At 64.1% G+C, this 56,206-nt stretch carries 53 protein-coding genes, 1 tRNA gene and 1 pseudogene (2 of these 55 running past the window's edge); 29 read left to right on the forward strand and 26 right to left on the reverse strand.

The features are described from left to right. On the forward strand, positions 1-308 hold the 3' portion of the coding sequence (locus C7G41_RS05205; RefSeq protein ID WP_106941578.1) for a hypothetical protein. 100 nt of this gene lie to the left of the window's left edge; 308 of the gene's 408 nt are visible here — the last part of the coding sequence; the start codon falls outside the window, past its left edge; the stop codon is at positions 306-308. 173 nt (positions 309-481) lie between these two features. Here C7G41_RS05205 and C7G41_RS05210 read toward each other — a convergent pair whose 3' ends face one another. The 3 genes from C7G41_RS05210 to C7G41_RS38720 form a co-directional block, all read right to left on the reverse strand. Beyond that, a complete protein-coding gene (locus C7G41_RS05210; RefSeq protein ID WP_007599245.1) occupies positions 482-727 on the reverse strand; it encodes a PilZ domain-containing protein in 246 nt (81 codons plus the stop codon). A 358-nt stretch (positions 728-1,085) separates the two neighbouring features. Beyond that, positions 1,086-2,420 carry a DUF2235 domain-containing protein gene (locus tag C7G41_RS05215; protein WP_106941579.1) on the reverse strand — a complete coding sequence of 445 codons (1,335 nt, stop codon included), beginning with the start codon at positions 2,418-2,420 and terminating at the stop codon, positions 1,086-1,088. A gap of 278 nt (positions 2,421-2,698) precedes the next feature. Beyond that, positions 2,699-2,830 carry a hypothetical protein gene (locus C7G41_RS38720; RefSeq protein ID WP_306768030.1) on the reverse strand — a complete coding sequence of 44 codons (132 nt, stop codon included), beginning with the start codon at positions 2,828-2,830 and terminating at the stop codon, positions 2,699-2,701. A 370-nt stretch (positions 2,831-3,200) separates the two neighbouring features. On the opposite strand from C7G41_RS38720, the gene C7G41_RS05220 reads away from it, so the two are divergent. From C7G41_RS05220 to C7G41_RS05230, 3 genes are all read left to right on the forward strand, one after another. Then, positions 3,201-3,458: a hypothetical protein gene (locus tag C7G41_RS05220; protein WP_018452939.1), complete on the forward strand. Its 258-nt coding sequence runs from the start codon at positions 3,201-3,203 to the stop codon at positions 3,456-3,458. Position 3,459: 1 nt separating this feature from the next. Then, positions 3,460-3,756, forward strand: coding sequence for a hypothetical protein (locus tag C7G41_RS05225; RefSeq protein ID WP_106941580.1), 297 nt, complete (start codon positions 3,460-3,462; stop codon positions 3,754-3,756). A gap of 188 nt (positions 3,757-3,944) precedes the next feature. After that, positions 3,945-4,223 carry a DUF1488 family protein gene (locus tag C7G41_RS05230; protein ID WP_106941581.1) on the forward strand — a complete coding sequence of 93 codons (279 nt, stop codon included), beginning with the start codon at positions 3,945-3,947 and terminating at the stop codon, positions 4,221-4,223. An 11-nt stretch (positions 4,224-4,234) separates the two neighbouring features. Here the strand turns inward: C7G41_RS05230 and C7G41_RS05235 are convergent, their stop codons facing one another. Continuing rightward, positions 4,235-4,615: a hypothetical protein gene (locus C7G41_RS05235; RefSeq protein WP_106941582.1), complete on the reverse strand. Its 381-nt coding sequence runs from the start codon at positions 4,613-4,615 to the stop codon at positions 4,235-4,237. Positions 4,616-4,726: 111 nt separating this feature from the next. Here C7G41_RS05235 and C7G41_RS38180 point away from each other — a divergent pair. Further along, positions 4,727-4,989, forward strand: a pseudogene (locus C7G41_RS38180) (DUF1488 family protein); the annotation flags it as partial. Between the two features lie 122 nt (positions 4,990-5,111). On the opposite strand, the gene C7G41_RS05245 reads toward C7G41_RS38180, so the two are convergent. From C7G41_RS05245 to rpmB, 3 genes are all read right to left on the reverse strand, one after another. Beyond that, the gene (locus C7G41_RS05245; protein ID WP_146159748.1) at positions 5,112-6,749 is read right to left on the reverse strand and encodes a hypothetical protein; all 1,638 of its coding nucleotides are present in this window, start codon (positions 6,747-6,749) and stop codon (positions 5,112-5,114) included. A 59-nt stretch (positions 6,750-6,808) separates the two neighbouring features. After that, entirely contained in the window at positions 6,809-7,936 is a 1,128-nt protein-coding gene (locus C7G41_RS05250; protein WP_106941584.1) for a DUF4297 domain-containing protein, read from the reverse strand. Positions 7,937-8,204: 268 nt separating this feature from the next. Next, entirely contained in the window at positions 8,205-8,516 is a 312-nt protein-coding gene (gene rpmB / locus C7G41_RS05255) for a 50S ribosomal protein L28 (RefSeq protein ID WP_007604603.1), read from the reverse strand. Positions 8,517-9,205: 689 nt separating this feature from the next. Here rpmB and C7G41_RS05260 point away from each other — a divergent pair. From C7G41_RS05260 to C7G41_RS05290, 5 genes are all read left to right on the forward strand, one after another. After that, on the forward strand, positions 9,206-10,015 hold the full coding sequence (locus C7G41_RS05260; protein WP_199198193.1) for a DUF3108 domain-containing protein: 810 nt from the start codon (positions 9,206-9,208) through the stop codon (positions 10,013-10,015). A gap of 691 nt (positions 10,016-10,706) precedes the next feature. Next, complete coding sequence (locus C7G41_RS05275; RefSeq protein ID WP_106941586.1) at positions 10,707-14,114, forward strand: helicase-related protein; 3,408 nt, start codon at positions 10,707-10,709, stop codon at positions 14,112-14,114. A 22-nt stretch (positions 14,115-14,136) separates the two neighbouring features. Then, positions 14,137-14,406 carry an RNA-binding S4 domain-containing protein gene (locus tag C7G41_RS05280; protein WP_106941587.1) on the forward strand — a complete coding sequence of 90 codons (270 nt, stop codon included), beginning with the start codon at positions 14,137-14,139 and terminating at the stop codon, positions 14,404-14,406. A gap of 132 nt (positions 14,407-14,538) precedes the next feature. Beyond that, positions 14,539-14,877, forward strand: coding sequence for a ferredoxin FdxA (gene fdxA, locus C7G41_RS05285; protein ID WP_007599264.1), 339 nt, complete (start codon positions 14,539-14,541; stop codon positions 14,875-14,877). A 344-nt stretch (positions 14,878-15,221) separates the two neighbouring features. Next, on the forward strand, positions 15,222-16,064 hold the full coding sequence (locus tag C7G41_RS05290; protein ID WP_199198194.1) for a CarD family transcriptional regulator: 843 nt from the start codon (positions 15,222-15,224) through the stop codon (positions 16,062-16,064). Positions 16,065-16,243: 179 nt separating this feature from the next. Here the strand turns inward: C7G41_RS05290 and C7G41_RS05295 are convergent, their stop codons facing one another. Genes C7G41_RS05295 through cyoA form a run of 7 tightly spaced genes read right to left on the reverse strand, consistent with a single transcriptional unit; the run spans position 16,244 to position 23,148 of the window. Beyond that, positions 16,244-16,777: a response regulator transcription factor gene (locus C7G41_RS05295; RefSeq protein WP_007599266.1), complete on the reverse strand. Its 534-nt coding sequence runs from the start codon at positions 16,775-16,777 to the stop codon at positions 16,244-16,246. After that, positions 16,767-18,146: an ATP-binding protein gene (locus C7G41_RS05300; protein ID WP_199198195.1), complete on the reverse strand. Its 1,380-nt coding sequence runs from the start codon at positions 18,144-18,146 to the stop codon at positions 16,767-16,769. Before C7G41_RS05300 ends, C7G41_RS05295 begins: the two co-directional genes overlap by 11 nt. Then, on the reverse strand, positions 18,118-18,975 hold the full coding sequence (locus C7G41_RS05305) for an SURF1 family protein (protein ID WP_106941590.1): 858 nt from the start codon (positions 18,973-18,975) through the stop codon (positions 18,118-18,120). The genes C7G41_RS05300 and C7G41_RS05305 overlap by 29 nt, the downstream gene beginning before the upstream one ends. Then, positions 18,972-19,352, reverse strand: a complete 381-nt coding sequence (gene cyoD, locus C7G41_RS05310; protein WP_106941591.1) for a cytochrome o ubiquinol oxidase subunit IV — start codon at positions 19,350-19,352, stop codon at positions 18,972-18,974. Before cyoD ends, C7G41_RS05305 begins: the two co-directional genes overlap by 4 nt. Next, positions 19,349-19,978, reverse strand: coding sequence for a cytochrome o ubiquinol oxidase subunit III (gene cyoC / locus C7G41_RS05315; RefSeq protein WP_106941592.1), 630 nt, complete (start codon positions 19,976-19,978; stop codon positions 19,349-19,351). Before cyoC ends, cyoD begins: the two co-directional genes overlap by 4 nt. Further along, the gene (cyoB, locus tag C7G41_RS05320) at positions 19,979-21,976 is read right to left on the reverse strand and encodes a cytochrome o ubiquinol oxidase subunit I (RefSeq protein WP_106941593.1); all 1,998 of its coding nucleotides are present in this window, start codon (positions 21,974-21,976) and stop codon (positions 19,979-19,981) included. Positions 21,977-21,987: 11 nt separating this feature from the next. Beyond that, positions 21,988-23,148, reverse strand: coding sequence for a ubiquinol oxidase subunit II (gene cyoA / locus C7G41_RS05325; RefSeq protein WP_106941594.1), 1,161 nt, complete (start codon positions 23,146-23,148; stop codon positions 21,988-21,990). A gap of 182 nt (positions 23,149-23,330) precedes the next feature. Between cyoA and C7G41_RS05330 the strand changes: the two genes are divergently transcribed. Continuing rightward, a complete protein-coding gene (locus tag C7G41_RS05330; RefSeq protein ID WP_106941595.1) occupies positions 23,331-24,656 on the forward strand; it encodes an MFS transporter in 1,326 nt (441 codons plus the stop codon). Between the two features lie 210 nt (positions 24,657-24,866). Here the strand turns inward: C7G41_RS05330 and C7G41_RS05335 are convergent, their stop codons facing one another. Together C7G41_RS05335 and C7G41_RS05340 are read right to left on the reverse strand one after the other, a co-directional pair. Then, positions 24,867-26,258 carry a M48 family metalloprotease gene (locus C7G41_RS05335; protein ID WP_245446475.1) on the reverse strand — a complete coding sequence of 464 codons (1,392 nt, stop codon included), beginning with the start codon at positions 26,256-26,258 and terminating at the stop codon, positions 24,867-24,869. A gap of 134 nt (positions 26,259-26,392) precedes the next feature. Further along, positions 26,393-27,163 (reverse strand): thermonuclease family protein, encoded by a 771-nt coding sequence (locus C7G41_RS05340; RefSeq protein WP_245446456.1) that lies wholly within the window; start codon positions 27,161-27,163, stop codon positions 26,393-26,395. A 343-nt stretch (positions 27,164-27,506) separates the two neighbouring features. On the opposite strand from C7G41_RS05340, the gene C7G41_RS05345 reads away from it, so the two are divergent. The 4 genes from C7G41_RS05345 to C7G41_RS05360 all read left to right on the forward strand — a co-directional run bounded on the left by C7G41_RS05345 (position 27,507) and on the right by C7G41_RS05360 (position 32,685). Further along, positions 27,507-28,712, forward strand: a complete 1,206-nt coding sequence (locus C7G41_RS05345; RefSeq protein ID WP_018452962.1) for an ABC transporter substrate-binding protein — start codon at positions 27,507-27,509, stop codon at positions 28,710-28,712. A 134-nt stretch (positions 28,713-28,846) separates the two neighbouring features. Beyond that, a complete protein-coding gene (locus C7G41_RS05350) occupies positions 28,847-29,638 on the forward strand; it encodes an enoyl-CoA hydratase (protein WP_085351625.1) in 792 nt (263 codons plus the stop codon). A gap of 2 nt (positions 29,639-29,640) precedes the next feature. Next, entirely contained in the window at positions 29,641-30,393 is a 753-nt protein-coding gene (locus C7G41_RS05355; RefSeq protein ID WP_199198197.1) for a hypothetical protein, read from the forward strand. Between the two features lie 177 nt (positions 30,394-30,570). Continuing rightward, positions 30,571-32,685, forward strand: a complete 2,115-nt coding sequence (locus tag C7G41_RS05360) for an acetate--CoA ligase family protein (RefSeq protein WP_106941598.1) — start codon at positions 30,571-30,573, stop codon at positions 32,683-32,685. A gap of 188 nt (positions 32,686-32,873) precedes the next feature. Here the strand turns inward: C7G41_RS05360 and C7G41_RS05365 are convergent, their stop codons facing one another. The 3 genes from C7G41_RS05365 to C7G41_RS05375 are packed head-to-tail and all read right to left on the reverse strand — an operon-like array spanning position 32,874 to position 35,950. Next, positions 32,874-33,692: an enoyl-CoA hydratase/isomerase family protein gene (locus tag C7G41_RS05365; protein ID WP_106941599.1), complete on the reverse strand. Its 819-nt coding sequence runs from the start codon at positions 33,690-33,692 to the stop codon at positions 32,874-32,876. A 15-nt stretch (positions 33,693-33,707) separates the two neighbouring features. Further along, on the reverse strand, positions 33,708-34,868 hold the full coding sequence (locus tag C7G41_RS05370; protein WP_008133127.1) for an acyl-CoA dehydrogenase family protein: 1,161 nt from the start codon (positions 34,866-34,868) through the stop codon (positions 33,708-33,710). Positions 34,869-34,885: 17 nt separating this feature from the next. Further along, a complete protein-coding gene (locus C7G41_RS05375; RefSeq protein ID WP_106941600.1) occupies positions 34,886-35,950 on the reverse strand; it encodes an acyl-CoA dehydrogenase family protein in 1,065 nt (354 codons plus the stop codon). A gap of 239 nt (positions 35,951-36,189) precedes the next feature. Here C7G41_RS05375 and C7G41_RS05380 point away from each other — a divergent pair, with 239 nt between their 5' ends. Then, complete coding sequence (locus C7G41_RS05380) at positions 36,190-36,975, forward strand: SDR family NAD(P)-dependent oxidoreductase (protein ID WP_106941601.1); 786 nt, start codon at positions 36,190-36,192, stop codon at positions 36,973-36,975. A gap of 129 nt (positions 36,976-37,104) precedes the next feature. Here the strand turns inward: C7G41_RS05380 and C7G41_RS05385 are convergent, their stop codons facing one another. Beyond that, positions 37,105-37,377 carry a GlsB/YeaQ/YmgE family stress response membrane protein gene (locus tag C7G41_RS05385; protein WP_080586664.1) on the reverse strand — a complete coding sequence of 91 codons (273 nt, stop codon included), beginning with the start codon at positions 37,375-37,377 and terminating at the stop codon, positions 37,105-37,107. Between the two features lie 33 nt (positions 37,378-37,410). After that, positions 37,411-37,992: a YidB family protein gene (locus C7G41_RS05390; RefSeq protein WP_106941602.1), complete on the reverse strand. Its 582-nt coding sequence runs from the start codon at positions 37,990-37,992 to the stop codon at positions 37,411-37,413. Positions 37,993-38,150: 158 nt separating this feature from the next. Here C7G41_RS05390 and C7G41_RS05395 point away from each other — a divergent pair, with 158 nt between their 5' ends. Both C7G41_RS05395 and C7G41_RS05400 read left to right on the forward strand, forming a co-directional pair. Further along, positions 38,151-39,152, forward strand: a complete 1,002-nt coding sequence (locus C7G41_RS05395; RefSeq protein WP_106941603.1) for a 2-dehydropantoate 2-reductase — start codon at positions 38,151-38,153, stop codon at positions 39,150-39,152. A 36-nt stretch (positions 39,153-39,188) separates the two neighbouring features. Then, positions 39,189-39,404 (forward strand): hypothetical protein, encoded by a 216-nt coding sequence (locus C7G41_RS05400; RefSeq protein WP_106941604.1) that lies wholly within the window; start codon positions 39,189-39,191, stop codon positions 39,402-39,404. A 210-nt stretch (positions 39,405-39,614) separates the two neighbouring features. Here C7G41_RS05400 and C7G41_RS37665 read toward each other — a convergent pair whose 3' ends face one another. Then, complete coding sequence (locus C7G41_RS37665; RefSeq protein ID WP_199198198.1) at positions 39,615-40,247, reverse strand: hypothetical protein; 633 nt, start codon at positions 40,245-40,247, stop codon at positions 39,615-39,617. A gap of 208 nt (positions 40,248-40,455) precedes the next feature. Between C7G41_RS37665 and C7G41_RS05410 the strand changes: the two genes are divergently transcribed. From C7G41_RS05410 to C7G41_RS05435, 6 genes are all read left to right on the forward strand, one after another. After that, entirely contained in the window at positions 40,456-41,973 is a 1,518-nt protein-coding gene (locus tag C7G41_RS05410) for an AMP-binding protein (protein WP_106941605.1), read from the forward strand. A 43-nt stretch (positions 41,974-42,016) separates the two neighbouring features. Then, on the forward strand, positions 42,017-42,655 hold the full coding sequence (locus tag C7G41_RS05415; protein WP_106941606.1) for an RraA family protein: 639 nt from the start codon (positions 42,017-42,019) through the stop codon (positions 42,653-42,655). A 28-nt stretch (positions 42,656-42,683) separates the two neighbouring features. After that, complete coding sequence (locus tag C7G41_RS05420) at positions 42,684-43,055, forward strand: cupin domain-containing protein (protein ID WP_106941607.1); 372 nt, start codon at positions 42,684-42,686, stop codon at positions 43,053-43,055. A 47-nt stretch (positions 43,056-43,102) separates the two neighbouring features. Continuing rightward, positions 43,103-44,059: a tripartite tricarboxylate transporter substrate-binding protein gene (locus C7G41_RS05425; protein WP_106941608.1), complete on the forward strand. Its 957-nt coding sequence runs from the start codon at positions 43,103-43,105 to the stop codon at positions 44,057-44,059. A 97-nt stretch (positions 44,060-44,156) separates the two neighbouring features. After that, positions 44,157-44,233: transfer RNA gene (locus C7G41_RS05430), tRNA-Arg, on the forward strand. Positions 44,234-44,365: 132 nt separating this feature from the next. Further along, the gene (locus C7G41_RS05435) at positions 44,366-45,505 is read left to right on the forward strand and encodes an amidohydrolase/deacetylase family metallohydrolase (protein WP_106941609.1); all 1,140 of its coding nucleotides are present in this window, start codon (positions 44,366-44,368) and stop codon (positions 45,503-45,505) included. Between the two features lie 61 nt (positions 45,506-45,566). Here the strand turns inward: C7G41_RS05435 and C7G41_RS05440 are convergent, their stop codons facing one another. Together C7G41_RS05440 and C7G41_RS05445 are read right to left on the reverse strand one after the other, a co-directional pair. After that, complete coding sequence (locus C7G41_RS05440; protein ID WP_146159749.1) at positions 45,567-46,472, reverse strand: hypothetical protein; 906 nt, start codon at positions 46,470-46,472, stop codon at positions 45,567-45,569. Between the two features lie 390 nt (positions 46,473-46,862). Next, entirely contained in the window at positions 46,863-48,008 is a 1,146-nt protein-coding gene (locus C7G41_RS05445; RefSeq protein ID WP_106942166.1) for an acyl-CoA dehydrogenase family protein, read from the reverse strand. A gap of 135 nt (positions 48,009-48,143) precedes the next feature. Here C7G41_RS05445 and C7G41_RS05450 point away from each other — a divergent pair, with 135 nt between their 5' ends. Then, on the forward strand, positions 48,144-48,842 hold the full coding sequence (locus C7G41_RS05450; RefSeq protein ID WP_199198199.1) for an alpha/beta family hydrolase: 699 nt from the start codon (positions 48,144-48,146) through the stop codon (positions 48,840-48,842). A 4-nt stretch (positions 48,843-48,846) separates the two neighbouring features. Here C7G41_RS05450 and C7G41_RS05455 read toward each other — a convergent pair whose 3' ends face one another. Continuing rightward, entirely contained in the window at positions 48,847-49,821 is a 975-nt protein-coding gene (locus tag C7G41_RS05455; RefSeq protein WP_106941612.1) for a ketopantoate reductase family protein, read from the reverse strand. Positions 49,822-49,975: 154 nt separating this feature from the next. Between C7G41_RS05455 and C7G41_RS05460 the strand changes: the two genes are divergently transcribed. The 3 genes from C7G41_RS05460 (at position 49,976) to C7G41_RS05470 (ending at position 53,981) form a co-directional block, all read left to right on the forward strand. Continuing rightward, positions 49,976-50,779 carry an enoyl-CoA hydratase-related protein gene (locus C7G41_RS05460; protein ID WP_106941613.1) on the forward strand — a complete coding sequence of 268 codons (804 nt, stop codon included), beginning with the start codon at positions 49,976-49,978 and terminating at the stop codon, positions 50,777-50,779. Between the two features lie 162 nt (positions 50,780-50,941). Beyond that, on the forward strand, positions 50,942-51,928 hold the full coding sequence (locus C7G41_RS05465; protein WP_106941614.1) for a TRAP transporter substrate-binding protein: 987 nt from the start codon (positions 50,942-50,944) through the stop codon (positions 51,926-51,928). Positions 51,929-51,944: 16 nt separating this feature from the next. After that, entirely contained in the window at positions 51,945-53,981 is a 2,037-nt protein-coding gene (locus tag C7G41_RS05470; RefSeq protein WP_106941615.1) for a methyl-accepting chemotaxis protein, read from the forward strand. 44 nt (positions 53,982-54,025) lie between these two features. Here the strand turns inward: C7G41_RS05470 and C7G41_RS05475 are convergent, their stop codons facing one another. Next, positions 54,026-54,910, reverse strand: coding sequence for a LysR family transcriptional regulator (locus C7G41_RS05475; RefSeq protein WP_106941616.1), 885 nt, complete (start codon positions 54,908-54,910; stop codon positions 54,026-54,028). Positions 54,911-55,022: 112 nt separating this feature from the next. Between C7G41_RS05475 and C7G41_RS05480 the strand changes: the two genes are divergently transcribed. Further along, positions 55,023-56,206: the 5' portion of an FAD-dependent oxidoreductase gene (locus tag C7G41_RS05480; RefSeq protein WP_106941617.1), read on the forward strand. 181 nt of this gene lie beyond the right edge of the window; the window shows 1,184 of its 1,365 coding nt (coding positions 1-1,184); the start codon lies at positions 55,023-55,025; its stop codon lies beyond the right edge, outside the window.

Consider the following 56,206-nt stretch of genomic DNA (forward strand, 5'->3'; position numbering starts at 1 on the left):
CTGCTATACCCGCGCTCACCACCGAGGGCTTCCTGCTGCTGATGATGGTGCTGGGCTTCGTCGGCTTTTATCTCGGCATCGACACGCCGCAGCTGCCGTTCGACGAGGCCCATGGCGACATCGACGCCGCGGAACTGTTGAGCGCCGCCGGCACGCTCTGCGCCACGCTGACCGCGCTCGCCTCCGTCGCCATCATCGTGCTCCGCCTCGAGCCGCATATCGCCTGGAGCTGGTTCGCCCTGTTCGGCTGGGTCGCCGGCGTCGCGATGCAGATCGTCGCGGGCGCGAAGGCGCGGACGCGGAAGTAGGGGAACGAGGAAAGGCGGTGCACGCTCCAATCTCCGCCGTCGTCCCGGCGAAGGCCGGGACCCATACCGCGTGATTCATCGATTGTGGGCGGTAGGCGTACCGAACGACGAGCCTTCGCCAAACTGCTCCCTGTGGTTATGGGTCCCGGCCTTCGCCGGGACGACGGGAGGGCCTAAAACACCACGCCCACCTTCGTGCCGCGCTTCCACGCCACGCGGCAGCGCTTCTTGGTGTTCACATGCAGCAGCTCGAAGCGATCGGGAATCTTCACCTGCCCGCCGAGATCGACGCAGGCGCCGCCCGGCGAATAGTCGATCAGCGTGCAGGGGATCACCGGCGCGCGCGGGTCGGTGATGATCTTGGCCTGGCGGGACACCAGGCCTGCGGGTTTGACGCGGGCATGTCGTCGCGGATGCATTGGCACTCTCCTCCAATTTCCGCGGATGGCGCGGGTGGTCTGGGAGATGATGCAGACGAGTTGATTCGATCCGGCTAAGGCGGGGCTGAGAATTTTAATGAAAAGTGTCGGCGAATGGAGAAAGCGGCGGTAGCGGGGTGGGGAGGTGGTGAGGGCGCGCTGCGCTCGCCTCAAACATTGCGTCGTCCCGGCCTAGTGCGCAATTGCGCACGGGGGGCCGGGACCCATAGCCACCGAATGCGATTTGGCGAAGATTGGTCATTGCCATTTCGCGCCATAACTTCTGCTGAGGAGTATGGGTCCCGGCCTTCGCCGGGACGACACCTTTTTTGGGGCACCCAGTGCCGCCAACCAAACCTCACCCCACCACGATCTCCCCCGCCTCGCCTCCAGACCCAACACCCGCATGCGGCGGCACCGGCATCGGCACCGTCACATACTCCTTCGGCAGATTCACCGGCCGATAGCCCGGCTCCACCGCCATCCGCTTCAATACGCTCTCGTGCACATGCGCGCCGTCGGGGATGGGGCGCGGTTCGCAGTCGGGGATGTAGAAACCCAAAAACACCTTCCGCTCCGGCCATTCCTTGTAGGTCGCGCTCTTGGGCAGATACTCCAGCACGCGCCAGGGCGCCGTCATCGAATCATGCAGCGCGCCCGTCTTGCCGGTGTAGGCCGGCTCCACGTATTGGAACGGCGAGTTCTTGCGCTGGATGCCCCAGGCGAGCTGGTTCACCGTGCGCGGGTTGAAGTTCAGCCCCGCCTTGGTCGCCTCCTCGATCATCCAGAGCAGCGGATATTTGGACTCGCCGCTCTCGGCTTCCGGATAGCCGCCGCCGACGTCGCAATGCACGCCGGCGAACCACACCTGCAAAATGTCCTGCGGCTCCTTCTTCTCGTCGGGCACATAACGGTTGCGCCAGTAATCCTGCGGCTCGTCATACTGCTTGAGGCGGAACATGCAGCGCCGTTCGTCGATCGCGATCGCCTGGCGGAAGATGTTGACGCTGGGATTGCGCAGCGTGAAGGCGAGCTCCTCCAGGCTGAACACGAAGAAGAAATTGTCGCGCCGCGGCACGATCACGCTCGCCACCGTGTCCCAGACGCCGATGAAGTGGATGGTCGGCCAGCGCGTCGATGTGATGCGCGCGAATTGCGCGGCAAGGTCGAATGCGTCCTTCGGCAGCGGGCCGCTCTCGTCGATGGCGACGTCCTTGAGGTCCTCGATGTCGTTGCCGCGCCCGGTGCCGGAATATTGCTTGTAGGCGACGAGGCCACTGCCTGCGAGGTTGGCCTGCTCCGGCGAGATCAGGCCGATCTTGTGGATCAGCCCCGCCAGCACGCGAACCGTGTAGGCCCCACGCGAAAAACCGAACAGGTAAATCCTGTCGCCGGGCGCGTAGTGCTCGACCAGGAAGCAATAGGCGCTGAGCACATTGTCATCGAGCCCGTAGCCGGTGGCGAGCCCCAGCACCAGATTGACGTTGGCCTTGAGCCGGTGCCACGTCGACGGCTCCGTCACCGTGCCGACGCCGGGATCGTAGAACACCATCTGCCGCGGCTGCGTCTTGTCGGTCTTGCGCAGGCAGCGATAGAGCTTCAGGACGTTGGAGATGTTCTCCGAGATCTCGTTGCCGGTGCCGTCACAGCAGATGACGAGGTTCTTCGGCTCGGATTTTGGTTCGTGCTCCACGGTACGCCCCTCCCGGTGATGCTACCCGGGCGAGTATAGCGGAAAAGGGCGGGGAGGGAGAGACGACGGTGATGCTGGGCGCAGTGCCTGCTCTCCCTCGCCCCGCTTGCGGGGAGAGGGTGGGGTGAGGGGGAGTCTCCGCAGGCGAGGTGAGAGATGGACTCGCGGAGAGCCCCCCTCACCCGGAATGCGCGCGTTCCGCGCGAATTCCGACCTCTCCCCGCACGCGGGGCGAGGTGAAGAAGCACCGCTCCGCGGCGATTGCTTTGATCCGCCCCCTACTTCTTCTTCTGACCGATCTCCGGCTGCCACGCCGCATCCTTGCGGCTTGGCGCTGCGACGCTGGTCTTGATCTTGTCCTTCTTCGGCTTCTTGGTCTCGCGATTGCTGCGTTGCTGTCCCTTGGCCATGACGTCGTCTCCTCCTGGGTTTCGAGTTCGTCCGCGTGCGAGATCGGCGCTGCAATGGTCGCTGGCGGGCTACGAGATACATCGCCCAAGCCTTTGAATATCGGCCATTGAAGATCGCCGCCGCGCACACGAGGCGCGAAAGATGCAGCGCAACATCGACGCGCGGCAATTGCGTGAGCTGCGCTGACGTGGTCGAGCGTACGCCCGCGCTATGCCGATTGCGAGGACTAAAACGCCGCGCGCGAGTGCGCGCGTGGGCCTTAAGTGTCGGCCCGCGCTGACATAAAGCTGGCTATTGCCGCGCAACAGGCGCATGGTTCGCCACAGCTGGTGTCGGTTGGGGCCCCTTCTTTGCGAAAGGCAGGCGCGCATGACCATCCGCTCGCGGCGAGAGACCATCACCTTCAAGCATCCATTCCACATCCGCGGCCTCGAGCGTCAGTTGCCGGCCGGCGCCTATGAGGTCGTCACCGACGAGGAGATGATCGAGGGCCTGTCCTTCGCGTCCTATCGCCGCGTCGCCACCATGATCACGGTGCCCTCCGAAGGCGTGCGCGGTGCGACGGAAATGCTGTCGATCGGCTCGGTCGACCTGGCGGATGCCCAACGTATCGACGCGAGTGCCTGAAATGACTGACATCCCGGTCGATCTCGACGCCCATCGCGGCATGGCCGCCCAGAAGGCAACCGATCTGCGCCGCGCGCTGGCCGATGTCGAGGCCCAGGTCAGGGAGCTGCGCGAGCGCGAGGCCGATCTCGAAAACCGCATGATGTCGGTGCCGGCCGCGTCCTGGCCGGAGGCCGCCGTGAAGGCCCGCCATCTGCTCAACCTCTATGCCGCGGGCCTCCCCACCGAGGACACCCGCCACCGCGCGCTGGTCGCCGCGCTGTTCGACGATTTCGCAAGACTGAACGGCGACGGCTGAAGGCAAGCCACTCAGGCGTCGTCCCGGCCTAGTGCGCAATTGCGCACGGGGGGCCGGGACCCATAACCACCGAAGTCAGTTGTCGTGCACCCTCGTGCCACAGCGTGCTTCGATCACGCCGACCGGCGTCCCCCGCGCGCCATCGCGCACAAGGCCGGCACGACGCCCGGACGCAAAAGGAGTACCCCATGCCACTCACCACCAGCCGCTTCATCGGCCACGACCAGGACCGCGGCATCGTCCAGTTCTCGATGCAGGACGGCAGTAAGGAGATCGCCTGCGCGATCTCGACCTCCGCCATGGACGACCTCGAGCGCGGCCCACGCGCCAGGCCCAGCGAGCGCGAAGAGCAGTTCACGCGCCTGCGCGAACGCATCGAAGCCTGCACCGGACGCAAATATCAGGCGACGGAGTTCGAAGGCACCCCGCCGGGGATCGTGCTGCGGAGCATTGATTTTCGGGGGTAGGGCGAGGGCGCCTACTTCGGCGGTTCCTGCGGCTTGCCCTGGAATTGAATGTTGCACTTCTTTGCGATCGAGGCCTGTTCGACCGCAATCAACTGTCCCTTCATCTGCGCAAGTTCGGCCGCGGCCTGTTTGTCGCCGCCAACCAGGAACGCCGCGGGCCAGAACACAACGACGGCAACGCCCGTTACGACCTGATCCTTGGTGCGCTGGCTGTCCTGAACGCCGGAGAGGGTCGCAGCTCTAGCGGATACCGACTGCGCCTCGAGCGCGAGCTGCTGGCAGTTGTATTGTTGATATTGCACCGGCGAGACGTAAGCCGCCGTGATGTCAGATGAAGACGACGCGCAGCCAGAAAGTGCGGCCGCAAGGACCGCCAGGCCCAAAATACGCATTAGAAGGATCCCCCCGGAAAGTTGCACAAAAGCGCAACCAGTGCGGGTGATCAATAAGACCTTGGCTTAGCTAGTAGCACTACGGGGTGGCTCGTTGCGCGGTGGCAAGTGATGGAACGACATCTGAGTCTTGGATCGTCGCCACGTCGCATGAACGTCTGGGCACTCTCTCTGCAGGAAGGCACGAAGGAGATCGCCTGCGCGATCTCGACCTCCGCCATGGACAACCTCGAGCGCGGCCCGCGCGCCAGGCCGAAGAGCAGTTCATCCGCCTGCGCGAGCGCATCGAAGCCTGCACCGGACGCAAATATCAGGCGACGGAGTTCGAGGGCACGCCGCCAGGGATCGTGTTGAGGAGCATGATTTTCGGGGGTAGGGGGAGCGGGTGGCCTCACGCATCAGTTGCGGCAGCGTCGGTCTTGCGCAGGCAGCGATGGAGCTCCAGGACGTTGCAGCTGTTCTATGCTTCTCAGCCGGCCGCAACATTTCAGTTGTACTACCTGCGCCTCAGCATCTGGGCAAAATACGGCTTCATGTGCCGCGCAACGGCCTCATAGTTGTCTCGACTGAGCAGTCTGTATTTGTCTTCGGTTCTTATCGTGTGACCATGATACCGCACGCCGTGTAGACCGACTGTTCCAAGGATAATTTGCGTGCCCGCTGGAGCACCATTCAGGCATGCTTCGATCATACGCGCAGCATTCTCGGGGTCTTGGTCTTGCTGCACCGGCGTATCAATCACAAGGGGGCACGAGGCTGAACCGGTTGGAGAATGCATCGTATGGATGAATGCCAAATAATAAGCAAGCAGAGCCCGGGGAAGGTCGCTGCCGGTCTCACTGATCGAACAGTCGATTCTCTTATAGCCCTTCTCAGATAATTTTGGCACCTTCAGCTGCGTCACAAAACTCTTCATATGAGAGAAGTAGCGATCCTTTATTGGCTTTTGGTTCTTCGTGTTCTCATACGATTTCATAGTGAGTTGAGCTTCATCGGACTTCGCATCTAGCCCGCCTATCGTAGCGTCTAAGTCACGGTGCTCTTCGGTCAGCGCTATGTCTACCAGACGCTCACTTTCTCCTGCGATCAGGTCGCGAAGCTTCAATTCACCCCGTTCCTCGTCAAGCAAGGCGTTGATGCGTTGAATATTTTCAGTGAACGTTCCAAACTTGCGGCGTTGAGAAATGATCTGTTCGTCGATGACATCGATTTCATGCTGAACTTCTAATAATAGACTGCGACACGACTCAGCATCCGAGACAAGGCCGAACTTGTTCGAAAAATCGTTCGTGTGAATTGTTCCGCAAGTCGGACAAACGATCTCAGGATCTGCTGAATCGCGAAGGAATTCGTAGTCGGCATCAAGCTCCACCAAGGCATTCGACGCCAATTCCTTTTGTTCTAGAAGCGCCATGCGCTTAGAGCTCAGGTCAGACAGAACACGTTGAACAGCATCTTGGTGCCGTTGCAGTTCTTCGCATTCGTTCAATAGTGCCGTCACTTGTTCGCCAAACGACGCCGGGACTAGATCAAATCGTATGCTTTGCCGTTCGCGATTCCTCAGTCGCTTGCCTGCGCGGTCCAGTGCGCGCTTCTCTACTTTGAGGTTATCCTTCGCTCTCTCTGCTTCTAACTTCAAGCCTTTGGCCACGTAATATTCATTCGGCAATAAGCCGGCGTGAAAGTAAGACACGTCATGTCGATAACCTTCAAACATCTGAAGGCGCGCGAACGAACTCCAGGTCTTTAGCCAGCCGATGTCTTGGTCAATATAAAAGGGCAGGAAGCAATACGCCGGCGGCGGGACTACTTGGTCACCGCTTCGATTCTGCAATGTCAGCCTGAAGTCGAGAAGTTCGGCCAACTGAGGCGCAACCCTGTCCGTAACGCTAGAGGCTTCCCAAACCATTTGCCCACTTTGGTCGAAGAGCCCGAAGAAGCTTCCTGTTCGCAGGATGCTGTAAGAATCTTGGTTGACCGTAAAATCTAGAAGCAAGTCTACCTTGAGCGATTGCCAGTCAGAGCTGACTTTATAGGCGTCGGCTCCAAAGGCAGCGTAAATCGACTTTATCAAACATGACTTGCCTGTATCATTTTCGCCGAGCACTACCGTTGTCTTCGAGTCGAACTTCACGACTCTCGCCGACTTCTCGAGCTCGGAGCACAGATACAGTTTTTGAAATCGCAAGCTTTTCATAGCTGCGCGTTCGCAGGTTGCGGATTAGCCGCTTGAAGCGCTCCTGACGGGTCATGTGTGAATACCTCGTATATAATCATCACTTTGAGACGGGCCGATTTGAATAGTGGAAGGGCGGCCATCGCAAATGGCTCTACTGATGGATAAACTTTAGCTACGAGTTCTTGCAGTTGCAGGCTAAGGCTTGAGCAAGCGTCGATCTCGACTCGGATCTTGTCGCGCACGAGATTTACGGCAAGGTCATTCGAGTCCAGCGCGACGGCTCGGTATCGCTTCCACTCGCGTGACAGCTCTGCGACGGACAGAACATCTGAAAGATCGAGGTGGATCGCGATTTCGTTCCAGGGGGGCGTGCTATGTGCAAGTTCAATCGCTTTTAGCCAGCCGTCTACCTGGTCTTTGGTTATGGATTTGCGCCTGACCAATTCATCAAAATCACGTATTGACCCGGTGTATTTCGAGCGCAGACGGCATTCCTCCACGATTGTTTTGTAGACGCTGTCGGGATTGAACTCTATTGGGCCGAGTTGGCCGTGAACGAATTCGACTAGCTTGCCTTTGATGTGCGCTGAGCTGTCCTGCAGACTCAAATCGGCTCTGACGAAATGCAGGAGCTTGTCAACGGTAGTTGCCGAGGCCGTAGGATATTCCGCCTGCAGCTTCGTGGTTAGCTCGGCAAGTGTATTCGGCTGTGCATCCGACATATCGCAGTCTGTCGCCGCGGCGTCGAAGAACTGACAGGGGACATTAGACACGAACGCAAGTCTAACTGTTTCGTTCGGGAAAATGGCGTAGTTCGAATAGAGTTTGCCGACATGGGACGGCAAGAGGCCATTGTTCGGATCGTTCTTCCGCTTTTTTCGATTGGTGAGCTCCGTCAGAGTCCAATGGCCTTTTGACTTAGTCTTCACTTGATAGAAGGAGGCATTTGTGGGGTCGGAAGAACTATTGAGTAGGACAATGTCATCATGAAACTCGAACGAAATTGCGTAGTCGGAACCTGTCGCGTGGTGCGCAAAAATCAGCGTCAGGCCCCATAGTGCCTGATAGTCGTAGCGCTGAGCGCCGGTCTCTCCCGATTTCTCTCGCTGCGGCTCCGCAACAAGCCTATCCGCAAATGGCAAAACGCCCTCGTGCTTAAAAGCCGCTAAGGCACTCTAATGAGAATGCTTCTATAACAACTATTACGAGCATATTCGTGCGGTGAACGATATCGTTAAATAGTTGGGTAGCTGCGTTCTCTTGGTGTCGCAGAATTGGAGCGCGAATTGGTTGCAGCGCGGAGCCTCCCAAAAACAAAAACGGCCGGATCTTCCGATCCGGCCGTCACGCAAAACTCTTCCGGCTAAGCCTACGCCTCGCGACGCAAGCCCCCGCCCAATCCGAAAATTCTTAGCTCGCCTTCTTCGCCGGCGCGGGAGTCGGGCCGACCTTCTTCTGGATGGCGCGCTTCAGCTCGAGGGCGCGCGGCGACAGCACGGCGGCCTTGGCCTTGAGCAGGAAGGGATCGAGGCCGCCATTGTGGTCAACGCTCTTGATCGCGTTGGTGGAGACACGCAGGCGCACGTTGCGGCCCAGCGCTTCGCTGATGAAGGTCACGTTGACCAGGTTCGGCAGGAAGCGGCGCTTGGTCTTGATGTTGGAGTGGCTGACCGTGTGGCCGACCTGGGGGCCCTTGGCCGTCAATTCGCAGCGGCGAGACATGGTAAAATCCTCAATCTTTCCCAACGATGTGCGGCCGCCATTCGGGGCGCCACGGGCAAATTCTCTGTCCTTGCAGGGAGCGGGCGGACGTATAGGGGGGAAGGGGCGGGACGTCAAGGCGACGGGCCGTTTTTGGCCCGTCGTCCCGGGGCGCGCGAGAGCGCGAAACCGGGATCTCGAGCGGCATATAAAGCGCTGTCATCGCCCGGCTTGCCGCCTTCGCTGAAGCTTCGGCGGGCCGAGCACCGGTGTGGGCCTCGGCGTAGCCTTGGCGGAGCCGGGACCGGGCGATCCAGTACGCCGAGCTGGTGCGGCTGACCAGAGGGGCCGCGGCGTACTGGATGCCCCGGTCAAGCCGGGGCATGACAGCGGTGGAGGTGGCGGGGTGAGGTGCGCGCTTCTGACCCGTCTGGATCACCAAAACGGCAATGATTATCGCGCCTTACCATCACATAAAGGGCGTATTCGCGCCCGAAGACTCCAGTGGAGTTCCGGACGCGGATAGGCCCGGACGCATTGCTTGGCGCGGTTTTTGGCTTAAGTAACAACCGTTCGCGCCCCGATTGGATTGTTTCGTGCTCACAACGCCTCATCTTGCGCCGAGCCTGCGCCCAAAAGAGCTGCGCTCAGCGGAGCGGCGCGCAAGGTATCCGCGCGTAAGCCATCAGCGCTCTGCCGGCCGCTGGGTCATGGCGGCCCTTGGCGGGCTGGTTCTGGCGTGGGCGGCGGAGCCCGCGGCGGCGCAGGGCAAGCTCGAAGCGCAATACGAGGCGACGCTGGCGGGCATTCCGGTCGGCAAGGGCGCCTGGAACATCGACATCCAGGACGACGTGTTCGCGGCCGCGGCCTCCGGCGGCACCTCGGGGCTGCTGAAATCGTTCGCGGGCGGGTCCGGCACCGGCGCCTCGCAGGGCCGCGTGGTCAACGGCGCGCTGGTCGCGACCGGCTACCAGGCCTCCACCACCACCTCGAAGAAGACCGAAGAGATCCGCATCACGCTCGACAAGGGCAATGTGAAGGATTTTGCCATCGTGCCGGAGCCGCCGGTCGATCCCGACCGCATCCTCGTCACCGACGCGCATCGCCGCGGCGTCTGGGATCCGATGACGGCCTCGCTGGTGCGCGTATCCGGCACCGGCGACGTGCTGTCGGCGGATGCCTGCCAAGGCAGCGCCGCCGTGTTCGACGGCCGCATGCGCTACGAGCTCAAGCTCGATTTCAAGCGCGTGGAAAACGTGAAGGCGGAGAAGGGCTATCACGGCCAGGTCGTGGTCTGCTCGCTGTATTTCGTGCCCATCGCCGGCTACATCCCCGACCGTCCGGTGATCAAATATCTCGCCGCCCAGCGCAACATCGAGGTCGCGTTCGCGCCGATCGCCGGCACGCGCGTCCTGGTCCCGTTCTGGCTGAAAGTGCCGACCCCGCTCGGGCCGGCCATGCTGGAAGCCACGTCCTTCATCACCAGCGCCCAGCCGCCCAAGGTCGCGAAGACGCAGTAGGCGTTGCCCCGGCCTCGCTGCCGTAGCCCGGATGAAGCGAAGCGTAATCCGGGGTTCTTCGCTTCGGCTCCCCGTATTCCGCTCCGCTCCATCCGGGCTACGGCCCTGCCTTTTTAGCGAAAATAAAACCAAGCAATTTCAACGACATGCCTACTGTGTATGGGGTTGTTTTCGCACTTTTTGTTTGGAGGGGGCCGAGGATCGGGGAATCCATTTGACTCCTCCCCGATTCTGATTCGACTCCGCGCCGTCCCCAGCTTTAACGAATCCGCCACCGAAACGTCGCTTGTGCGGCGGGGCAAAACTCCATCTAGTGCAACCCAACAAGCCTCCCGCGACATCTTGCGTGAACGGAACAGGACTCAAGGGGGAGTCAGCGATTCGGCCGCGATTCGTTCTCAACTCGTTCCGAAGCTTAAAGCCAACGGGAAAAGCGTCGCAAAGTGAGACAGTTGCGCGGGATTTGGGGAGACTGCTCCCACACGCTCGGTGTCATCGCCCGGCTTGACCGGGCGATCCAGTACGCCGAGGCGCCTGTGGTTGAGCGGAGAAGCCGCGGCGTACTGGATGCCCCGGTCAAGCCGGGGCATGACAGCGGAGAAGCCGCAGCGAGGTGACTTCCAGGCGCTTCGCGCCACCGCCCCAAAACAGCACTGACATTCGCCCCAATCGCCATTACCTAATCCCCCAGATGCCTTTTTCCTCCTCCCCCTTCGCTTCCGAGCGGCTCCCCGGCGCCGGCGTCACTGCGGTGCTCGGCCCCACCAACACCGGCAAGACCCATCTCGCCATCGAGCGGATGCTCGCGCATCCCTCCGGCATGATCGGGCTGCCGCTGCGCCTGCTCGCGCGCGAGGTCTACAACAAGATCGCCGCACGGGTCGGCCCCGATGCCGTCGCGCTCGTGACCGGCGAGGAGAAGATCAAGCCGAAATCGCCGCGCTACTGGGTCTCGACCGTCGAGGCGATGCCGCGGGATCTCGACGTCTCGTTCCTCGCCGTCGACGAGGTGCAGATCGCGTCTGATCTGGAACGCGGCCACGTCTTCACCGACCGCATCCTCAACCGCCGCGGCCGCGACGAGACGCTGTTGCTGGGCGCTGCGACGATGCGTCCGATCATCGAGCGGCTGCTGCCGGGCGTCTCCATGATCACGCGGCCGCGCCTGTCGCAGCTGGAATTCGCCGGCGACCGCAAGATCACGCGGCAGCCGCGCCGCACCGCCATCGTCGCGTTCTCGGCCGACGAGGTCTACGCCATCGCCGAGCTGATCCGGCGCCAGCATGGCGGTGCCGCCGTGGTGCTGGGCTCGCTGTCGCCGCGCACCCGCAATGCGCAGGTTGCGATGTTCCAGAACGGCGAGGTCGATTACCTCGTCGCCACCGACGCCGTCGGCATGGGCCTCAATCTCGACGTCGACCACGTCGCCTTCGCTTCCGACCGCAAGTACGACGGCTACCAGTTCCGCCGCCTGACGCCGTCCGAATTCGCCCAGATCGCCGGCCGTGCCGGCCGCGCCACCCGCAACGGCACCTTCGGCACCACCGGCCGCTGCGCGCCGTTCGAGCCCGAGCTCGTCAATGCGCTGCAGAACCACACCTTCGATCCCGTGAAGGTTTTGCAATGGCGCAATTCGAAGCTGGATTTCGCTTCCCTCGGCGCGCTCCAGGTCTCGCTGAACCTGGCCCCCGGCCATGAGGCGCTGACGCGCGCGCCGATCGCTGAGGACATGCGCGTGCTCGACCACGCCGCCCGCGACGCCGAGGTGCGCGATGTCGCGCATGGCAAGGACGCCGTGGAACGGCTGTGGGAGGCCTGCCAGATCCCGGACTACCGAAAACTATCGCCGGCCGCCCATGCGGAGCTGGTCACGACGCTCTACGGCTTCCTGATGCGGAAGGGATGCATCCCCGACGCCTGGTTCAGGACCCAGATCGACCAGGCCGACCGCGTCGACGGCGATATCGACACGCTGTCGGCCCGGATCGCGCAGATTCGCACCTGGACCTTCGTCGCCAACCGCCCCGACTGGCTGAAAGACCCCGAGCGCTGGCAGGGGATCGCCCGCGAGGTCGAAAATAAATTATCGGATGCGCTCCATGAACGCTTGACTGAGCGTTTCGTTGATCGCCGGACCAGTGTATTGATGCGCCGCCTGCGGGAGAACACGAGCTTGAATACGGAAATCGGCAAGACCGGCGAAGTCATCGTCGAAGGCCATGTCATCGGCCGCCTCGATGGCTTCACCTTTGCACCGGATGCGGCGGAAGCCGGCTCCGATGCGAAAGCGTTGCAGGCTGCAGCGCAGGCCGTGCTCGCCGGCGAGATCAACACGCGCGCCGAAAAACTAGGCAATGCGCCGGACGAGCAGTTCGTGCTGACCTCGGAAGGCATCATCCGCTGGACCGGCGACGCCGTGGCGCGGCTGTCTGCCGCAGAGGACGCGCTGCATCCGCGCATCCGCATCATCTCCGACGAACGCCTCACGGGCGCTCCCCGGGACAAGGTGCAGGCCCGGCTCGACCTCTGGCTCAAGACGCATATCGAAAAGCTGCTCGGGCCGCTGTTCGAGCTCAGCAAGGCCGAGGACGTCACCGGCATCGCCCGCGGTATCGCCTATCAGCTCGTCGAGGCGCTCGGCGTGCTGGAGCGCCCGAAGATCGCCAACGAGCTGAAGGACCTCGATCAGCCCTCGCGCGCGACCTTGCGCAAATACGGCGTCCGCTTCGGCGCCTATCACCTCTATTTCCCCGGCCTGCTCAAGCCGGCCGGGCGTGCGCTGGCCGCGCTGCTCTGGGCGCTGAAGCAGGACAATGTCGATCCCTCCGCGCTGTCGGGCGCGCAGCATCTGGCGAGCTCCGGCCGCACCTCGTTCCCGGTCGACAAGCAGCTGCCGCGCGATGCCTATCGCGTGCTCGGCTACAAGCAGGCCGGCGAGCGCGCCGTGCGCGTCGACATCCTGGAGCGCTTGGCCGATTTGATCCGTCCGGCGCTGGCCTGGCGCGAGAATGCGTCCGGCGAAAAGCCCGCCGGTGCCTTCGACGGCCGCAGTTTTGTCGTGACGCAGGCGATGACGTCGCTCACCGGTTCGGCCGGCGAAGACTTCGCATCCGTGCTGCGTGCGCTCGGCTATCGCATGGACAAGCGCCCGCCGCTGCCGGTAAAGCCCGCCGCGGCTGTTGCCGACGCGGCTGTTGTTGAAGCCTCCGGCGAAGAGACGCAAGCAACCGAAACGCCGGTCGAGGACGCCGCAGCGCCCGCCGACACCGCGATCGAAGCCGCCGCCGAGCCCGTCACCGTCGAAGACGCGCCCGGCATGGAGCAGCACGACGAGCCGGCGCACGACGAGCCGGCGCTTGAGGCTTCCGTCACGCCGGAAGACGCTCCCGGCATCGCGCCACCTGCGGAAGAGGCTGCGGCACCCGTTGAAGCTGCTGAGGCCGCTCCCGCCGAAACTGCGCCTGACGAAACTGCGCCTGCCGAGACTGCTGCAACCGAAGCCGCTGCGTCGGCCGATGCGCCTGCGGAGGCCGCGGCCACGCCGGCTGAGCCCGAGCTCATCGAAGTCTGGCGTCCCGCCGGCCGTCACGACGATCGCAAGCCGCGCCACGAGCGCCATCGCAACCAGCGTCACCAGCCGCGTCCGCAGGCGGCTGCTGAAGCCGGCACCGCGCCTGCCGAAGGCGAAGCCGCGCCTGCCGCCGACGGCGAGAAGCGCGGTGAGCGTCATCGTCATGGCGGCGGTCATCGTCGCGATTCCGGTCGCGATGGCGGCAGGGACTTCCGCAAGCCGCGCGAAGGTGGCGGCGAAGCCGCGCCGCGTCCCGAGGGCCGCGACGACAAGAACCGCCGCTTCGAGGGCAAGAATGGCGGCAACAAGGACCGCGACAACAAGGGCAAGTTCGGCGGCGATCGCGACAAGGGCCGCGACAACCGTGGCCGCGACCGCGACAAGGGTCGCGACCGCCAGGGCGGACCGTCGCTGCGCCCCTACGCATCGAGCGCCACCCCGCGCGAGCGCGATCGTCCGGTCGATCCGAACTCGCCCTTCGCGAAGCTCGCTGCGCTGAAGGAGCAGCTGTCCGGGCGTAAGGAGTGAGCCCACGACCGAGCGGCAGCGCATCGACAAATGGCTGTGGCACGCGCGGGTGGTGAAGGCACGCACCTCCGCGGCCGAGCTCGTCGAGTCCGGTCATGTTCGCGTCAACGGCGCACGCGAGAAATCGCGGGGGCATGCGATCAAGATCGGCGACGTGCTCACCATCGCGCTCGATCGCACCGTGCGCGTCTTGAAAGTCACCGCCTTCAACGAGCGCCGCGGCGATGCCGCCTCGGCCCGTGTGCTCTACGAAGAGCTCAGCGAAGGCCACCCGAATTCTCAGCGCAATTAATTGCGCTTTGAATTCATTTCTTGGTCGATCAAGCGCATAAAGCCGTCATGATCGACCGTTCCTGAGCTTGCGGCGCCGGGCCATCCGCGCTACGCAAGCCGCGACTTTTAAAAGAGCTTTTCGGAGCGTTGGATGACTTACGTCGTCACTGAAGCCTGCATCAAGTGCAAGTACACCGACTGCGTCGAGGTCTGCCCGGTCGACTGTTTCTACGAGGGCGAGAACATGCTCGTCATCCATCCTGACGAGTGCATCGATTGCGGCGTGTGCGAGCCGGAATGCCCCGCCGATGCCATCAAGCCGGATACGGAACCGGGCCTGGAAAAGTGGCTCACGGTCAACGCCGACTACGCCAAGAGCTGGCCGAACATCACCCAGAAGAAAGAATCACCTGCCGACGCCAAGGATTTCGACGGCATGGAGGGCAAGTTCGACAAGTATTTCTCGGCGAACCCCGGCTCCGGCGACTAATTCGGGCCAAACTTAACCCTAATAGCGGCGTTACCGCCGAAAACCAGCCCTTAAGACCCCTAAATCATTGATTTTTGCGGGAAATGTGCTATATTGGGCACATTGAGCCGAACCCTGGTTAGCCCCGTCGGCCCCGTTGGGTTCCCGTGAAACCAAATGTCGAACAGGGGCGTGGCAGTTTCCGCGCGCAGGCTGTGTCACAGAAAACGCGTAAAAAGAGTACTTCAGCGAAGGCTTCCCATAAGGACGCCAAGAAAGTCGCCGCGGCCAGCCGTAGCGCATCCAAGGGTCGGACCGCGACGAAGGCGCCGGCTGCAAAGTCCTCGAAGAACAAAAGAAGCGCAATGCCTAACAAGACTGCCAAGCCGGCCGCGAAAGCGACCGTTGCCAAGCCTGTTGCCGCCAAGCCTGCCGCCAAGCCCGCTGTTTCCAAGGCACCCGCTGCCAAGGCTCCCGCTGCCAAGCCCGCCGCGCCGAAGGCTCCTGTTGCTGCTGCGCCTGCCAAGGCTCCCGTCGCTGCCGCCAAGCCGGCCGTGAAGCCTGCGGCTGTTGCGCCGAAGGTCGAGGAAAAGAAGGTCGTGACCCAGCGTCAGGGCTTCAAGGCCAACGAATTCGTCGTCTATCCCGCTCACGGCGTCGGCCAGATCCTGGCCATCGAGGAGCAGGAGATCGCCGGCGCGAAGCTCGAGCTGTTCGTCATCAACTTCATCAAGGACAAGATGACGCTGCGCGTGCCGACCGCCAAGGTCGCCAATGTCGGCATGCGCAAGCTGTCCGAGCCCGCGCTGGTGAAGCGTGCGCTCGAGACCCTCAAGGGCCGTGCCCGCGTCAAGCGCACCATGTGGTCGCGCCGTGCCCAGGAATACGAAGCGAAGATCAATTCGGGCGACATCGTCGCGATCGCGGAAGTCGTGCGCGACCTCTATCGCTCCGAGTCGCAGCCCGAGCAGTCCTACAGCGAACGCCAGCTCTATGAAGCCGCGCTCGACCGTCTCTCCCGCGAGATCGCGGTGGTGCAGCACTCGACCGAGACCGAAGCGGTCAAGGAGATCGAGGCCCAGCTCGCCAAGAGTCCGCGCCGCACCGGCGCCAAGTCCGAAGCCGCCGAAGGCGAGTCCGATACGGACGCCGAGGGCGACAGCGACGAGACCGATGGCGGCGCCACGGTCGCCGACGAGGCCGCGTAAGCGTCTCCCGCGTTCATCGCAACAGATCAAAAGCCCGGCCGGTTGGCCGGGCTTTTTTTGGCGCGCCGGCTGATCTTGCTCAGTCCGTAGGGTGGGTCAGCCGAACGCGTAACCCACCATGCTGCCGCAAAGAAGTGGTGGGTTACGCTTCGCTAACCCAACCTGCAAAGTTGACCAACCTACTTCACCGGCCGCTTCTCGAGCTTCCGCGCCAGCGTCCGACGGTGCATCCCGAGCCGTCTTGCGGCTTCCGAGATGTTGAAGTCGGTCTCGATCAGCGTCTGGTGGATGCGTTCCCATTCCAGCGTTTTGATCGATGTCGGCCGGGCGTCGAGCGCGACCTCGGCATTGCCTGCGGCCTTGTTGAAGGCGGCCTCGATGTCGTCGGTGTTCGAGGGCTTTGCCAGATAGTGGCATGCGCCGAGCTTGATGGCTTCGACCGCGGTGGAGATGCTGGCAAAGCCCGTCAGCACCACGATCAGCATCTCCGGATCGTGCGTATGCAAAAGCTCGACGCAGGCCAGCCCCGAGGCGCCGCCGAGCTTGAGGTCGACGACGGCATAGCCGAACGATCGCTCCTCCAGGACTTTCCGCACGTCCTCGATCGAGGCGGCGAGCACGACCTCGTAGTCGCGGCGTTCGAACGAACGCTTCAGGGTGCGGGCGAAGCCGGCATCGTCCTCGACGACGATGAGCGAACGGTCAGGTGTCAAAGCTGCCTCCGATCGCGAGCGTTGCGAGCGGCAGCGTGAGGCGGACCGTAGCGCCGCGCTTCCTGTGGTTCGCGGCGGTCACACTGCCGCCGAGCTTGCGCACCACGTTCACGACGAGGAACAGGCCGAGCCCACCGCCGGCGCGCCCCTTGCTCGACTGATAGGGCTTTCCGAGCTGTGCCAGCATCTCCGGCGCAAAGCCGGGGCCGCGATCGCTGATCGACAGCACGAGGTTGTCGCCCTCGCGCTCGGCAACGAGCTCGACCCAGTCGCGCGAGACCTCGTAGGCGTTGTCGAGCACGTTGAAGATCACCTGCTTCAGCGCGACGTCCGAGACGATCGCGACGTCCTCGCCGAAGGTGTTGACGAAATACAGCGTGCGCGCCGAGCGCGCGTCGCGCCACTCTTCCACCAGCGCGGTGACGAAAGCCGCCACCGTCGTCGGCGACGATCCCTCGCCGCGGGCTTCACCCGCCGACACCAGGATGCCTGTCACGATCGACTTGCAGCGTTGCAGCGAGGTCTCCATCTCCGCGAGATCCTCGGCCAGTTCCTGATCGGCGGCGAGGTCGGGCATGCGGCGCCAATCGCCGAGGATGACCGAGAGCGAGGCGAGCGGCGTGCCGAGCTCGTGAGCCGCGCCGGAGGCGAGCAGGCCCATGCGCACGATATGATCCTGCTCGGCGGCATGCTGGCGCAGCGCCGCCAGATGCGCGTCGCGCTCGCGCAAATTCCTGTTGATGCGGGTGACGAACACCACCAGCAGCACGGCATTGAGCACGAAGCCCAGCAGCATGCCGGCAACCGTGAGCGTATAGGTCTCGCTCAGCGGGTTCGGCGGCAGATCGAGCGGCCGGTAGGCGACGGTCAGCCAGACGAAGCTCGCGCAGGTCAGCGCGACCAGCGACCAGGTCGAGCGGCCATCGAGCAGCACCGCGCCCAGCGTCACCTGGAGCAGGAACAGCGAGGTGAAGGGATTGGTGGCGCCGCCGCTGAGGTAAAGCTGCGCGGTCAGCGCGGCGACGTCCAGCATGAGGGCGACCAGCAGCTCGTTGTTGGTGATCGCGGCGCGATGGCGCACCCAGACCAGGCTGGAGATGTTGAGAAATATCAGTGCGCCGATCACCGCGCCCATGCGGGTAAGGGGCAGGGGAATGCCGAGCCAGACATGCACGCCGCCGATGGTCACGATCTGGCCTACCACTGCGGTCCAGCGCAGCTGGATCAGCAGCGCCATGTTCTTGCGGTTGGTCTCGTCGTCGGTCGGCGCAGCGCCGATCAGCTCGCTGCGCGCGTCCGCCTGCGATTGCAGTGTGACGGCGTCATGCGTCCTTCCGTCGTCAGGTGGGCTCGACGATCGTTCCAGCATCTGATCCCGTCCTGCGGGCGACGGCATCGGAGCCGCTGGCCGCTTCGTGGACGAAGCCGCTCCAGGGCTCCTTGCGGCGGAACAGCCCGCCGCCGAATGTGACGATAAGTCTGCCGGCCAGCATGAACGCCAGGGCAAACCACGTCAGCGCGTAGATCAGGTGGTTATTGGGAAAGCTGATCACGGTCAATCCGCCGATTGGGCCGCCGCCGGATTGTGATCGAGCGTCGGCATCGATGAAAAAGGGCGCGACGTGGTCGAGGCCGCGTGCCGTCGCAATCGCGGCGACATCCCGCGAGTACCAGCGATTGAGCTGAGGCACGTTGGTCCTGAGGAATCCGCCTTTTGGCTCCGTCACGCGCAACAGGCCGGTGATCCCGACCTCGCCTTGCGGATTGCCGTCCCGGCGCGTCGACGCGTCGCGCCGGTCGGACGGCACGAAGCCGCGGTTGACCAGGACCAGCGTGCCGTCGCTACGCTGAAGCGGCGTCAGCACCCAATAGCCCGGACCTTCTTCGGTGACGGCCTGAACCAGCGTCTCGCGGTCATGCAGGAAATGGCCGGTGACGCTGACGTGCCTGTATTCGTCGTTTGCGGCGGAGACGGTCGGCCATGTCGCCGGCGAGGGGATCGGCTGCGCCGGGGCGTGAACGCGCTGCTCGACGCGATCGATCAGCGCCAGCTTCCAGGCCCGGCGCTCGATCTGCCAGACGCCGAGCGCGATCAGAAGTGCGATGGCCGTGAGCGAGAGGACCGTGAGCCACGAGGACGGGCGCGCAGCGTCGCCACGCGTCCCGTTTGCCTTCGTCACGTTCCGGATCTCGGTCACTTCATCCCGGTCATCTGGTGGATCGGCATCATGTTGCTGTTGAGGTGGTTCATCACCCACAGCGAACCCGACAGGGCGATCACCACCATGACGATGGTGAAGATCAGCGCCATCATGCTCCAGCCGTTCTCGGACGTCGTGTTCATATGCAGGAAGTAGATCATGTGCACGACGATTTGCACGACCGCAAAGGCCATGATGACCAGCGCGGTGATCTGCTTGCTCGGTAGCGCGCCGCTCATCACCAGCCAGAACGGGATCGCGGTGAGCACGACCGAGAGCACGAAGCCGAGCATGTAAGTCGAGAACGAGCCGTGGGCGCGGCTGTCGCCGTGGTGATGATCGTCCGCGTGGGCGGCGTGAGTATCGGTGTTCATCGCAGAACTCCCAGGAGATAGACGAAGGTGAAGACGCCGATCCAGACCACGTCCAGGAAGTGCCAGAACATCGACAGGCACATCAGGCGGCGGCGGTTGGCCTCGATCAGGCCGAATTTCCAGACCTGCACCATCAGGGTCACCAGCCAGATCAGACCGCAGCTGACGTGCAGGCCGTGGGTGCCGACCAGGGTGAAGAAGGCGGACAGGAAGGCGCTGCGCTGCGGCGTCGCACCCTCATGGATCATGTGAGCGAACTCGGACAGCTCGATGCCGATGAAGGCGGCGCCGAACAGGCCGGTGATCGCCAGCCACATCTGGGTCTGGGCGGTCTTGTTCTGCTGCATCGTCAGCATGGCGAAGCCGTAGGTGATAGATGACAGTAGCAGCATCGAGGTGTTGACCGCGACCAGCGGCAGTTCGAACAGATCCTTCGGCGCCGGCCCGGCGGCGTAGTTGCCGCCGAGCACGCCGAAGGTGGCGAACAGGATCGCGAAGATGAGACAGTCGCTCATCAGATAGATCCAGAAGCCGAGAGAGGTGCTGTAGCCTTCCGGATGCGGGTGTTCGTCGGCGAGGTAGAACACCGGTTCGCCGGCTTGCGTGGGATTGACAGCGACAGTCATTTACTTGGCTCCGGCGAGCAGTTTGGTGCGCGCGTCTTCGGCCCGGATGACGTCGTCGGCCGGAATGTCGAAATCGCGGTGATAGTTGAAGGTGTGACCGATGCCGACGGCGAGCATCGCGATGAAGCTCGCGGCCGCAAGCCACCAGATGTACCAGATCAGGCCGAATCCCATCGCGGTGGCGAAGCCGGCGAGGATGATGCCGGTGCCGGTGCTGCTGGGCATGTGGATCGGCTTGAACCCGGTGAGCGGGCGTTGATAACCGCGCTTCTTCATGTCCCACCACGCGTCATTGTCGTGAACGACCGGGGTGAAAGCGAAGTTGTAGGCCGGCGGCGGCGAGGAGGTCGCCCATTCCAGCGTGCGCGCATCCCAGGGATCGCCGGTGACGTCCTTGAGCTGCTCGCGCCTGAGGAAGCTGACGGCGAACTGCATCAGCATCGAGAGGATGCCGAGGAAGACCAGGAAGGCGCCAATGCCGGCGACGATGAACCAGATCTGCAGGCTCGGGTCGTCGAACACACGGAGCCGGCGGGTCACGCCCATCAGGCCGAGCACATAGAGCGGCATGAAAGCGAGGTAGAAGCCCGTGACCCAGAACCAGAACGACAGCTTGCCCCAGAACGGGTCGAGCTTGAAGCCGAACGCCTTCGGGAACCAGTAGCCGATACCGGCGAACGCGCCGAACACCACGCCGCCGATGATCACGTTGTGGAAGTGCGCGATCAGGAACAGGCTGTTGTGCAGGACGAAGTCGGCCGGGGGCACCGCGAGCAGCACGCCGGTCATGCCGCCGAGCACGAAGGTCAGCATGAACGCGATCGTCCACATCATCGGCAGCTCGAAGCGGATGCGGCCGCGATACATCGTGAACAGCCAGTTGAACATCTTCGCGCCCGTCGGGATCGAGATGATCATCGTGGTGATGCCGAAGAACGAGTTGACGCTGGCGCCCGACCCCATCGTGAAGAAATGGTGCAGCCAGACCAGGTAGGACAGGATGGTGATGACCACCGTGGCGTAGACCATCGAGGTGTAGCCGAACAGCCGCTTGCCCGAGAAGGTCGAGGTCACTTCCGAGAAGATGCCGAAGGCGGGGAGAACCAGGATGTAGACCTCGGGATGACCCCAGATCCAGATCAGGTTCACGTACATCATCGGGCTGCCGCCGAAATCGTTGGTGAAGAAGTTTGTGCCGACGTAGCGGTCGAGCGAAAGCAGCGCGAGCACGACGGTCAGAACCGGGAAGGAAGCGACGATCAGCACGTTGGTGCAGAGCGCGGTCCAGGTGAACACCGGCATCCGCATCATGGTCATGCCGGGGCACCGCAGCTTGACGATGGTGCAGATCAGGTTGATGCCGGACAGTGTCGTTCCGACGCCCGCGACCTGTAGTCCCCATATGTAATAGTCGACGCCGACATCCGGACTGTAGCCGATGTTCGACAGCGGCGGATAAGCCAGCCAGCCGGTGCGGGCGAATTCGCCGATGAAGAGCGAGGCCATCACCAGCACCGCGCCGCCGACCGTCATCCAGAAGCTGAAATTGTTCAGGAACGGGAACGACACGTCGCGCGCACCGATCTGGAGCGGGACGACGAAGTTCATCAGGCCGGTGACCAGCGGCATCGCCACGAAGAAGATCATGATCACGCCGTGGGCGGTGAAGACCTGGTCGTAGTGATGCGAGTTGAGATAACCCTCCGAGCCGCCGAAGGCGAGCGCCTGCTGCAGCCGCATCATCAGCGCGTCGGCGAAACCGCGCAGCAGCATCACGATGCCGAGGATCATGTACATGATGCCGATGCGCTTGTGGTCGACGCTGGTGAACCACTCGCTCCAGAGATAACCCCAGAGACGGAAATAGGTCAGGCCGGCGAGCATGACGAGGCCGCCGGTCGCCACCACGGCAAAGGTGCCGACGACGATCGGCTCGTGCAGCGGCAGCGATTCGATGGTGAGCCGGCCGAAGATGAGCTTGAGAAGATCAGGAGACATGCGGGATCTCTTTACGAATCTGACTTCGGACGTTGTCCGAGGAAGAAGGACGAGGACTTCAGCGGCGTGAAAGTCGGCCGCTTCAGGCCGGCGCCGAGCAGCGGCGCGGTGTCGACAGGTGCCGTGATGGAGGCGGTGGTCCTGCCCTGCGGCGCATCGGGCGTGCAGGTGCCGGCGACGAAGGTCGGCTCCGGCCCAAGCGCCGTGCCGCGGCGGGCATACTTGTCGTAGGCCAGCGGCAGGGTGTTGTTCAGGCCCTCATGGCCGAGGCCGCCCTTGGCGTCGATCGCCATCATCTCGCTCTGGCACATCTTGCCGGTCTCGACGCACATGTTGAGGATCAGGCGGTAGAGATCGGAATCGACGGTGCCGTAGCGCCGCACCGGCTCGTTCTGGCTGGGTTTTTCGAGCTGGAGATATTCGGCGCGGCCGAGCGAGCCGCCGCCGGATTTGGCGCTGGCGATCCAGGCGTCGAAGCCCTTGTCGTCGAGGCCCTGGAAGTTGAAGTGCATCCCGGAGAAGCCGGCGCCGCTGTAGTTCGCCGAAAAGCCCCGGTAGGTGCCGGCGTGGTTCACGACGGCGTGGAGCTTGGTCTCCATGCCCGGCATCGCGTAGATCTGGCCTGCCAGCGCGGGGATGTAGAACGAGTTCATCACCGAGGAGGCGGTGATGCGGAAGTTGATGGGGCGATCGACCGGAGCTGCCAGATCGTTGACAGTGGCGATGCCGTAGTCCGGATAGATAAAGAGCCACTTCCAGTCGAGCGCGACGACGTCGACTTCGAGCGGAGCCTTGGACTGGTCCACGGCGCGGTCGGCATGGATGCGGCCGAGCGTGCGATAGGGGTCGAGCAGATGCGTGCCCATCCAGGTCAGCGCGCCCAGGCAAACGATGATCAAGAGCGGCGCCGACCAGATCACCAGCTCGAGGCTGGTCGAGTGGTCCCATTCCGGCTCGTAGCGGGCGTCGGTGTTGGACTGGCGGTAGCGCCAGGCGAACAGCACCGTCAGCGCCATCACGGGGACGACAATCAGGAGCATCAGGACGGTGGAGATGATGACGAGGTCGCGCTGTTGCGCAGCGATATCGCCGGCCGGCGCCAGCACGACGTAGTTGCAGCCGCTGAGCGCAACCGCCAGGGGTAGCAGCGCCAGGATCTTGAAACGGGACACGGGCCGAGCCTTATGAGAATGAGTTTCTTTTGCGGGGCCAAGGGGTAGCTGCGGCGCAACAATCCGGACATTGGACAATTTGTCCAATGTTGCAGTGCGGGATGTTGCGCCAGACAGGACTAGATTGCCTGGCGCCTCGCCGGGCGGTCGGCTTTGGTTTTCAGGACGTTAAGGGCGCGCGAATGGCGATGGCACAGACCCCCGCAATGGCAGACCACTCGGGCGAACACGGCCACGACCAGGCCAGTCCCGGCGAGATCGCTATCGGCGTCATCATCGGCCGCACCTCGGAATTCTTCGACTTCTTCGTTTTCGCGATCGCTTCGGTGATCGTCTTCCCGCGCCTGGTGTTCCCGTTCACGAGCGAGCTGACCGGCACCCTCTATTCCTTCATGATCTTCGCACTGGCCTTCATGGCCCGGCCGATCGGCACCGTCATTTTCATGACGGTCGACCGCGAGTACGGCAAGACGGCCAAGCTGATCTCGGCGCTGTTCCTGCTCGGCACCGCCACCGTCGCGATCGCGTTCCTGCCCGGCTATCACGAGATCGGCGTCGCGGCGATCTGGCTGCTGGCGCTGGCGCGCATCGCACAGGGTCTGGCCTGGGGCGGCGCCTGGGACGGCATGGCCTCGCTGCTGGCGCTGAACGCGCCGCCTTCGCAGCGCGGCTGGTACGCGATGGTGCCGCAGCTTGGCGCGCCGCTCGGTCTGATCGTGGCGAGCGGGCTGTTCGCCTATTTCGCCGGGAATCTTTCGGCCGACGATTTCTTCGACTGGGGCTGGCGCTATCCGTTCTTCGTCGCCTTCGCCATCAACGTCGTGGCGCTGTTCGCGCGCCTGCGTATGGTGACGACGGAAGAATATGCCTCGCTGTTCGAGACCCGCGAATTGCAGCCCTCGCGCATCTCCGAGACCGTGGCGCGCGAAGGCCAGAACATCATGCTCGGTGCGTTTGCGCCGCTGGCAAGCTTTGCGCTGTTCCACATGGTCACGGTGTTTCCGCTGTCCTGGGTGTTCCTGTTCACCCGCGAAAGCCCGGTGCGCTTCCTGATCATCGAGATCGTCGCCGCCGTGTTCGGCGTCGGCGCGATCGTGCTCTCCGGCGTCATCGCCGACCGCGTCGGCCGCAAGTCGCTGCTGATGGGATCGGCGATCGCGATCGCGATCTATAGCGGCTTTGCCCCGCAGCTGCTCGATGCCGGCGCGTTCGGCGAGACCATCTACATGGTGATCGGCTTCATCCTGCTCGGCCTGTCGTTCGGCCAGTCGTCGGGCGCGATCGCCTCGAACTTCAAGCAGGCCTACCGCTACACGGCCTCGGCGCTGACCTCCGACATGGCGTGGCTGTTCGGCGCCGGTTTCGCGCCGCTGGTGGCGCTTCTGCTTGCGACCAATCTCGGCGTCATCGCCTCGGGTGCGTACCTGCTGTCAGGCGCGTTCTGGACCCTGCTCGCGCTCTGGCTCAGCGGCCAGCGCGAGGCCGGCGATATGGACGCGGGCGGTTAGGGCTCACCCCAACGTCGTCCTGGCGAAAGCCAGGACCCATTACCCCGCCCGTTCATTGTGAAGCACGCTGGAGCTACCAGCGTGCCTGTTCCAGTATCCTGTGGTTATGGGTCCCGGATCTGCGCTTACGCTTGTCCGGGACGACGGCGGAATTTGTGGCTCCAGATCCCGAGCTAAGCGCGCCCGGGATGACGCGCGCTTAGCGCAGCCTCAATCCGCCACAACCTTCACACGATCGCGCACCTTCACCTGCGCGTTGCGATCGAGCCCATTGAGCACGCGGAAACGCTCGGCCGGGTGGTCGACGCCGGCCATGCGGTGGGAGAGCGATTCCACGGTGTCGCCGGGCTGCACGGTAATGACCTTGATGCGCAGCGGGCGCGCGGCCTGGATCTCGTCGAGCGTCAGGCGGCGGAATGAACCGACGGTCTCGCGCGCATTGCGCTCGCTCTCGGTCGACTTCTGCCGTGCCGCGAAGATGAAGCGGTAGACGTCGCTGCCGAAGCGCAGCGCATAGACCTTGAATTGCCACTGGTCGCCCTTGGCGGTGGCGGACGCAGCCGGAAAACCGTTGATGGTGATGTCCTCGATGGAGGCCTTCTCGACGCCCTCCATCCAGCCGGAATTCAGGTAATCGCCGAGCGACTGTTCGGCCGGCACCCGCACGACGTCGAAACGCATCGCCTGCGAGCCGCCGTCGCGCACGCCGATCACGGCCTGCGCGGTGTTGTCGAGCGTAAAATTGTCCGGCGCCTGGAAGGTGAAGCCGAGCTTCGGATGCAGGAAGCGCCTGCCGCGGACAAAACCTTCGCTGGGGTCTTCGCCGTAGACGAGATTGTCGATCGCGGCGAGATAGGTCTCGCGGTCGCGCTCGCCGCCCTCTGGCGCTGCGTATTGCCGCGCGATGGTCTGCGCGTTCTGCACGCGCTCGGGCGTTGCCGGATGCGACGAGGTGAAATCCTGCGCGCGCGGATCGAGCGAGGTCTTGCCGACCTTCAGCTCGGCATTGCGCTCCATCGCCGAGAGAAAGCGTGCGGCACCATAAGGGTCGAAATGGGCCTTGGCGGAGATGCCGACGCCGACGCCGTCGGCCTCGAACTCCTGATTGCGCGAAAAGCTCGCCATGGTCAGCTTGGTCTTGGCGAGCGCCAGCGCGGTGAGATCGGGGTCGTTGCTCATGTCGGTGACGACGCGGGTGACGATCGCGGCCTGGCGGGCCTGGTCCTCGCGCATCGCGGCGTGCTTGGACAGCACGTGCGCCATCTCGTGGCTGAGCACGGAGGACAATTCCGACGTATCGCTCGCCAGCGCAAGCAGGCCGCGCGTGACATAGAGCTGGCCGTTCGGCAGCGCGAAGGCGTTCACCGCGCCGGAATTGAGGATCGTGACCCGGTAACCCTGGTCGGGGCGGTCGGACGCCGCGACCAGCCGGTCGACGGTCTTGCTGACGAGCGATTCGAGCCTGGGGTCGTCATAGGTGCCGCCATAGCTCGCCAGGATGCGCTCGTGCTCCTTCTCGGTGGCGGGAGTCTGCGCGACGGCCGGCTTCGGCTTGGGCATCGCGACGGTCGGCGGGGCCGCCGCGGTCTGGAATCGGCCCATGTCGCCGCAACCGGCAAGGGCTGCACCCAGCACGAGGCATAGCGCAGCCGGCGCTGCCCGCAGGCGGCGGCGTTCACCTCGTCCGTGCCGTCCTAGCACCCCATTCACGTCGCTTAACCCGTGCCTGGCCCCTTTTAGGGCCTTACCCCTGTCGGCTCGTTTGCGCCCAGCAACTCGATTTGTCCCACGAGGCGTACATCGATACGCGGCCCCGTATTCCCCTCAGCCCAGCCCCGGACGCGAACATTTCTATTTTCCAAGGACTTAAGGGCGATCCCGGCGCTTTCGAACGCGGGTACCATGCGCTTTGAAATAGTCACGGCGAAGCCGCGTGTCCAGTTTCGTCCGAAGTTGAGGTAGGTCATTGCCCCAGCTTGCCGGACCGACAGGACTTTGCCCTCGACCACCACAAAACGCCCGATCCCCGCCAAAATATCGTCCGGACTTTCCGCGTTTTTTATGGCCGACGGGTCAGCCCAGTTGCCCTTTTTTTGGCGCCTCGCCTCGGCCTCCGACGCCATCAGCGCGGCCGCGCAGTCTTTATCGGCGATCTCGGCGGAGACGATGGCGTCGCCCTGGGCGAGGAGCGTGGCCTGTACCGAGGTGTCGCTCTCGCCGATGAACAGGATCGCGCCTTGCCGGCCATAGCGGTCGGGCGTGTCCTCCGCGCTCCGCGGAGTCACGTCGCGTCCGACGAGCAGCGAGGTCAGCGCCTGCTTTGTCGTCGATATCGCCTCGATCCCGGTGAGGCGGATTTCCCGGCCGTCATCGAGACGTACACTGCGGGCATCGACGATGACGGCGACGCGGCCTTCGCCTTGCGCCTCGAATTGGCACGGCGTGGCGAACGCAGTGCGACCCGCGACGAGAAGAAGTGCGACGATGATGTGAAGCAGTCGCGTCACGTGGCCCGGAGAGGTTGCATTGCGCTCTAGCTTTAACCCAAGCGTAGCCGGTCGCGAAGAGGCTTCTTCACACTCCCTCGTTGCGAGCGCAGCGAAGCAATCCAGACTGTCACCGCGGAGGAATTCTGGATTGCTTCGCTGCGCTCGCAACGACAGCGTGGAAACCTTTCGCCGCGCCCCACCATTCCGCTTTGCGGAAAACATACGCGGCAATCGTGCTCGCGTGTCGCCCCTTGCGCTTGCTGCGCTGTCGCGCATGCGGCATGATTGCGGCAACAGCGATTGCCAAGAGCAATAACCAAGCCGCCATCAGAGTACGGCGCGATAAGGGAGGTCTTTTTCCATGAAGCATGTTTTGTCGGGCATTTTTGCTGCTGCGCTGGCGCTGAGTGCAAGCGCCGTGCAGGCCCAGGACAAGCCGCCACTGAAGATCGGCGGCATCCTCGACATGTCGAGTCTGTATGCCGACATCACCGGCCCCGGCAGCGAGACCGCGGCCAAGATGGCCGTGGAGGACTTTGGCGGCGAGGTGCTCGGCCGCAAGATCCAGGTGCTGGCTGCCGACCATCAGAACAAGGCCGATCTCTCCGCCAACATCGCCCGCGACATGCTCGATAATCAGGGCGTCGAGATGATCTACGACGTCGCGGCCTCCGCGACCGCACTTGCCGCCGGCGAGATCGCGAAAGCGCGCAACAAGATCATCATGTTCAACGGCCCGGGCTCGATCCGCCTTACCAACGAGGCCTGCGGTCCCTATACCATTCACTACGTGTTCGACACCTACGGCCAGGCCAATGTGACCGGCCTTGCGGCCGTGAAGTCGGGCCTCGACACCTGGTACTTCCTCACCGCCGACTACGCCTTCGGCCAGGATCTGGAGAAAGACACCAGCGCCGTCGTGACCAAGACCGGCGGCAAGGTGCTCGGCAGCGTGCGCCATCCGCTCAACACGTCGGATTTTTCGTCGTTCCTGCTCCAGGCCCAAGCTTCGAAGGCAAAGGTGATCGGGCTTGCGAACGCCGGCGGCGACACCGTCAACGCCATCAAGCAGGCGGCCGAGTTCGGCATCACCAAGGGCGGCCAGAAGGTCTCGCCGCTGCTGGCCTTCGTGACCGACATCGACTCGATCGGGCTCGAGACCGCACAGGGCCTGTTGCTGGCGGAAGCCTTCTATTGGGATCTGAACGACGACACCCGCGCATTCTCGAAGCGCTTCCAGGAGCGCATGAAGCGGCCGCCGACTTCGGCGCAAGCCGGTGTCTATTCGTCCGTGACGCACTACCTGAAGGCGGTGAAGGCGGCCGGCACGACGGATGCCGCAACCGTCATGAAGGTGATGAAGGAGACGCCGATCAACGACTTCTTCGCCAAGAACGGCAAGATCCGAGAGGACGGCCGCATGCTGCACGACATGTACCTGTTCGAGGTCAAGAAGCCGTCGGAATCCAAGGGCCGCTGGGACGACTACAAGCTGCTCGCCACCGTGCCCGGCAGCGAGGCGTTCCAGTCGCTGGAACAGTCGCGCTGCCCGCTGGTGAAGAAATAAGCCTCGTCATTGCGAGGAGCGAAGCGACGAAGCAATCCAGGCTGTCTCTGCGGAAACATTTCTGGATTGCTTCGCTTCGCTCGCAATGACGAACGTCGATAGACCGAGCCAAGCAACAACAAGGGAGACGCCCCATGAGCAACGACATGGTCCTGCAGAAGCTCGAAGGCGGGCTGCTCACCATCACCATGAACCGTCCTGAGCGGAAGAACGCGCTCAACCCGGACATGGTCGCTGGGCTGGTCGTGGCGGCGCGGCGCGCTGCGGATGATCCGGAGGTGCGCGCGGTCTTGTTCAAGGGCGCGGGCGGTAGCTTCTGCGTCGGCGGCGACGTCAAGTCGATGGCCGAGGGCCGGGCACCGCTGCCGTTCGAAGTGAAGATGGCGAACCTGCGCCGTGGCATGGAGGTGTCGCGTATCCTGCACCAGATGCCAAAGCCCGTGGTGGCGCAGCTCGACGGCGCTGCGGCCGGCGCGGGTCTGTCGATGGCGCTGTCGTGCGACCTCCGTGTCGCCTCCGAATCCTGCAAGATCACGACCGCCTTCGCAAAAGTCGGCTTCTCCGGCGATTACGGCGGCACCTATTTCCTCACCCAGCTGCTGGGCAGCGCGCGGGCGCGCGAGCTCTATCTGACCTCGCCGGTGCTGACGGCTAAGGAAGCGCATGCAATCGGCATGGTGACGAAGGTCGTCCCCGACGCCGAGATCGACACCGCCGCGCACGAGCTCGCGCTGTCGCTGGCGCAGGGCCCCTCGATCGCGCTCGGCTTCATCAAGCGCAACATCAACAATGCCGAGCATCTGGCGCTGGAGGATTGCTTCGACGGCGAGGCGATCCACCACACCCGCTGCAGCGACACCGAGGATCACAAGGAGGCCGCCAAGGCGTTCGTCGAGAAGCGCAAGCCGACCTTCAAGGGCGCATGACGATGGCGCCCTATATGCGGTTGCGGCAGATCTGCCTGGTCGCGCCGCAGCTCGCGCCAGTGATCGCGGACATCGCCGACATCATGGGCCTCAGTGTCTGCTACCGCGATGGCAACGTTGCGAAATACGGCCTGGAGAACGCGCTGCTGCCGGTCGACACGATCCTGCTGGAGGTGGTCGCGCCGTTCAAGGACGGCACCACGGCCGGTCGCTTCATCGAGAAGAGCGGCGGCCGCGGCGGCTACATGGCGATCTTCTGCTGCAACGATCCCGACGAGCGCGGCCGTAACGCCAACGCGCTCGGCGTACGCACCGCCAACGTCATCGACCATGCGCCCTATCACGGCGTGCAGCTCCATCCCCGCGACTGCCGCGCCGCCTTCATCGAGTTCAACCACACCGACGGCAGCGACGACATCCTGGGCGCGTATCCGCCGGCGGGCCCCGACTGGCAAAAATTCATCCGTAAGGATGTAACGCAGGCGCTGACTTGCGTGGAGCTGCAGAGTCCGGATCCGATGGGACTGGCCGAGCATTGGGGCAAGATCATCGGTGTTGCGCCGAGTGGCGAAGCCGAACTGAAGTTGCCCAACGCAACATTCCGCTTCGTGAAGGGCGCCAACGAAATCATGAGCGCGCTGGAGTTTCGGGTCACTGATGTTGCCGGCGTGCTGCATGCCGCCAGGGCGAAGGGACATGCCGTTGCAGGCAACGAGTTCTTACTGGGCGGCGTGACGTTCCGGATTGCTGCTTGAGCTCTTGCCTTCGTAGCTCCCAACCCGTCATCCTGAGGTGCGAGCTGTACGGTGCATAGCACCGTGCAGGGAGCCTCGAAGGATGAGCGGCCCGGCCGGTGGCCGTTCATCCTTCGAGGCCTCCGCTACGCTCCGGCACCTCAGGATGACGGGTAGAGATAAGAGCAAGGATTCAACATGCCGCATCCGCTCGATAGCTTCTTTGCACCCGCCAGCATCGCGCTGATCGGCGCCTCGCGCGATCACGAGAAGATTCCGGGCCGGCTGCTGTCGATGTTGCGCAAGAACGAGTACCCCGGAAAGATCTATCCGGTGAACCCGAACTATGCCGAGATCGACGGCCTCATTTGCTACGAATCGATCACGGAGATCGGCGCGCCGATCGATCTCGCAATCATCATGATCCCCGCCCGCGCGGTGCTTGCCGCGCTCGAGCAATGCGCCGCCGTCGGCGTGAAGAATGCCGTGATCATCTCCTCCGGCTTTGCCGAGGAGGGCGGGGAGAGCGCGGCGATGCAGGATTCGATCGCGGCGCTGGCAAGTCGGACCGGTATGCGGATTTCCGGTCCGAACGCCGAGGGCTTTTTCAGCCAGATGCAGCGCGTGGCGGCGACGTTCAGTCCCGCCGTGGACGTCAAGCCGGGCGTAGTGCCGCTGGTCGCCACGACGAAGCGGATCGGCATCGTCGCGCAGAGCGGCGGCATTGGCTTTGCGTATTATCATCGCGCCAGCGCGCTCGGCATTGCCGTGAGCTATGTCGTCAGTGCCGGCAACGAATCCGATCTCGGGGCCGGCGAGTTCCTGGATTACATGGTGCAGGACGCTGCCACCGACGTGATCCTGCTGTTCATCGAAGGCATTCGCGACGTCGACAAGTTTCTCGCGGCAGCACGGCGGGCAGCCGAGCTGAAAAAGCCTGTCATCGTGACGAAGGTCGGCCGCTCCGGCGCCGGGATGCGCGCGGCCGCCTCGCACACCGCGAGCATGGCCGGATGGTCGGCGGCTTATGACGCCGTGTTCGCCAAATATGGCTTCATCGTCTCCAACGACCTCGACGAGGCACTGACGATCGCAGCGGTGCTCGCGAGCAATCCGTTGCCGAAAGGCGATCGCGTCGCCGTCGTCACCGTCTCCGGCGGTGCCGGCATCTGGGGCGCAGATGCCGTGGCGCTGCAAGGCTTGCAGGTGCCGGAGCTCTCCGAGAAAGTCCAGACGGAGATCAAGGCGCTGATGCCGTCCTACGGCACTGCGCGCAACCCGATCGACGTCACGGCGCAGGGCGTGACCTCGGGCGGCCTGCAGAAGAGCGTCGATGTGCTCACCGCGTCCGACGAGATCGACGCGATCCTGGTCGTGCTGTCGCTGTCGAGCGAAGTCCGCAAGCCCTTCAGGGAAGCCGAGCTGACGCCGGTGCTGGCCGCGCAGCACAAACCGGTGGTGTTCTATTCCTACACGGTGCCGTCCGATTTCGCGCGGCGCGAGCTCGCCAAATCCGGCGTCGTGGTGCTCTCGGGTCTCACCCATGTCGGCGTCGCGATGCGGCAGCTCGTCGACTACGCCAACTTCAAACTGCGGAAGCCTCCGGACGGGGCACAAGTCCCCGTGCGGGACATCTCCGCGCACCTGCAATCGCCGACTCTCTCGGAAGCTGACAGCAAGGCGTTGCTCCGCGCCGCGGGTATTGCGCTGCCGGACGAAGTGCTGGTGAAGGACAAGGGCGAGCTCGACGAAGCCGTGGCCCGCGTCGGCTTTCCGCTGGTGATGAAGATCCAGTCGCCGGACATCGCGCACAAGAGCGAGGTCGGCGGCGTGCGCGTCAACATCACCACCAAGGGCGAAGTGTTTCTGGCGTTCGAGGCGCTGCTCGACAACGCGCGCAAGCACAGGCCTGAGGCGGCGATTCAGGGTGTGCTGGTCTGCCCGATGGCCGAGCGGGGCGTCGAGATCATCATCGGCACGATGACGGACAAGACGTTCGGGCCGATGGTGATGGTGGGCCTCGGCGGCATCACGACGGAGCTATTCCGCGACGTCGTCTACCGCCCGGCGCCGGTGAGCGCGGAAGAAGCCGGAACGATGCTGGCGCGCTTGAAAGCCGCGCCGCTGCTGACAGGATTTCGCGGGGCGGCGAAGGCGGATGTTGCGGCCGTGTCGCAGTTGATCGCGGATATCTCCGTGCTCGCCGCGCGGCATGCAGAGGAGATCGCGGAGGTCGATCTCAACCCGGTGCTGGTGCACGCCGAAGGGCAGGGTGTGACGATCGTGGATGCGCTGGTGGTTGGGAGGAGATAGTAGTCGCAATTAACGCCGTCGTCCCGGCGAAGGCCGGGACCCTTAACCACAGGCAGTGGTTTGGCGATGACTCGTAGTTACCAGCGTCGCGCGACAACTGCTCCCTCGGGGTATGGGTCCCGGCCTTCGCCGGGACGACAGCGGAGATTGTGGAGACGATAGAGCAACACGGCGAAACGCTGCCGCAATCACCGCCCCCTGAAATTCGCCGTCCGCCGCTCCTCGGTCGCCTTCACGCCTTCCTTGAAGTCTTCCGTCGCGCGCAGCCGGGTCTGCTCCTCGAGCTCGTGATTGGTCGCCGCCATCACGCGATCGGCGAGGCCGGCGCGCATCGTCGCGCGGGTGGAGACGAGGCCGAGCGGGGAGCATTCGGCGATTTCGCCGGCGAGCTTCAGTGCGGCCGCCTTGACCTGGTCCTGCGGCACGAGTTCGTTGGCGAGGCCCCATTTGAAGGCCTCTTCGCCGGTGACGCGGCGGCTGGTGTAGAACATCAGCTCGGCGTTGTTCTTGCCGATCAGCTCGGGCAGCGTCACGGTCAGGCCGAAGCCGGGATGGAAGCCGAGCTTTGTAAAGTTCGCGGAGAAGCGCGCTTCGGGGCAGGTGACCCGGAAGTCCGCGGACACCGCGAGGCCCAATCCGCCGCCGATCGCGGCGCCCTGCACGGCCGCGACGATCGGCTTCTTGGCGCGGAAGATGCGCACGGCCTGGATGTAGAGATGGTTGATCGCCCCGAGGCTGTCGGCCGGATCGCCCTTGGCCGTCTTATCGGCTTCGCGCGCCTCCTGCGCCTGCCGTGCCGGATCCTGGAAATTCGCGCCGGCGCAAAATGCTTTGCCCTGCGCCGACAGCACCGAACTGCGGATCTCGATGTCGCGATCGAACTCGTCGAGCGCGTCCGCGATCTGGTTGATCAGCGATATGTCGAAGAAGTTCAGCGGCGGGCGGCGGATCTCGATGGTGCCGACGTGACCAACTTTTTCGACGCCGATATCTTTATAGGTGCTCATGATGTCCTCGAAGAGTTAGCGCAAGCCAAGCCCGCGGGCGATGATGCCGCGCAGCACCTCGGTGGTGCCGCCCTGGATGGTGAGTTTCGGCGCGGTCTTGATCGCGAAGTCGAGCTGCCGCTCCAGCGTCTCGCGGTTGGTCGCGGTCTCCTCGACGAAGGCGGCGAGATCGCGCACGCGGTGCGGAAGCTGCTGCTCCCACACCGTGCCGATGTCCTTGACGATGGAGGCCTCGACGACCGGCTCCTTGCCGGCTTGCAGCATGCCCGCGACCGAGACCGACATGCGCCGCATGGTGTGGAGCTGCGCCACCAGCCGGCCGATGCCTTCGGCACTGCGGGTGTCCGGATTGGGACCAACCGCGCGAACCAGCTCGGTCAGCACGTAATAGGTCTCCAGGAAGCGCTCGGGGCCCGAGCGCTCATAAGCGAGCTCGCTCGTCGCCTGCTTCCAGGCGCCGTCGACTTCGCCGAGCACATGATCGTCAGGCACGAAGAAATCGGTGAAGACGACCTCGTTGAACTCGTACTGGCCGGTGATCTGGCCGATCGGGTTCACCTGGATGCCGGGCTGCTTCATCTTGACCAGGAACTGGGTCAGGCCGTGACGGCGGTTTTCCTTGGTCGGCTGCGACGTCCGGAAGATCGCGATCATGTAGTCGGCGATGTGCGCCGACGAGGTCCAGATCTTGGTGCCGTTGATGAGATAGCCGCCGTCGGTTTTGGTCGCTCGCGTCTTCGCGGCGAACAGGTCGGAGCCGGAGTTCGGCTCGCTCATACCGATCGCAAAGCAGATCTCGCCGCGGCAAATGCGCGGCAGGATGTCCATCTTGATGTGCTCAGGCGCGTATTTGATCAGCACCGGCCCGCTCTGGCGGTCGGCGACGAAGAAGCGCCGCGTCGGCGCGTTGGCGACGCGCATCTCCTCCGTCACCACGTAACGTTCGAGGAACGAGCGCTCCTGGCCGCCATATTTCTTCGGCCATGTCATGCCGAGCCAACCCTTGGCGCCGACCCGGCGGGAAAATTCCGGCGCGTCGGTGTCTTCGCGGTTGGGCTTGTGCGGATCGAAGGTGCCGGCGGCGATTTCCTCGGCGAGGAAGGCGCGCACTTCCTTGCGCAATTGCTCGCATTTCTCGGGCAGACGGATCGGATCGAAACGGAGGGCAGCGGTCATTGTTGTCTCGTCCCTGATCAGCGCGAAGCCACGAGGGGCCACAATTCGTCGGCGCCGCGGTTTGCGACGAGCTTGCCGAGCTCGACGGCCCAGTGGCTTTCCGAACCGAAATCGTCGCGCCAGGCCAGTGCCCGCAGCGAATAGCGGTGCAGGATGTGCTCCAGGGTGAAGCCGATCGCACCGTGGACCTGATGCGCGATGGCGCCGCCCTTTTCCGCGGCTTCCGCGCAGCGGATTTTTGCCGAGGCGGCTTCGAGGTAGACCGCGTCGTCGAACGACTTTGCGTTGGCGATAGCGTCAGCCGCGGAGGTCGCTGCGGCAAGGGCGGCAGCAGACTCGCCGGCAAGGCGGGCGAGATTGTGTTGCACTGCCTGGAATTTCGAGATCTTCTTCTCGAACGCGACGCGCTCGTTGGAATAGCGCACGGAGATGTCGAGCATCGATTCCAGCGCGCCCGCGATCTGAAGGCTGCGCGCGACGCCGCCCATCAGCATCATTGTGGTCTGGTCAAAGCCGCTCGGGGCGGGCTTGATGGCGACCGGCTGAACCTTGTCGAGCGTGACGGTGTCGCTGTGGTCGTAGCCGACATTGAGGCCGGTCTCGATCCGACCCTTGCTCGCATCGACCAGCGCGATCGAGGCGCCGTCCTTGCCGTGGACCAGCACTGCGAAGTGCCTTGCCGCCTTTGCGAAGGGCACGCCGCGGGCGCGGCCGGAGAGCGCACCATCGGCATCGCGCGTGATCCGATCCTTCGGGGATGCAGGCAGCACCGTCATTTCGCCCTCGGGGGATGCGATCTTCGCCTGCGCCAGCAGCCAGCCGGCGAGCATGGTCTCTGCCAGGGGAACCGCGACTGCGAAACGGCCGGCCGCATTCAGCAGCGCAAAGCCGTCGGCCAGGCTCGCGCCGGAGCCGCCGAGATCGTCCGGCACCCAGGCCAACGGCAAGCCGGCCTCGCTCAGCGCCTGCCAGAGTGGCGCCTGCCATGAATCCTTCTTGTCGTTGTTGACGGTCTGCGGATCGGCGAGATCGGCGAAGATTTTCTCCGCGGTCTCGACGACGATATTGTCACTCTCCGCCACAGCGTTCCCCGTGTTTTGGCATTGGCGCATCCGGCCCCCGTGGGGGTCGGCGCGCAGGTTCTTCTTGCGCCCGATGATCCGAAAAAGCCATGGCCCTGACAAGCGTTGATCGCAGGTCAACCTGCGGCGCGGGCATGGGCGATGAGCTAATTCCGCTTAGCGGAGTTTGCTCGATTTGCAGGCCGCCGCAAACTCGCTAAACAGAACGTCGATAGTCAATCAAGGGGAAGGAAATCCGGATGGCAAAGGACAGTTTGTGCGCAATCGTGACGGGGTCCGCCTCCGGCCTGGGTGCTGCGACCGCGGAAATTCTCGCACGGAGCGGGGCGCGGCTCGTCATCAACTATTCCTCGAGCCAGAAGGACGCGGAGGCGACCGCGGAGCTGTGCCGCAAGGCGGGCTCACCGGAAGTTCTGGTCGCGCAGGGCGACGTCTCGAAGGATGACGATTGCCGCAAGATCGTTGCGGCAGCTGGCGGCTGGGGCCGGCTCGACGTGCTCGTCAACAATGCCGGCACCACCAAGCATGTCGCCCATGCCGATCTCGACGGATTGTCGGCGGAGGATTTCCAGCGCCTCTACGGCGTCAACACCATCGGCCCGTTCCAGATGGTGCGCGCGGCGCGCAGCCTGCTCGAGGCCGGCGCCAAGGCCTCGGGGCGGCCGTCCGCCGTGGTCAACATCTCCTCGGTCGCCGGCATCAGCGGCGTCGGATCGTCGATCGCCTATGCCGCAAGCAAGGGCGCGCTCAACACGATGACGCTGTCGCTGTCGCGCGCGCTGGCGCCGCTGATCCGCGTCAACACGGTGTGTCCCGGCTATATCGATACGCCCTGGTTCACCAAGGGCCGCGGCGAGGCGGGCGCCAAGCAGGTGCGCGACAGCGTCGTGGCGAAGGTGCCGCTGAAGGTCGCATCATCGGCGGAAGACATCGCGCAGCTCGTCTGCTTCCTGGCAATGCCGGCCTCCAGCAACATGACCGGCGAGGTCGTGCGCATGGATGCGGGGATGCATTTGGTGACGTGAAGTCGTCATTGCGAGCGAAGCGAAGCAATCCAGACTGCCTCCAAGGCAACACTCTGGATTGCTTCGTCGCAAGAGCTCCTCGCAATGACGATGTGGAGGCCGTGTGCCTTCCCCAGACGCCTTGGCGTGCTACCCCTTGATCACGCCGCTCGCCACCAGCCGGTGCCAGATGAACAGCACCACCACGGCGCCGATAGTAGCCATGATGAAGCCCGCGCCCTGGTCGGGACTATAGTGCCCGATGGCCTGGCCGATGAAGGTGGCGAGAAACGCGCCGGCGATGCCGAGGATGGTGGTGAGGATGAAGCCGCTCGGATTGTTCGGTCCCGGCGCCAGCCAACGCGCGATCAGGCCGGCGATGAAGCCGACGACGATGATCCACAACAAGCCACCCATGCTCATGTCCGTGCTTCCCTCGGTTTGACTAAACTAAAATCAGACTCTGCCCGCGATCTCTTGCTCGGTCGGCAGCCGTCCGTCCGGCGTCAGATGATCGACCACCTGCGGCAGATACTGGCTGAGGCCCGAGAGCAGCTCGTCACGCGACAGGCCGCTCTGGGCGGACAGGCTCTCGATCTGGTCGGCGCCGAGCGCATTGGCGAGATCGCCTGGCGCGATCGCCTTGTTCTCGCCCTTGCCGACCCAGGTATTGGCGGCATCGCCATGACCGCTCTGCTGGAGCTGGTTGAGGAGATCGCCGAGCCCGCCGCTGAGCACGCTGCCGGCTGCGCCGCCCGCGAGCAGGCCGCCAAGGCCGCCCTTCAACAGGTCACCGAGGCCGCCGCCAGCGCCCGCGTTCACCGGCGGAGGGAGATGCGTCGGCGTCGGTGCCGGGGACGGTTGCGGCGCGCTGCCGGTCTGGCTGCCGCTCAAATGCTTGAATGCCTTCCAGGCGAGCAGGCCAAGGAGCGCCATGGTCATGGGCGACATGCCGCCGCTGGATGAGGATTGTGAACTCGGCGTGCTTTGGCCGCGCGGGCCGTTCTGCATGCCGTTGAGGACGTCGAGCAAACCCATGGCGTTCTCCTGTGGCGCTTTCTTGCCGGTAACAAGCCCCGTTCGAAAACATATGAGGCCGTCATGACGGTTACAAGGCGATTGCGCCGCAACTGCGGGAATGGGCAGCAGGCACAGCCTCTGCTATCGAGGGCAGACCGTTAAGGGGGCAAGCCAAGGTGATGACGGATCGACCGATCGTGGTGGCCGGCGCGGGCGCCATCGGATGTTTCGTCGGCGGCACCCTCGCGGCTGCGGGCCGCCGTGTCGCGTTCTTGGTGCGGCCGCGGGTGAAGACCGAGATCGAGCGGTTCGGCCTGCTTCTGACCGATTTCGACGGCTCCGAGAAGAAGCTCGACCCGGGCCAGCTCGCGCTGTCGGAAGATCCCGCGATCTTCCACAGCGCCGGCATCGTGCTGGTCACGGTGAAGAGCGCCGATACTGCCGCTGTCGCCGATCAGATCGCGCAGCATGCGCCGCAGGACGCCGTCATCGTCTCGCTGCAAAACGGCGTTGGCAATGTCGCGGTTTTGCGCGAGCGCCTCGGCGGCCGCCGCGTGCTCGCCGGCATGGTGCCTTTCAACGTGGTCGGGATGGGCGAGGGCCGCTTCCACCGCTCGACCTCCGGCGACATTCATGTCGGCGAAGACGACGCGAACACCGCCGCAGCGCTGTGGGTGCCGGGGCTCGCCATGCGCGCGAGCCGCGACATCACCGGCGTGCAATGGGGCAAGCTGATCATCAATTTGAACAACGCGCTCAGCGCCTTGTCCGATATGCCGCTCGCCGCGCAATTGGCGAACCGCGAATGGCGAAGGCTGTTCGCCGACCAGATGGCGGAGGGGCTGGCTGCGATGAGGGCCGCCGGCATCACACCGGTTTCGGCGACACCGATCCCTTCGTCCTGGACGCCCACTCTGCTGAGACTGCCTGATCCGATTTTCAACCTGATCCTGGGAAGGACCATGAAGATCGATCCCGAGGCGCGTTCCTCTATGTGGCAGGATTTGAAGCAGGGCCGCAAGACCGAGATCGACTATCTCCAGGGCGCGATCATCGCGCTCGCCGAGCAGAACAGTATCGACGTGCCGCTGTCGCGCCGCATTGTTGCGCTGATCAAGGAGGCCGAGAGCGCGGGCAAGGGCTCGCCGCGGCTGACGCCGCAGCAGATTCGCGGGTAACGCATGAGTGCAGGCTGCGCGACGGGAGGAGCAACGATGAAGCGTCGTCTGATGTTCGGATTCGCGCTGGCCGTGCTCTGCACCGCGTCCTCGGTCGCGGAGGCCCGGCCGCCGACGGTCATGAACTCTCCCGGCTATGACAGGCGATTGCAGGAGAGCAGGTCGCAATTGGGTAATTCACCGACGACAACGGCGCCGGTGAATGCCACGGTAGCAACTCCCAAGCGCAGCAAGAAGAAGCCTCCGAACTGAGGCGCGGCTTTGGGTGTGAGTTGGACGGCTTAGACCACATCTTCAGTCGTCGTCCTGGCGAAGGCCGGGACCCATAACCACCGAATTGCATTTGGCCAAGACTCGCGGTTACCAGTCTCTCGCCACAACTACTCCCTGTGGTTATGGGTCGCGGCCTTCGCCGGGACGACGGCGGAGGGTGTAGCTCTGCCGGAATGACACCAAAGAAGCTCAGCCCTTCTTCGCGGGCTTGCTCGGCGTCGGGCTGAACAGCTTCTTGATATCGTTCAATCCATCCGACAGTCGCGGCCATTCGCAGGAGAACGAGCCCTTGGTGCAGGGTGCGCCCTTCGGCCGCGGCCGCGCGTCGCCGATGGTGGCCTGCTGGACTTTCGGCCGCTCGACCGGCACGGGCACGCGCTCGACCTCGGTTCGCAACGCGACCTGCTGGAGCTGCTGCAGCTGTTGTTCCTGCTGCTCGCGCTGCTGGCGCGCGGTGGCCTGCGCGGCTTCATTGCTGCGGCGCTGATTGGCGAGATAGGCGGTGTAGGATTCGTCGATCTTCTTCTGCTCCTCCGGCGTCGGATTGGGGCCGGCGATGTCGAAGGTGCGGTCCTGGAGGAAATCGTAATAGGAATAGCCGCCGCCTGCCTTGCGCCGGCCGGCGAATTTGGCATTGCAGTCGGCAAGCGCAGCCGTCTTCTCGGATTTGGTCGTGGCTTTCTCGGCGGCGTCGGCGCAGGCCTCGAAGTCAACAGGCGCGCGCTTCCACCATTGTGCCTGGGCATGCGACGGCGCCAGCAGAAAAAATCCTGCTGCGGCAACGACAAGCGCCGCACGACGCGATGCAACTACGTCCGACATTCTACGAGAGCATTCCTTGCAAAACTCAACCCAAACTGAGTCGGGCTGATTTTTGCCCCTTTATGGCCGGCTTGTCACCCATGGAACCCGGGAATTTCATGGCTGCGATGCTGACATTTTTTGCTTGACGTGGCGCAGGAGTCACAGCGTCACTTCATCCTGCGCTCGCCTCATTGGCGACGCCAAGAAAACGAAGTGGAAACGCCTGATGCTGCTGCCCCTGTCCGACGTGCCGCGCTGGTACGCCGAGCGCAAACCGCAAGGCACGATCGCCGTCCGTCACGGGCAGGATACGCTGACATGGGACGCGCTTGAGCGCGGCGCCAACCGGCGCGCGCGGGCGTTCATGGCCAAGGGCGTCAAGCCCGGCGACTTCGTCGCGATCGGTTTGCCCAACGGCAATGCGTTCTTCGAGACCTCGTTTGCGGTGTGGAAATGCGGAGCGACGCCGACCTCGCTGTCATGGCGGCTGCCGCGCGGCGAAGCCGCCGCGGTGCTCGACATTCTGAAGCCGGCGCTGGTGGTCGGCGGCGAAGCCGACTGGAACGCGCCGAACCGTCTGCCGGCGGATTTCGTGCCGGAAGGATTTTCGGACGAGCCGCTCAGTCCACCGGTGGCGCGCTACTGGAAAGCCATGACCAGCGGCGGATCGACCGGGCGGCCGAAGGTGATCCTCGATCACCAGCCGGCGGTGATCGACACGGGCGCCACGCCGCCGCTCAACATCCCCTTCGGCGTCTCGCTGCTCAATCCCGGTCCGCTCTATCACAATGCGCCGTTCATCGTGTCGCATTACGCGCTGTTCACCGGCGGCCAGCTCACCGGCCTCGTCAAGTTCGATGCCGAGGAGGCGCTACGGCAAATCGCGCGCGAGCGCGTGCAATGGGTCAATTTCGTGCCGACCATGATGCACCGGATCTGGGCGCTGCCGGAGCACGTGCGCAACGCCTACGATGTGACGAGCCTGCAGACCGTCTTCCACATGGCGGCTCCGATGCCACCCTGGCTGAAGGAGAACTGGATCGCATGGCTCGGGCCTGAGCGGATCTGGGAGCTCTATGGCGGCACTGAGCGACAAGGCTCCTGCATCATCTCCGGCACGGAATGGCTGACGCACAAGGGCTCGGTCGGCAAGATCGGCGAGACGGCGCGCTTGCGCATCATTGGCGAAGACGGCAACGACGTCGCGCCGGGCGAGAGCGGCGAGATCTATTTCCTCAACAATGACGGCAAGGATGCGACCTATCACTATCTCGGCGCCGAGCCGAAGCGCCGCGCCGACGGCTGGGAATCGCTCGGCGATATCGGCAGGCTGGATGCGGAAGGCTACCTTTATCTCGGTGACCGTCTCGCCGACATGGTGCTGCGCGGCGGCGCCAACATCTATCCCGCCGAGGTCGAAGCCGCCGTCTCCGAGAGCCCCGGCGTGCGCTCCTGCGTTGTGGTGGGATTGCCCGATCCTGAACTGGGCCAGCGCGTGCATGCCATCATCGAGCCGGAGGGCGATGCGGACGGTCAGGCCATCGCCGACGGCATGGCCGATTTCCTGAAAGAGAGGCTCAGCCGCTACAAGCATCCGGAAAGTTTCGAGCTCGTCAGCGCCCCGCCGCGCGACGATTCCGGAAAAGTTCGCCGTACGCTGTTGCGCGACGAGCGCGCAACATGGATGAAGGAGGGGCGCGCCTTCCGGATTTGGCCGGCGAAGGCGCGGGCGGACGCAGAGTAAAGGGCACACGCCAAGTAAGACAATGACGGAAGGATTTTGGGACATGACCATCACCATCGCCGCGAACTCTGTGCCGAAGCCGCCGGCCGAGATCATCGAGGGTTTTCGCGGTGCGCCGACCTCGGTCATTTCGGACAATCTCGGCCGGCTGCCGGGCGCAGTGGGGCTCAAGCCCTATCACCGCGGCGCCAAGCTGGTGGGCACGGCCTTCACGGTCCGCACCCGTCCCGGCGACAATCTCGCCATCCACCGCGCGCTCGAGCTTGTGGGCCCCGGCGACGTCATCGTGGTCGATGGCGGGGGCGATGAGACCCGCGCGCTGGTCGGCGAGATCATGAAGAACATCGCGCAGTGGCGCAAAGCCGAAGGCTATGTCATCGACGGCGCGATCCGCGACGTCGCGGCGTTCGCGGCCGATGACTTTCCCTGTTATGCCCGCGCGGTGATCCACCGCGGCCCCTATAAGAACGGCCCCGGCGAGATCAACGTGCCCGTCTCAATCGGCGGCAGCGTGATCTCGCCCGGCGACATCGTCGTCGGCGACGAGGACGGCGTGGTGTCTTTTGCCGCCGCCGGTGCTGCGGTGCTGCTCGACGCCGTGCGGGCCCAGGTCGCGCGCGAAGAGGAGACGCTGAAGGCGATTCGCGAGGGCCGTTATCAGGGCTCGTATGGCAAATCCTGATCAGCGAAAAAAAGAAAGGGAGGATGGCGTGAGCCAGAAGGACGAATTCCACAATCTCGACGATACCGGCGACGGGCTGTTTCGCGAGCTCGCGGCGGGGGTGACCACGCGCATCTTCTCCGGCGAGCAGGCGATGCTGTCGGTGGTGACGCTGGCGCCGCATGCACAAGGCACGCTGCACCATCATCCCGAGGAGCAATGGGGCGTGCTGCTCGACGGCTCTGCCATCCGCGTCCAGGGCGATGAGGAGATTGCCGTGAAGAAGGGCGATTTCTGGCGCACGCCCGGCAACGTGCCGCACACCATGCGCGCCGGCCCCGACGGCGCCCGCGTGCTGGACATCTTTAGTCCACCGCGGCCAGAATACAGAAAAGCGGGATCCGGTTTCGGAACGACTTAAAGCGCCAAGAGCAAAAGCCGGGCGCGAGAAAACAGGGGAGGGATAACATGACGATCACACGACGCACGCTGCTCGCAGCGCCGGCTATTCTCGCAATGACGCCGGCGTTGGCGCAGGCTTCAAAAATCACGCTGGTGGTGCCGTTTCCGCCGGGCGGATCGACCGACGCGATGGCGCGGCTGCTCCAGAGCCATCTGCAAACCAAGCTCAACCGCATCGTCATTGTCGAGAACAAGTCGGGCGCCGCCGGAGCGCTCGGCGCGGCGCAGGTCGCCAAGAGCCCGCCTGACGGCTCGACGTTCCTGGTCACCTTCGATTCCCACGCGGTGATCCCCTCCATCCTCGACAAGCCGCCCGTCGATGTCGAGCGCGAACTGATGCCGGTGTTGCTGGTGGGCACCGCGCCCTACGTGATCGCCGCAGGCGCGGGCCGTCCCTACAAGAGCTTTGCCGACGTGGTGGCGGCCTGCAAGGCGACACCCGGCGCGGTGAAATACGCCTCCGTCGGCATCGGCACGCTCGGCCATCTCGCCATGACCGTGCTCGGCAACAAGGCCGGCGTCGAGATCATGCACGTGCCCTATCGCGGCGGTGGCCCCGCGATGAACGACGTGCTCGGCGGCCATGTCGATCTGATCGCGGGCTCGGCGGCGCTGGTCGCAGCGCAGCTCGGCACCAACATGCTGCGTCCGATCCTGCAGCTCGGCCGCGAGCGGCTGCCCGGCCTGCCGGATACGCCGACCGCGATCGAGGCGGGCTTTCCGGATTTCGAGACGCTGGCCTGGTGGGGCATCTTCGCGCCCACGGGCACGCCGCCGGACATCGTCGCCGGCCTCGCGACGGCGTCCAAGGAGATCCTGAGCGAGCCCGCCACCGCCGCCCAGCTCAAGGAAACGCAGCAGATGACGCTGCTGCTCGAGGATGGCCCCGCTTTCAAGACCTTCTTCGACAAGCAGGTCGCCATTTGGGGCAAGGTGGTGAAGGACAACAATATCAGGGCGTGAGGCGACCGGCAGCCCTCCGCATTGAGCAACGCGGAGGGCTTCCGATCCCGCCTCCGCTTTGATATGAAGCCCCGGTAACCCGCTCTGCGGGTTCCGCGGTCCCGTAGCTCAGCCGGATAGAGCGACGGTTTCCTAAACCGTAGGTCGGAAGTTCGAGTCTTCCCGGGATCGCCAGTTTTTCATCAGTCGCCGTCACGGTTTGCCACGCCGATCGGCGCAAAAATTGCTAGAAGCAAACGGCTTCCTTGCTGGCCCGGCTGATGTGCCCGCCAGCCACGCCCCACTATATCCCATCCGGAGACCACAATGCCTTTCGACTTGATCCTGCGCGGCGGCCGTGTGGTCGACCCGTCCCAGAAGCTCGATGCCGTGACCGATGTCGCCTTTTCCGGCGGCAAGGTCGCTGCGATCGGCACCGGGCTCAAGGCCGATCCGGGCACGGACGTGCGCGACGTGTCTCGCTACATCGTGACTCCGGGACTGATCGATCTCCACACCCATGTTTATTGGGGCGGCACGTCACTCGGCATCGATGCCGAGGAATTTTGCCGCCTCTCCGGCGTCACCACCGCGGTCGATACCGGCAGCGCGGGGCCCGGCAATTTCGCGGGCTTCCGCAAGCATGTGATCGAGCCGAGCCAGGTCCGCATTCTCGCTTATCTGCACGTCTCGCATGCCGGCATTTTCGGCTTCTCGCACCGGATCATGGTCGGCGAGAGCGAGGAGCTGCGGCTGATGAACCCGATCGAGGCGGCCAAGGTGGCCGACGCCAACCGCGACCTCATCGTCGGCATCAAGGTGCGCGTGGGCTTGCACTCGTCGGGCACGTCAGGCGTCGTGCCGCTCGATATCGCGCTCGAGGTTGCGAACGAGGTCGGCATGCCCCTGATGGCGCATATCGACCATCCGCCGCCGAGCTACGAGGAGGTGCTGGCGCGCCTGCGCCCCGGCGACGTGCTCACCCATGCGTTCCGGCCCTTCCCCAACACGCCCGCGACCGCGCAGGGCACGGTGAAGCGGGCGGTGCTCGACGCGCGCGAGCGCGGCGTGCTGTTCGACATCGGCCACGGCAAGGGCTCGTTCGCGTTCAAGACCGCGCGCGCCATGCTCGCCAACGGCTTCTATCCGGACACGATCTCGTCCGACATTCATCAGCTCTGCATCGACGGCCCGGCCTTCGATCAGGTGACGACCCTGTCGAAGTTCCTGTGCATGGGCATGCCGCTGTCCGACGTCATCGCAACCTCGACGGTCAACGCCGCGATGGCGCTGCGGCGGCCCGAGCTCGGCAGCCTCAAGCCGGGCAGCGTCGGCGACGCCACGCTGATCTCGGTGAGGGAAGGCCAGTTCGACTATGAGGACGTCGTCGGCGAACACCTGACCGGCGACCGCAAGATCGTCTCGGAAGGCGTCGTCATCGGCGGCCGCTGGTGGCATCCGAATTGATCGGTGCCGGCCGGGGATTTCGGGGCGTCACGGTCTGGCAGGCGGCAGCATTGTCCGCCTGCTATTGTGCGGCCCTTTTGCGTTGCTCGGCTGCGAGACAGTCGTTCTCCTTTTGAAAGAGGCCGAGCAATCGCGCGCTGACGTTAAGCAAAGGCTGCTGCATAGCCGCGAGGTAGTCGAAGGTCCGCCAATTCCCGCTGCCCCGATATAGTGCCAAAGTCTGGATGTCCGTCGTTCGTGAAATGGCGTCGTTCTGAAACGAGATGATCGAGGACTCGGCAACCTGTTTGTGGAAGTTCAGGGAATCCGTGTCCAAGTGCGCGAGATGTTCTTCGCTCGGCTCGAAACGCGCGGCGAACATTGGTTCCGCGATCTCGCGAGCGTCCGCGACACCGATCGATGCAAGCGTTCGGCGCATGTACTCCTGGCAGAAGTCGTGCCGCACCAGCTCGTCGTGCACGGCCAGGTCGAGGCCGGGAGACTTGTCGTTCCTCAGCTCCTTCTCGAGCTCGTAGAAGCTTCGAGCGCTGACGCCGAGGGCCGCCAGTTCGCGCTGGACTGGCTCGCTCTGCAGGATCTTTATCTTCGTGCGCACTTCCCAATGCGCCGTTCGTTCAAAATGCGAACCGTCGTCCAGATAATACATCAATGGACCGTCGATCCTGACGGCTCGCAGCGCGAGGTCGGTGACATCGCGCAGAATGTCGGATTTCAACAGATCGCCCGGTGCGATTTCACCCGGCGTCTTGCCGGGCAATAGCGGGCATCTGGCCTCCTCATAGGCCTGCGCTACCAGCTCTGAACAGAACAGGTCTCCGCGCCCTTTCTTGCGGAAGGCGGCGATCCGCGCACCGATTGCCCCGGACAGCGAATAGTCGCGCGAGAAATATTGGTGCCCACGATTCGCAGCCGATTGTGCACGCCACGGCCCATCCACGACGTCGAGATTGAGCCTGAGGAGCTTCACGTTGCTCCTCGAGCGTACTCCAGTCGGACCGAGAGCTAATCTGCAGACCCCGGTTCCAACCGCTTCGATCATCAAGCCTGGCTCGACGCACAGAGCCGCGTGACTGAACGGTGTCCGGCTCCCCGCCCGGATCGCGGTACTTATGAACGTCGAAGGATCAAGCAGGTTCAGCGGAACTCTGGTGAGAAGGATGTCGCCGGGGCAGACGAGCTTTGGAATGAAGACGAAAGCCCTTTCCGAAGATGTCCCGCTGGACCATGGTGCGCCCGGGGATGGCATCTTGGCCGTACGTTGATTTCCCATGACATTCCGCCCGTCCTTTGCCTGACGTCGGACGACGTTAGCATGCCGCCGCGATGATCGCAGCCATTGGCGTTCTATCCTGTCATGCTACAACGACCTGGCGATCAACAGCTTCATGATCTCGTTCGTCCCGCCATAGATCTTCTGGATGCGGGAATCGATGAAGATGCGCGAGATCGGATATTCCTGCATGTAGCCGTAGCCGCCGAACAGCTGCAGGCATTCGTCGGCGGTCTCGACCTGCTTCTCCGAGCACCAGTATTTCGCCATCGACGCGGTGACGGTGTCGAGGTCCTTTGCGACCAGCCGCTCGATGCACCAGTCGACGAAGACGCGCGCGATCATCGCTTCGGTCTTGCGCTCGGCGAGCTTGAAGGCGGTGTTCTGGAAATCCATCAGCGGCTTGCCGAACGCCTTTCGTTCCTTGGTGTAGTCGACGGTGAGTTTGATCGCGCGCTCCATCGCGGCGACCGCGCCGACCGCGAGCGCGAGGCGCTCCTGCGGCAATTGCTGCATCAGCTGCACGAAACCCTGGCCCTCCTCGCCGCCGAGCAAATTGTCCGGCGGGACCGCGACGTTGTCGAAGAACAGCTCGGACGTGTCGGAGGCATGCAGGCCGATCTTGTCGAGGTTGCGCCCGCGCTTGTATCCATCCGCGCCTGCGGTCTCGACCACGATCAGCGAAATGCCCTTGGCGCCGACATCGCCGGTGCGCGCGACCACGATGACGAGATCGGCGGCCTGGCCGTTGGTGATGAACGTCTTCTGTCCGTTGATGACGTAGGTGTTGCCCTGCTTCCTGGCCGTGGTTTTGACGGCCTGCAAATCCGAGCCGGTGCCGGGCTCGGTCATGGCGATGGCGCCGATCATCTCGCCACTTGCCATCTTCGGCAGCCAACGCTTCTTCTGCTCTTCCGAGCCGTAATTGAGGATGTAGTGCGCGACGATGGCGCTGTGCACGGAGACACCGGTCGTCAGCTCCGGTACCGTGCTTTCGAGGTCGTCGAGCACGGCGGCATCATAGGCGAAAGTCGCGCCCAACCCGCCATATTCCTCCGGCACGCTTGCCAGCAGCGCGCCCATCTCGCCGAGCCCGCGCCAGGCAAAGCGGTCGACCATCTTCTGCTCGCGCCATTTTTCGGCATGCGGGGCCAGATCCTTGGCAAGATATTTCCGAAACTGGTCGCGGAAGATTTCGAGCTCTTCGGTCATCCAGGAGGAGCGGTAGGACATGGTCACCTCGGTCAATGCGGTTTGCCGGCTTGGTAGGCCAGGGCTTGGTAGGCTATGGCTTGGCGGCAATTATTGTGTTTTCAGGCTGCGCCCGTGACGCTACCAAGGCGACCGGAGCAGCGTCTATCGGGATCGTTGATTGTGGCTGTCAAAACCCAAACCGTCAAAACCCAAGAGCTCAAGCTCGACATCGCGCGCATCGGCACGGTGTCAGCGATCCTGATCCAGCCGGACAATGCGCGCGCCTGTTACGTGCTGGCGCATGGCGCCGGCGCAGGGATGCGGCATGCATCGATGGACAAGATTTCGGAGGGACTCGCTGCTCGCGGCATCGCGACCTTCCGCTTCAATTTTCCCTACATGGAGAACAGGCTGGGCCGTCCCGACCAGCCGGCGGTCGCCCACGCCACGATCCGCGCGGCAGTCGAGGAAGCCGCCCGGCTCTGCCCCGACTTGAAGCTCGTCGCCGGCGGAAAATCGTTCGGTGGTCGCATGACCTCGCAGGCGCAATCGAAGACTCCACTGCCTGATGTCAAAGGGCTCGCTTTCCTCGCCTTTCCCCTGCACGCCGACAAGAAGCCGTCGACCGAGCGCGCCGAGCACCTGGCCCGTGTCGAGATCCCGATGCTGTTCCTGCAAGGCACCCGCGACGGGCTCGCCGACCTGGGCCTCCTCAAGCCGGTCGTCGCGGCGCTTGGTCCGAAGGCGACGCTGCATGAGGTCGAAGGTGGCGATCATTCCTTCGCGGTGCTGAAAAAGTCGGGCCGCAGCAATGAAGAGGCGCTGACAGAGGTGCTTGATACGCTCGCGGCCTGGATCGACAAACTCGCTTGAAATCTCACGACGAATAAAGCCCTTTGTCGCGCGCCTTCTGGATCGCGAGCGCTGCAATGAGATCGAGGGTCGGCGTCGACAGGCCGGCGGCGCGCGCGAAGGCGGCGGGCGCCCTGACCAGCACGTCGATCTCCATGGCGCGGCCGAGCTCGTAATCCTGCAGCAGCGACGGCTTGTGATTGGGGGCGGGGCCGCTGCGCGATACGCGCTTGACCTCGGGAATGAAGTGCTGGGCGATCTCGTTGGCCTCGTTCAGCATCCGCGGAATGACGTCCGCAAAGGCGGGGTCATCGCGCACGCCGCGCGCGGTCTGGCCGGTGAGCAGGCACAGCACCGACAGCGACATGTTGGTCAGCAGCTTTGACCAGATCGCCTCGCGGATATCGGCGATCGGCGGCGATTCCAGCCGCGCGTCGTTGAAAACACCGCGGAGCGTCGTGATGCGCTCGCAATTGCGATCGTCGCATTCGCCGATCAGCAGGCGATTGCGGTCCGGCGTCAGGTTCTGCACCACGCCGGGCGCGGTCACCTCGTTGGAGGAGAAGACCACGCCGCCGACGATCCGCTCTTTCGGAATGCAGGCGCGCAACCGCCCGCCGGGGTCGAGGAAGGAAATGTCGGGCGGGGTCGGGTGCCGCGGCGGCAGGCCGATCCCGTACCACCAGGGAATGCCGTTCTGCGCAAAGACGATCGCGGTGTCCTCCTGAAGCAGCGGCTTGAGGCTGGAGACCAGCCCGGTCAGTGCGGTCGCCTTCAAGGTGCTGATCACAACGTCCTGGGGCCCGAGCTGGGCCGGATCGCCTGACGCGTTCACCTTGGCGGAAACCTCGGAATCGCCGACGCGCAGCTTGAGGCCGTTGGCCCGGACCGCTTCCAGGTGAGCGCCGCGCATCACGCACGAGACCTCGTGGCCGGCGCGGGCCAGCCTGACCGCGATATGGCTGCCGACGGCGCCCGCGCCGAAAATGCAGATGCGCATGTGATGTCCGTCCCTGATCCCTTGATGCCGCCCTGCGGCAGCATGACACAAGCCGCCATGCGATGGACGCGGCTGCCCTACGCTCGAAAGATATGGATCAAGGCGCGAAGCCTCGGTCATAGTGCGCGCCAAACAAACGAGCGGAGGAATACCGATGACCGACAGCCCCGTCCTGTGGACCCTGGATGCGCGTGGGGTTGCGACCGTCACGTTGAACCGTCCCGAAGTGAACAATGCCTATGACGGCGCATTGATCGCGGGCGTGCTCGCGGCCATGGACGATCTCGGCAGCAAGCCCAACCTTCGCGTGGTCGTGCTCCGGGGCAATGGCAAGCATTTCCAGGCTGGCGCCGACCTCAAATGGATCAACGGCGTGCGGCCGCAATCGACCGAGGCCAACGAGGCGGCGTCGCGTGCGACGTTCGAGGCGGTGCAGCGGCTCAACACGCTGCCGATCCCGACGGTCGCGCTGGTGCAGGGCGGCTGCTTTGGCGGCGGCACCGGCGTGATCGCAGCCTGCGACGTCGTGATTGCGGCGGACAACGCCCTGTTCTCAATCACCGAAGTGCGCTGGGGTCTGACCGCGGCCATCATCATCCCGCAGCTCTGCGATGCCATTGGTGTGCGGCAAGTCCGCCGCTACGCGCTGACAGGTGAACGTTTCGGCGCCGAGGACGCCCGCCGCATCGGCCTCGTCCACGAGGTGGTGCCGCTCGCCGATCTCGAGGCCGCCGGCGCCAAGGTGGTCGAGCAGTTGCTTGCCAATGGACCCGAAGCGATGGCCGAGACCAAGCGCCTCGCGCTGGAGAGCTCGTTCGGCGGAATGGCGGTGGACGATGCCGCCTACAAGCGGCTCGTGCATCTGCATTCGCTGAAGCGACAGAGTGCAGAAGCCGCGGAAGGGTTGGCGTCGTTCGCCGAAAAGCGCGCGGCGAATTGGAGCGGCGGCAAGGTCTGAGCGCGCCGCTCAGCGGCAGCCCGATACGATCTGCATCGTGCATCATCCCCAAATCTTGTCCGCGGGACCGATTCGAATCCCCGTAATTCCGCGGGGCCGTCCTTAAGAGTTCAATCATTCCCGGCCATTATGGTTACGACAATTGTCACGCCATGGTGTCGAATGCGCAGAGAAGTTCTGGGATTTTGGAAGGCCGGATCGATCGTCGCGGCGGCAACGCTGCTGGTCCTGCATCCGGTTGCCGCTTCACCTCGGCTGGTCTCTCTGGCGTTCAATTCCCAGCTTGGGAGCCCGCAGCAGATCGGGGCGGATGAGTTTCGCCAGAAGCTGGTGGCATTGGCCGGCAAGCACATCGTGATCGACCAGCGCGCCACCAATGCGCTCGGTAGCGAGAACGCCATTCTCGCGGCGACGCAGTCCGGCGCCGTCGATATGGCGGTGCTGTCGGGTTCGGTGGTCAGTGCGGTCGTCCCCGAACTCGGCGTGTTCGACATTCCTTTCCTGTTTCGCGATACGGCTCACGCCAAGGCCGTGGCGCAAGGTCCGGCCGGCGCGGCAATCGCCGCCAAATTCGGCGATAAGGGGCTGACCTTGCTGGCGATTGGCCGACAGGGCTTCCGCAACGTCACGAATTCCAAACGGCCCGTTCGCACGCCCGAGGATATCAAGGGTCTGAAGATCCGTGTCATCCCGAATCCGATCTATCAGATGACGTTCAAGGCGCTCGGTGCCGAAGTGGTCCCGATGGAATTTCCGCTGGTCTATACCGCGCTCAAGGACGGCCGGCTCGATGGGCAGGAAAATCCGGTGCCAACCATTGCCGGCTCCCGTCTCTATGAAGTCCAGAAATACCTCACATTGACCGGCCACTTCTTCGCGCCGATCGTGTTCATCGCCAACCGTGCCATGTTCGAGCAGCTCAGTCCGGCCGACCAGGCCACGCTGATCGCGCAGGCAAAGGCGGGGGCGGAGGCGACATGGCAGGCAAAGCTCGATGCCGCGTCGCTCGAGCAGGTGCGCAACGGCGGCATGGACGTGATCGAGAAATTCGATCGCCAGCCCTTCGTCGACGCGGTCAAGCCGCTCGATCAGGAGTTCGAGAAGCGGTTCGGCAAGGATCTGCTCGCCACCATCCGGTCCACCCAGTAAGGATTTCGGGATTCCAATGAAATTATCGCACATGATGTCCCGGGTCGGCGTCCGTCCGCGCGTGTTTGGCGGTTTCGCGCTGGTTCTGAGCTTTCTGGTCCTGCTCGCGGGCTTCGCCGTGGTCCAGGTCGAGCGGATCGGCGGGACGGTCAATGACCTCGTTACCAGCGCTGCTGGCGACGCCGGCATGTCGCAGGCGCGTGCCGCGCTCTTGGAAGCGAACTCGGCGGTCGAGAAATTCATCCGGACCTGGAATGTCGGCGACAAGGATGCCGCAGCCAAGGCGATCGACGGCGTGGGCAAACTGGCCGATCAGGCCGATCGGCAATTCGGCAAGCTGCAAGCGATCGCGGAAGGCATCGGCCCGGTCAAGACGGCGCTGGAAACCTATCGTTCGTCGTTCACCGCGGCGGCAGATGCCGCGGATCGGCTGCGCGCCGCCACCACGAAGGCCGACGCCCAGGGCGCGGCCGCCGGCCTCAATGTCAGCGGCATTCAGGTTGCGCTTGCCAATCGCTCGGATGATGCGGAGCGGCTTGTCAACCCGATGCGCCTGGCCGGCGTTGTCGACGCGCTGCGCGTCACCGTGATGCGCTATGGGGCCACTTTGTCGACGGGCGATGCCGACGACGCCAAGCAGGCGTTGTCCTACGCCCAGTTGGCGATCGCAGACACCGAGGCTGAGCTGGCGACAGCGGACGCCCCCAAATTGAAGACGCTGGTCGCAGCACTCAAGACCGCGATCGCCGCCGACGCGACGGCGCTCGAAGAGGTCATCAAGGTCGCCGCCGATCTGCGCGCCAGGCAGGCCGAACTGAAGAAGGCGAGCGCGGCGATCGACGATCAGGTCAACAAGATCAATGCAAAGCTCGGCACCGTGCGCGCCGAGCAGGGTGACAAGACCTCGGCAGCGGTCGATCAAACCAAACAGACAGTTATCGCGACCGCGGCCGGCGCGCTGCTGCTGGGCGCGGTGCTCGCATGGTTGATCGGAGCCAGCGTATCCGGCCCAATTCGCGGCATGACGGACCGGATGCAATCGCTGGCGGCGGGCGAGCTCGATGAGCCGATTCCGGGCGGCGAATCGCGTGACGAAATCGGCCGCATGGCGCGTGCCGTCGAGGTATTCCGCGAAAATGCACTGGCGGTTCGTCGCATGGAAGGTGAGGCCACGTCCCAGCGCGAAGCCGCCGAGGCCGACCGTGCCCGCATGATGTCTGATCTTGCCGGCCGCTTCGAGCAGGGCATGCAGGGGGTGATCGCCGGTGTCGGTGGCCGCGCCGACGACATGGGGCGCAGCGCCGAGGAGTTGGCAAAAGTCGCCGAGCGTGGTCGCGGGCTCGCCGAAGCGGTCGCGACCCGCGCCGAGCAGGCATCGATGAACGTGCAGACCGTCGCCTCCGCCACCCAGCAACTCGCGGCCTCCATCCGTGAAATCTCGAGCCAGGTGCACCGCTCCGTCGCGGTCTCGAATCGGGCGACCGACGAGACCAACCGCACCTCCGATTTGATCCATGGGCTGTCGGATGCGGCTGAAAAGATCGGCACCATCATTCAATTGATTCAGGCCATCGCCAGTCAGACCAATCTGCTGGCGCTGAACGCGACCATCGAAGCGGCGCGCGCCGGTGACGCCGGCCGGGGCTTCGCGATCGTCGCCAGCGAGGTCAAGAGTCTCGCGACCCAGACAGCGCAGGCGACCGAGCAGATCGCCAGCCAGATCGCGACGATCCAGAGCGCGACCGGCCAATCGGTCCAGGCGATCAAGCAGTTCGGCACCACCGTCAAGGAAATGGCCGACATCGCCACCGCGATCGCCGCGGCGGTCGAAGAGCAGGGCGCGGCAACGGGCGAAATCGCGCGCAACGTCGAAGAGGCGGCCAACGGCACCACGGCGGTGACGCAGGAGATCGGTCAGGTGCGCGCGGTGGCGGGCGAGACCGATGCCGGTGCCGAAGCCGCTCTTACGGTCGCGGCAGCCCTGAAGCAGCAGGCGGATTCAATGAAGTCGAACGTCGACGATTTCCTCCACACTATCCGCTCGGCGGCCTGAATTCCCGGAGACATCGGCGATTCCGCGGGTGCCAACGAAACGGCCTACAGCACCGGCGACAGCGAGCTCTTCAATTCGCGCAATAGCGCCTGAACCGCTGCAGCCTGGACCCGTCGCTCGGGAATGGTGGCCTTGACCCATAAATCGGGGATTGGAAAATCCGGCAACACGACCTGCAACGTGCCTTGGCGGAGTGCCTCTTCCGCAAGGTAGTGCGAGATGAAGGCGATGCCGTTGCCGGCGATCGCGCTTTTCACGAGCACGTGGCCCTCGTTCGAACTCAACAGCGGCCGCACCTGAACGGTGATACGGTCGCGCGGCCCATCGAACACCCAGTCCGGGCCGGTGGGAAGAAAACTCAGGCAACGATGATCGACCAGATCGCGCGGGTGTCGCGGCATGCCGTGCGTGCTGAGATAGGCCGGCGACGCGCACAACAAGCGCTTCAATCGGCATAGGGGTTCGTCGACCACACCGCCGAAAGAATGCGGGAACGCACCGATGGCGATATCGAAGCCTTCCGTCACCGGATCGACGGGACGGTCGATCAGAACGATTTCGAGTTTCAGCTTCGGGTTTTGGGTCTGGAATGCGCTGAACACATCGGCAAGCCGGGCGATCGTCAGCGATGTCGGTGCCTTGATGCGCAGATGGTCGATAAGATCATGTCCTTTCTCGCCCATGCGCGACAGGAGATCGCCGACATCGGCGACGACGCTCCGCGCCCGGTGGACATATTCCTGGCCGGCCGCGGTCAGGCGCAATTGCCGCGTCGAGCGATGAAACAGCGGCGTGCCGATCCGTGTCTCCAATTGGGTGACCCGTTTTGCGACCACCGAAGTCGCGACGTCGAGCTTTCTTGCCGCGGCGGAAAATCCGGCCGCGTCCGCGGTGGCGAGGAACGCCTGAAGGTTTACCAGGATGTCCATCTCTAGCCTTTCGCGATTCGAGAAAGGTGATCCCTTATTTTGGTAGATTGTAGTCTGACTTGCGTTAATTCATAGTCGGCCCAAGCAAGAGATTTCAGGGACAGGACGCGCCATGCAGGCCACGACGATCGAAGAACCGGCGCGCCAGGTGCCGCTCTACGGCGAATATGAAGTTGTCGTCCTCGGCGGCGGTCCGGCCGGTATCGTGGCGGCGGCCTCAGCTGCGCGCGCGGGGCGGAAGACGCTCCTGATCGAGCGCTACGGCTTTCTTGGCGGCATGGGGACCGCTGCCGGCGTCACCAACTTTTGTGGTTTGCATGGCAATGTGTACGGCCAGGCCCACCGGCTGGTGCAGGGCATGGCGTCCGAGCTGTTGGCGCGGATTGACCATTTGAACGGCCTCAACGCGCCGCATCTGATCCTCGGCAAGGTCTTCGCCCAGGCCTACGACACCGCCGCTTACAAGATCGCGGCCGACCAACTGCTCGCCAGTCACAAGGTGCACATCCTCTTCCACGCGCTCGGTGCCGGCGTCGTGATGGGCAACGATCGGCGCATCGATGCGCTGATGGTCGAGACCAAGGCCGGCCGGCGGGCGGTGCGGTCGGAGATCTTCATCGATTGCTCCGGCGACGGCGATCTCGCGGTCTGGGCCGGCGCGCCGTTCGAATTCGGCGACGAGCACGGTCATCCGATGTACCCGTCGATGATGCTCCGTCTCAACGGCATCGATCCCGCGAAGGCCGGCGATGCCTGGCGCACCATCCCGCAATTGATGGAGCAGGCCACCGCAGCCGGCACCCACACATTCCCGCGCAAGAGCGCGATCGTGCGGCCGCAGAAATCCGGCATCGAATGGCGGGTGAACTTCACGCAAGTGGCGCGCGAGGACGGCCATGCCATCAACGGCATCGAGCCTGACGATCTCACCCGCGGCGAGATCGAGGGCCGCAAGCAGGCGCTTGCGGCGTTCGAATTCCTGCGCACCGTGCCGGGCTTTGAAAAATCCTACATCGTCGACCTGCCGCCGCAGCTCGGCATCCGCGAAACCCGCCGCATCACGGGCGGCTATCAGCTCAGCGGCGAGGATGTGCTCGGCTGCGCCTCGTTCGAGGATTCCATCGGGGTCAATGGCTGGCCGATCGAGGCCCATGTTCCCGGCGACGTCGTCTTCACCTTCCCGCCGATCCCGGAATCGCGCGGCTATAACGAGCTGCCTTACCGCATGCTGGTGCCCGAAGGGGTCGATAATCTGCTGGTCGCCGGCCGCTGCGCCTCGATGACCCATGAGGGCCA

Source organism: Bradyrhizobium sp. MOS002 (genome assembly GCF_003020115.1).
Classification (GTDB): Bacteria; Pseudomonadota; Alphaproteobacteria; order Rhizobiales; family Xanthobacteraceae; genus Bradyrhizobium.

Excerpts from the sequence above, each read along its gene's own strand:
- C7G41_RS05210 (WP_007599245.1), bottom strand. The coding sequence starts at position 727 with ATGCATCCGCGACGACATGCCCGCGTCAAACCCGCAGGCCTGGTGTCC.
- C7G41_RS38720 (WP_306768030.1), bottom strand. The coding sequence starts at position 2,830 with ATGGCCAAGGGACAGCAACGCAGCAATCGCGAGACCAAGAAGCCGAAG.
- C7G41_RS05220 (WP_018452939.1), top strand. The coding sequence starts at position 3,201 with ATGACCATCCGCTCGCGGCGAGAGACCATCACCTTCAAGCATCCATTC.
- C7G41_RS05225 (WP_106941580.1), top strand. The coding sequence starts at position 3,460 with ATGACTGACATCCCGGTCGATCTCGACGCCCATCGCGGCATGGCCGCC.
- C7G41_RS05230 (WP_106941581.1), top strand. The coding sequence starts at position 3,945 with ATGCCACTCACCACCAGCCGCTTCATCGGCCACGACCAGGACCGCGGC.
- C7G41_RS05235 (WP_106941582.1), bottom strand. The coding sequence starts at position 4,615 with ATGCGTATTTTGGGCCTGGCGGTCCTTGCGGCCGCACTTTCTGGCTGC.
- rpmB (WP_007604603.1), bottom strand. The coding sequence starts at position 8,516 with ATGTCTCGCCGCTGCGAATTGACGGCCAAGGGCCCCCAGGTCGGCCAC.
- C7G41_RS05260 (WP_199198193.1), top strand. The coding sequence starts at position 9,206 with ATGGCGGCCCTTGGCGGGCTGGTTCTGGCGTGGGCGGCGGAGCCCGCG.
- C7G41_RS05275 (WP_106941586.1), top strand. The coding sequence starts at position 10,707 with ATGCCTTTTTCCTCCTCCCCCTTCGCTTCCGAGCGGCTCCCCGGCGCC.
- fdxA (WP_007599264.1), top strand. The coding sequence starts at position 14,539 with ATGACTTACGTCGTCACTGAAGCCTGCATCAAGTGCAAGTACACCGAC.
- C7G41_RS05290 (WP_199198194.1), top strand. The coding sequence starts at position 15,222 with ATGCCTAACAAGACTGCCAAGCCGGCCGCGAAAGCGACCGTTGCCAAG.
- C7G41_RS05300 (WP_199198195.1), bottom strand. The coding sequence starts at position 18,146 with ATGCTGGAACGATCGTCGAGCCCACCTGACGACGGAAGGACGCATGAC.
- cyoD (WP_106941591.1), bottom strand. The coding sequence starts at position 19,352 with ATGAACACCGATACTCACGCCGCCCACGCGGACGATCATCACCACGGC.
- cyoC (WP_106941592.1), bottom strand. The coding sequence starts at position 19,978 with ATGACTGTCGCTGTCAATCCCACGCAAGCCGGCGAACCGGTGTTCTAC.
- cyoB (WP_106941593.1), bottom strand. The coding sequence starts at position 21,976 with ATGTCTCCTGATCTTCTCAAGCTCATCTTCGGCCGGCTCACCATCGAA.
- C7G41_RS05330 (WP_106941595.1), top strand. The coding sequence starts at position 23,331 with ATGGCGATGGCACAGACCCCCGCAATGGCAGACCACTCGGGCGAACAC.
- C7G41_RS05335 (WP_245446475.1), bottom strand. The coding sequence starts at position 26,258 with ATGGGCCGATTCCAGACCGCGGCGGCCCCGCCGACCGTCGCGATGCCC.
- C7G41_RS05345 (WP_018452962.1), top strand. The coding sequence starts at position 27,507 with ATGAAGCATGTTTTGTCGGGCATTTTTGCTGCTGCGCTGGCGCTGAGT.
- C7G41_RS05350 (WP_085351625.1), top strand. The coding sequence starts at position 28,847 with ATGAGCAACGACATGGTCCTGCAGAAGCTCGAAGGCGGGCTGCTCACC.
- C7G41_RS05355 (WP_199198197.1), top strand. The coding sequence starts at position 29,641 with ATGGCGCCCTATATGCGGTTGCGGCAGATCTGCCTGGTCGCGCCGCAG.
- C7G41_RS05360 (WP_106941598.1), top strand. The coding sequence starts at position 30,571 with ATGCCGCATCCGCTCGATAGCTTCTTTGCACCCGCCAGCATCGCGCTG.
- C7G41_RS05365 (WP_106941599.1), bottom strand. The coding sequence starts at position 33,692 with ATGAGCACCTATAAAGATATCGGCGTCGAAAAAGTTGGTCACGTCGGC.
- C7G41_RS05370 (WP_008133127.1), bottom strand. The coding sequence starts at position 34,868 with ATGACCGCTGCCCTCCGTTTCGATCCGATCCGTCTGCCCGAGAAATGC.
- C7G41_RS05380 (WP_106941601.1), top strand. The coding sequence starts at position 36,190 with ATGGCAAAGGACAGTTTGTGCGCAATCGTGACGGGGTCCGCCTCCGGC.
- C7G41_RS05385 (WP_080586664.1), bottom strand. The coding sequence starts at position 37,377 with ATGAGCATGGGTGGCTTGTTGTGGATCATCGTCGTCGGCTTCATCGCC.
- C7G41_RS05390 (WP_106941602.1), bottom strand. The coding sequence starts at position 37,992 with ATGGGTTTGCTCGACGTCCTCAACGGCATGCAGAACGGCCCGCGCGGC.
- C7G41_RS05400 (WP_106941604.1), top strand. The coding sequence starts at position 39,189 with ATGAAGCGTCGTCTGATGTTCGGATTCGCGCTGGCCGTGCTCTGCACC.
- C7G41_RS37665 (WP_199198198.1), bottom strand. The coding sequence starts at position 40,247 with ATGTCGGACGTAGTTGCATCGCGTCGTGCGGCGCTTGTCGTTGCCGCA.
- C7G41_RS05410 (WP_106941605.1), top strand. The coding sequence starts at position 40,456 with ATGCTGCTGCCCCTGTCCGACGTGCCGCGCTGGTACGCCGAGCGCAAA.
- C7G41_RS05415 (WP_106941606.1), top strand. The coding sequence starts at position 42,017 with ATGACCATCACCATCGCCGCGAACTCTGTGCCGAAGCCGCCGGCCGAG.
- C7G41_RS05425 (WP_106941608.1), top strand. The coding sequence starts at position 43,103 with ATGACGATCACACGACGCACGCTGCTCGCAGCGCCGGCTATTCTCGCA.
- C7G41_RS05435 (WP_106941609.1), top strand. The coding sequence starts at position 44,366 with ATGCCTTTCGACTTGATCCTGCGCGGCGGCCGTGTGGTCGACCCGTCC.
- C7G41_RS05445 (WP_106942166.1), bottom strand. The coding sequence starts at position 48,008 with ATGTCCTACCGCTCCTCCTGGATGACCGAAGAGCTCGAAATCTTCCGC.
- C7G41_RS05455 (WP_106941612.1), bottom strand. The coding sequence starts at position 49,821 with ATGCGCATCTGCATTTTCGGCGCGGGCGCCGTCGGCAGCCATATCGCG.
- C7G41_RS05460 (WP_106941613.1), top strand. The coding sequence starts at position 49,976 with ATGACCGACAGCCCCGTCCTGTGGACCCTGGATGCGCGTGGGGTTGCG.
- C7G41_RS05465 (WP_106941614.1), top strand. The coding sequence starts at position 50,942 with ATGCGCAGAGAAGTTCTGGGATTTTGGAAGGCCGGATCGATCGTCGCG.
- C7G41_RS05470 (WP_106941615.1), top strand. The coding sequence starts at position 51,945 with ATGAAATTATCGCACATGATGTCCCGGGTCGGCGTCCGTCCGCGCGTG.
- C7G41_RS05475 (WP_106941616.1), bottom strand. The coding sequence starts at position 54,910 with ATGGACATCCTGGTAAACCTTCAGGCGTTCCTCGCCACCGCGGACGCG.